Source organism: Curtobacterium sp. MCLR17_036, assembly GCF_003234445.2.
GTDB lineage: Bacteria > Actinomycetota > Actinomycetes > Actinomycetales > Microbacteriaceae > Curtobacterium.
This window is the reverse complement of the sequence record NZ_CP126269.1, coordinates 3011653-3066783: the sequence shown is the minus strand read 5'-3', so window position 1 is coordinate 3066783 and position 55131 is coordinate 3011653. Positions and strand designations below refer to the sequence as shown.

Annotated in this window: 60 protein-coding genes (2 of these 60 cut by a window edge); 33 read left to right on the top strand and 27 right to left on the bottom strand. The window is 69.9% G+C overall.

All coding sequences use genetic code 11. From position 1 onward, the window contains the following. The 3 genes in view from DEI99_RS14400 to DEI99_RS14390 are tightly spaced (at most 44 nt apart) and all read left to right on the top strand, a layout consistent with a single transcriptional unit that may run on beyond the window. On the top strand, positions 1–475 hold the 3' portion of the coding sequence (locus tag DEI99_RS14400; RefSeq protein ID WP_181434404.1) for an NUDIX domain-containing protein. 101 nt of this gene lie to the left of the window's left edge; only the last 475 of its 576 coding nucleotides appear in the window; its start codon lies off the left edge, out of view; it ends in the stop codon at positions 473–475. Further along, a complete protein-coding gene (locus DEI99_RS14395) occupies positions 472–1053 on the top strand; it encodes a DUF1349 domain-containing protein (protein ID WP_111041406.1) in 582 nt (193 codons plus the stop codon). The genes DEI99_RS14400 and DEI99_RS14395 overlap by 4 nt, the downstream gene beginning before the upstream one ends. A 44-nt stretch (positions 1054–1097) precedes the next feature. Further along, the gene (locus DEI99_RS14390) at positions 1098–2060 is read left to right on the top strand and encodes a site-specific tyrosine recombinase XerD (protein ID WP_111041407.1); all 963 of its coding nucleotides are present in this window, start codon (positions 1098–1100) and stop codon (positions 2058–2060) included. A gap of 205 nt (positions 2061–2265) precedes the next feature. On the opposite strand, the gene DEI99_RS14385 is transcribed toward DEI99_RS14390, so the two are convergent. Beyond that, the gene (locus DEI99_RS14385; protein ID WP_111041408.1) at positions 2266–2709 is read right to left on the bottom strand and encodes a DUF2510 domain-containing protein; all 444 of its coding nucleotides are present in this window, start codon (positions 2707–2709) and stop codon (positions 2266–2268) included. A 125-nt stretch (positions 2710–2834) separates the two neighbouring features. Here DEI99_RS14385 and DEI99_RS14380 point away from each other — a divergent pair, with 125 nt between their 5' ends. Next, entirely contained in the window at positions 2835–3308 is a 474-nt protein-coding gene (locus DEI99_RS14380; protein WP_111041409.1) for an ASCH domain-containing protein, read from the top strand. Between the two features lie 5 nt (positions 3309–3313). Here DEI99_RS14380 and DEI99_RS14375 read toward each other — a convergent pair whose 3' ends face one another. Continuing rightward, positions 3314–4351, bottom strand: a complete 1038-nt coding sequence (locus DEI99_RS14375; protein WP_111041458.1) for an LLM class flavin-dependent oxidoreductase — start codon at positions 4349–4351, stop codon at positions 3314–3316. 77 nt (positions 4352–4428) lie between these two features. On the opposite strand from DEI99_RS14375, the gene DEI99_RS14370 reads away from it, so the two are divergent. The 3 genes from DEI99_RS14370 (at position 4429) to DEI99_RS14360 (ending at position 6474) form a co-directional block, all read left to right on the top strand. Beyond that, entirely contained in the window at positions 4429–4761 is a 333-nt protein-coding gene (locus tag DEI99_RS14370) for a TraR/DksA family transcriptional regulator (RefSeq protein WP_111041410.1), read from the top strand. A gap of 100 nt (positions 4762–4861) precedes the next feature. Beyond that, on the top strand, positions 4862–5911 hold the full coding sequence (locus DEI99_RS14365; protein WP_111041411.1) for a hypothetical protein: 1050 nt from the start codon (positions 4862–4864) through the stop codon (positions 5909–5911). Positions 5912–6030: 119 nt separating this feature from the next. Continuing rightward, the gene (locus tag DEI99_RS14360; RefSeq protein WP_258369321.1) at positions 6031–6474 is read left to right on the top strand and encodes a TIGR02611 family protein; all 444 of its coding nucleotides are present in this window, start codon (positions 6031–6033) and stop codon (positions 6472–6474) included. 33 nt (positions 6475–6507) lie between these two features. On the opposite strand, the gene DEI99_RS14355 is transcribed toward DEI99_RS14360, so the two are convergent. After that, positions 6508–7764 carry an MFS transporter gene (locus DEI99_RS14355; protein WP_258369322.1) on the bottom strand — a complete coding sequence of 419 codons (1257 nt, stop codon included), beginning with the start codon at positions 7762–7764 and terminating at the stop codon, positions 6508–6510. 101 nt (positions 7765–7865) lie between these two features. Here DEI99_RS14355 and DEI99_RS14350 point away from each other — a divergent pair, with 101 nt between their 5' ends. Together DEI99_RS14350 and DEI99_RS14345 are read left to right on the top strand one after the other, a co-directional pair. Then, a complete protein-coding gene (locus DEI99_RS14350; RefSeq protein ID WP_111041413.1) occupies positions 7866–8231 on the top strand; it encodes an ArsR/SmtB family transcription factor in 366 nt (121 codons plus the stop codon). A gap of 44 nt (positions 8232–8275) precedes the next feature. Beyond that, positions 8276–9808 carry a DUF7059 domain-containing protein gene (locus tag DEI99_RS14345; RefSeq protein ID WP_111041459.1) on the top strand — a complete coding sequence of 511 codons (1533 nt, stop codon included), beginning with the start codon at positions 8276–8278 and terminating at the stop codon, positions 9806–9808. A gap of 32 nt (positions 9809–9840) precedes the next feature. On the opposite strand, the gene DEI99_RS14340 is transcribed toward DEI99_RS14345, so the two are convergent. Next, positions 9841–10704 (bottom strand): NAD-dependent epimerase/dehydratase family protein, encoded by an 864-nt coding sequence (locus DEI99_RS14340; protein ID WP_111041414.1) that lies wholly within the window; start codon positions 10702–10704, stop codon positions 9841–9843. 220 nt (positions 10705–10924) lie between these two features. Further along, positions 10925–11515: a TetR/AcrR family transcriptional regulator gene (locus DEI99_RS14335; protein ID WP_111041415.1), complete on the bottom strand. Its 591-nt coding sequence runs from the start codon at positions 11513–11515 to the stop codon at positions 10925–10927. 119 nt (positions 11516–11634) lie between these two features. Between DEI99_RS14335 and DEI99_RS14330 the strand changes: the two genes are divergently transcribed. Together DEI99_RS14330 and DEI99_RS14325 are read left to right on the top strand one after the other, a co-directional pair. After that, a complete protein-coding gene (locus DEI99_RS14330) occupies positions 11635–12915 on the top strand; it encodes an MFS transporter (protein WP_111041416.1) in 1281 nt (426 codons plus the stop codon). A gap of 37 nt (positions 12916–12952) precedes the next feature. Further along, positions 12953–15427: a beta-glucosidase gene (locus tag DEI99_RS14325; protein WP_220037134.1), complete on the top strand. Its 2475-nt coding sequence runs from the start codon at positions 12953–12955 to the stop codon at positions 15425–15427. 435 nt (positions 15428–15862) lie between these two features. Here DEI99_RS14325 and DEI99_RS14320 read toward each other — a convergent pair whose 3' ends face one another. Beyond that, on the bottom strand, positions 15863–16873 hold the full coding sequence (locus DEI99_RS14320) for an LLM class flavin-dependent oxidoreductase (RefSeq protein WP_111041417.1): 1011 nt from the start codon (positions 16871–16873) through the stop codon (positions 15863–15865). A gap of 206 nt (positions 16874–17079) precedes the next feature. Here DEI99_RS14320 and DEI99_RS14315 point away from each other — a divergent pair, with 206 nt between their 5' ends. Beyond that, positions 17080–19656: a DEAD/DEAH box helicase gene (locus DEI99_RS14315; RefSeq protein WP_111041418.1), complete on the top strand. Its 2577-nt coding sequence runs from the start codon at positions 17080–17082 to the stop codon at positions 19654–19656. Between the two features lie 123 nt (positions 19657–19779). Continuing rightward, entirely contained in the window at positions 19780–20031 is a 252-nt protein-coding gene (locus tag DEI99_RS14310) for a DUF6458 family protein (RefSeq protein ID WP_071262905.1), read from the top strand. Positions 20032–20064: 33 nt separating this feature from the next. Here the strand turns inward: DEI99_RS14310 and DEI99_RS14305 are convergent, their stop codons facing one another. From DEI99_RS14305 to DEI99_RS14280, 6 genes are all read right to left on the bottom strand, one after another. After that, complete coding sequence (locus tag DEI99_RS14305; RefSeq protein ID WP_111041419.1) at positions 20065–20469, bottom strand: PIN domain-containing protein; 405 nt, start codon at positions 20467–20469, stop codon at positions 20065–20067. After that, positions 20466–20669: a type II toxin-antitoxin system VapB family antitoxin gene (locus DEI99_RS14300; protein WP_111041420.1), complete on the bottom strand. Its 204-nt coding sequence runs from the start codon at positions 20667–20669 to the stop codon at positions 20466–20468. The genes DEI99_RS14305 and DEI99_RS14300 overlap by 4 nt, the downstream gene beginning before the upstream one ends. An 86-nt stretch (positions 20670–20755) precedes the next feature. After that, positions 20756–21277: a ribonuclease H family protein gene (locus DEI99_RS14295; RefSeq protein ID WP_111041421.1), complete on the bottom strand. Its 522-nt coding sequence runs from the start codon at positions 21275–21277 to the stop codon at positions 20756–20758. Between the two features lie 101 nt (positions 21278–21378). Then, positions 21379–21996: a hypothetical protein gene (locus DEI99_RS14290; RefSeq protein WP_111041422.1), complete on the bottom strand. Its 618-nt coding sequence runs from the start codon at positions 21994–21996 to the stop codon at positions 21379–21381. Positions 21997–22070: 74 nt separating this feature from the next. Then, entirely contained in the window at positions 22071–23495 is a 1425-nt protein-coding gene (locus DEI99_RS14285) for an MATE family efflux transporter (protein WP_111041423.1), read from the bottom strand. Between the two features lie 101 nt (positions 23496–23596). After that, positions 23597–24034, bottom strand: a complete 438-nt coding sequence (locus DEI99_RS14280; protein ID WP_071262898.1) for a MarR family winged helix-turn-helix transcriptional regulator — start codon at positions 24032–24034, stop codon at positions 23597–23599. Positions 24035–24287: 253 nt separating this feature from the next. Between DEI99_RS14280 and DEI99_RS14275 the strand changes: the two genes are divergently transcribed. Continuing rightward, positions 24288–24626, top strand: coding sequence for a hypothetical protein (locus tag DEI99_RS14275; protein WP_111041424.1), 339 nt, complete (start codon positions 24288–24290; stop codon positions 24624–24626). On the opposite strand, the gene DEI99_RS14270 is transcribed toward DEI99_RS14275, so the two are convergent. The 3 genes from DEI99_RS14270 to DEI99_RS14260 all read right to left on the bottom strand — a co-directional run bounded on the left by DEI99_RS14270 (position 24623) and on the right by DEI99_RS14260 (position 27485). After that, entirely contained in the window at positions 24623–25210 is a 588-nt protein-coding gene (locus tag DEI99_RS14270; RefSeq protein ID WP_111041425.1) for a hypothetical protein, read from the bottom strand. The genes DEI99_RS14275 and DEI99_RS14270 overlap by 4 nt on opposite strands. Then, positions 25207–26025 carry an aldo/keto reductase gene (locus tag DEI99_RS14265; protein ID WP_111041426.1) on the bottom strand — a complete coding sequence of 273 codons (819 nt, stop codon included), beginning with the start codon at positions 26023–26025 and terminating at the stop codon, positions 25207–25209. The genes DEI99_RS14270 and DEI99_RS14265 overlap by 4 nt, the downstream gene beginning before the upstream one ends. A gap of 254 nt (positions 26026–26279) precedes the next feature. Further along, positions 26280–27485 carry an MFS transporter gene (locus DEI99_RS14260; protein WP_111041427.1) on the bottom strand — a complete coding sequence of 402 codons (1206 nt, stop codon included), beginning with the start codon at positions 27483–27485 and terminating at the stop codon, positions 26280–26282. A gap of 380 nt (positions 27486–27865) precedes the next feature. Between DEI99_RS14260 and nrdH the strand changes: the two genes are divergently transcribed. The 4 genes from nrdH (at position 27866) to nrdF (ending at position 31818) form a co-directional block, all read left to right on the top strand. After that, entirely contained in the window at positions 27866–28099 is a 234-nt protein-coding gene (nrdH, locus tag DEI99_RS14255; protein WP_071262886.1) for a glutaredoxin-like protein NrdH, read from the top strand. A gap of 83 nt (positions 28100–28182) precedes the next feature. After that, a complete protein-coding gene (gene nrdI, locus DEI99_RS14250) occupies positions 28183–28599 on the top strand; it encodes a class Ib ribonucleoside-diphosphate reductase assembly flavoprotein NrdI (RefSeq protein WP_071263051.1) in 417 nt (138 codons plus the stop codon). A 17-nt stretch (positions 28600–28616) separates the two neighbouring features. Next, a complete protein-coding gene (gene nrdE, locus DEI99_RS14245; RefSeq protein WP_111041428.1) occupies positions 28617–30722 on the top strand; it encodes a class 1b ribonucleoside-diphosphate reductase subunit alpha in 2106 nt (701 codons plus the stop codon). 94 nt (positions 30723–30816) lie between these two features. Further along, positions 30817–31818 carry a class 1b ribonucleoside-diphosphate reductase subunit beta gene (gene nrdF / locus DEI99_RS14240; protein WP_071295675.1) on the top strand — a complete coding sequence of 334 codons (1002 nt, stop codon included), beginning with the start codon at positions 30817–30819 and terminating at the stop codon, positions 31816–31818. A gap of 92 nt (positions 31819–31910) precedes the next feature. Here the strand turns inward: nrdF and DEI99_RS14235 are convergent, their stop codons facing one another. Continuing rightward, positions 31911–34010 carry an NACHT domain-containing protein gene (locus DEI99_RS14235; RefSeq protein WP_146247092.1) on the bottom strand — a complete coding sequence of 700 codons (2100 nt, stop codon included), beginning with the start codon at positions 34008–34010 and terminating at the stop codon, positions 31911–31913. Then, complete coding sequence (locus DEI99_RS14230) at positions 34007–34942, bottom strand: hypothetical protein (protein ID WP_146247093.1); 936 nt, start codon at positions 34940–34942, stop codon at positions 34007–34009. Before DEI99_RS14230 ends, DEI99_RS14235 begins: the two co-directional genes overlap by 4 nt. Before the next feature lie 663 nt (positions 34943–35605). Here DEI99_RS14230 and DEI99_RS14225 point away from each other — a divergent pair. Continuing rightward, positions 35606–36211 carry a TetR/AcrR family transcriptional regulator gene (locus DEI99_RS14225; RefSeq protein ID WP_111041430.1) on the top strand — a complete coding sequence of 202 codons (606 nt, stop codon included), beginning with the start codon at positions 35606–35608 and terminating at the stop codon, positions 36209–36211. Between the two features lie 264 nt (positions 36212–36475). Here DEI99_RS14225 and DEI99_RS14220 read toward each other — a convergent pair whose 3' ends face one another. Further along, a complete protein-coding gene (locus DEI99_RS14220) occupies positions 36476–37162 on the bottom strand; it encodes a FadR/GntR family transcriptional regulator (protein WP_111041431.1) in 687 nt (228 codons plus the stop codon). Between the two features lie 160 nt (positions 37163–37322). On the opposite strand from DEI99_RS14220, the gene DEI99_RS14215 reads away from it, so the two are divergent. From DEI99_RS14215 to DEI99_RS14200, 4 genes are all read left to right on the top strand, one after another. After that, positions 37323–38567, top strand: coding sequence for an aminotransferase class V-fold PLP-dependent enzyme (locus tag DEI99_RS14215; RefSeq protein WP_111041432.1), 1245 nt, complete (start codon positions 37323–37325; stop codon positions 38565–38567). A 66-nt stretch (positions 38568–38633) separates the two neighbouring features. Further along, on the top strand, positions 38634–39932 hold the full coding sequence (locus DEI99_RS14210) for an ABC transporter substrate-binding protein (protein WP_258369325.1): 1299 nt from the start codon (positions 38634–38636) through the stop codon (positions 39930–39932). A 170-nt stretch (positions 39933–40102) separates the two neighbouring features. After that, positions 40103–40948 (top strand): carbohydrate ABC transporter permease, encoded by an 846-nt coding sequence (locus tag DEI99_RS14205; RefSeq protein ID WP_111041434.1) that lies wholly within the window; start codon positions 40103–40105, stop codon positions 40946–40948. Then, positions 40945–41781, top strand: a complete 837-nt coding sequence (locus DEI99_RS14200; RefSeq protein ID WP_071262777.1) for a carbohydrate ABC transporter permease — start codon at positions 40945–40947, stop codon at positions 41779–41781. The genes DEI99_RS14205 and DEI99_RS14200 overlap by 4 nt, the downstream gene beginning before the upstream one ends. Before the next feature lie 75 nt (positions 41782–41856). On the opposite strand, the gene DEI99_RS14195 is transcribed toward DEI99_RS14200, so the two are convergent. Continuing rightward, complete coding sequence (locus DEI99_RS14195) at positions 41857–42282, bottom strand: hypothetical protein (protein ID WP_111041435.1); 426 nt, start codon at positions 42280–42282, stop codon at positions 41857–41859. A 132-nt stretch (positions 42283–42414) separates the two neighbouring features. After that, positions 42415–42768: an SdpI family protein gene (locus DEI99_RS14190; protein WP_181434407.1), complete on the bottom strand. Its 354-nt coding sequence runs from the start codon at positions 42766–42768 to the stop codon at positions 42415–42417. A gap of 171 nt (positions 42769–42939) precedes the next feature. Here DEI99_RS14190 and DEI99_RS14185 point away from each other — a divergent pair, with 171 nt between their 5' ends. Further along, positions 42940–43155, top strand: a complete 216-nt coding sequence (locus DEI99_RS14185) for a hypothetical protein (protein WP_181434408.1) — start codon at positions 42940–42942, stop codon at positions 43153–43155. A gap of 132 nt (positions 43156–43287) precedes the next feature. Beyond that, positions 43288–43734, top strand: coding sequence for a hypothetical protein (locus DEI99_RS14180; protein ID WP_111041437.1), 447 nt, complete (start codon positions 43288–43290; stop codon positions 43732–43734). A 129-nt stretch (positions 43735–43863) separates the two neighbouring features. On the opposite strand, the gene DEI99_RS14175 is transcribed toward DEI99_RS14180, so the two are convergent. Continuing rightward, positions 43864–44913, bottom strand: coding sequence for a methionine synthase (locus DEI99_RS14175; protein WP_111041438.1), 1050 nt, complete (start codon positions 44911–44913; stop codon positions 43864–43866). 20 nt (positions 44914–44933) lie between these two features. Beyond that, positions 44934–45893: a putative oxygenase MesX gene (locus tag DEI99_RS14170; RefSeq protein ID WP_111041439.1), complete on the bottom strand. Its 960-nt coding sequence runs from the start codon at positions 45891–45893 to the stop codon at positions 44934–44936. 119 nt (positions 45894–46012) lie between these two features. Here DEI99_RS14170 and DEI99_RS14165 point away from each other — a divergent pair, with 119 nt between their 5' ends. Then, positions 46013–46954: a LysR family transcriptional regulator gene (locus DEI99_RS14165; protein WP_111041440.1), complete on the top strand. Its 942-nt coding sequence runs from the start codon at positions 46013–46015 to the stop codon at positions 46952–46954. Positions 46955–47005: 51 nt separating this feature from the next. On the opposite strand, the gene DEI99_RS14160 is transcribed toward DEI99_RS14165, so the two are convergent. Together DEI99_RS14160 and DEI99_RS14155 are read right to left on the bottom strand one after the other, a co-directional pair. Continuing rightward, a complete protein-coding gene (locus DEI99_RS14160; RefSeq protein WP_181434409.1) occupies positions 47006–48454 on the bottom strand; it encodes a family 20 glycosylhydrolase in 1449 nt (482 codons plus the stop codon). Between the two features lie 142 nt (positions 48455–48596). Continuing rightward, a complete protein-coding gene (locus DEI99_RS14155) occupies positions 48597–48899 on the bottom strand; it encodes a hypothetical protein (protein WP_111041442.1) in 303 nt (100 codons plus the stop codon). Positions 48900–49051: 152 nt separating this feature from the next. Between DEI99_RS14155 and DEI99_RS14150 the strand changes: the two genes are divergently transcribed. Next, positions 49052–49441, top strand: coding sequence for a hypothetical protein (locus DEI99_RS14150; protein WP_111041443.1), 390 nt, complete (start codon positions 49052–49054; stop codon positions 49439–49441). A 27-nt stretch (positions 49442–49468) separates the two neighbouring features. On the opposite strand, the gene DEI99_RS14145 is transcribed toward DEI99_RS14150, so the two are convergent. Then, entirely contained in the window at positions 49469–50083 is a 615-nt protein-coding gene (locus DEI99_RS14145; protein WP_111041444.1) for a hypothetical protein, read from the bottom strand. 559 nt (positions 50084–50642) lie between these two features. Between DEI99_RS14145 and DEI99_RS14140 the strand changes: the two genes are divergently transcribed. The 3 genes from DEI99_RS14140 (at position 50643) to DEI99_RS14130 (ending at position 52260) form a co-directional block, all read left to right on the top strand. After that, entirely contained in the window at positions 50643–50993 is a 351-nt protein-coding gene (locus DEI99_RS14140; protein WP_111041462.1) for a VOC family protein, read from the top strand. A 227-nt stretch (positions 50994–51220) separates the two neighbouring features. Next, entirely contained in the window at positions 51221–51808 is a 588-nt protein-coding gene (locus tag DEI99_RS14135) for a TetR/AcrR family transcriptional regulator (protein ID WP_111041446.1), read from the top strand. Beyond that, a complete protein-coding gene (locus DEI99_RS14130) occupies positions 51805–52260 on the top strand; it encodes an anthrone oxygenase family protein (protein ID WP_220037135.1) in 456 nt (151 codons plus the stop codon). The genes DEI99_RS14135 and DEI99_RS14130 overlap by 4 nt, the downstream gene beginning before the upstream one ends. 118 nt (positions 52261–52378) lie before the next feature. Here DEI99_RS14130 and DEI99_RS14125 read toward each other — a convergent pair whose 3' ends face one another. Further along, positions 52379–52627 carry a DUF4287 domain-containing protein gene (locus tag DEI99_RS14125; RefSeq protein WP_111041447.1) on the bottom strand — a complete coding sequence of 83 codons (249 nt, stop codon included), beginning with the start codon at positions 52625–52627 and terminating at the stop codon, positions 52379–52381. Between the two features lie 160 nt (positions 52628–52787). After that, positions 52788–53387, bottom strand: coding sequence for an immunity protein CdiI family protein (locus DEI99_RS14120; RefSeq protein ID WP_111041448.1), 600 nt, complete (start codon positions 53385–53387; stop codon positions 52788–52790). Positions 53388–53441: 54 nt separating this feature from the next. On the opposite strand from DEI99_RS14120, the gene DEI99_RS14115 reads away from it, so the two are divergent. From DEI99_RS14115 to DEI99_RS14105, 3 genes are all read left to right on the top strand, one after another. After that, positions 53442–53942, top strand: a complete 501-nt coding sequence (locus DEI99_RS14115; protein WP_111041449.1) for a GNAT family N-acetyltransferase — start codon at positions 53442–53444, stop codon at positions 53940–53942. A gap of 52 nt (positions 53943–53994) precedes the next feature. Next, the gene (locus DEI99_RS14110; RefSeq protein WP_111041450.1) at positions 53995–54528 is read left to right on the top strand and encodes a GNAT family N-acetyltransferase; all 534 of its coding nucleotides are present in this window, start codon (positions 53995–53997) and stop codon (positions 54526–54528) included. 268 nt (positions 54529–54796) lie between these two features. Beyond that, a protein-coding gene (locus DEI99_RS14105) for an endo-1,4-beta-xylanase (protein ID WP_111041451.1) crosses the window boundary here: on the top strand, positions 54797–55131 show its start. It continues 922 nt past the right edge of the window; the window shows 335 of its 1257 coding nt (coding positions 1–335); the start codon lies at positions 54797–54799; its stop codon lies beyond the right edge, outside the window.

The following is a 55131-nucleotide window of genomic DNA, read 5'->3' as shown; positions in this document are numbered from 1 at the left end:
CGCGTACCACGACGACTCGATGGTGCGGGAGTACGTCGACCACACCGGTGCCGTCGCGGTCTACGCAGAGGACGACGAGGGGCGCGTGCTCGTCATCCAGCAGTACCGTCACCCCGTGCGGGTGCGGGACTGGGAGCTGCCCGCCGGGCTGCTCGACATGGAGGGCGAGGAGCACCTGACCGCCGCGCAGCGCGAGCTGGCGGAGGAAGCCGACCTCGAGGCGGACGAGTGGGAGCCGCTGGTCCGGTACAACACCTCGTCGGGCGGCAGCAACGAGTTCCTGCAGGTGTACCGCGCGCGGGGTGTCCGGCCCACGGCGACCGCGTTCGAGCGCGAGGCCGAGGAGGCCGACATCGTGAAGCGGTGGGTGCCCCGGGCCGAGCTCGTGGCGGCGATCCTCGACGGGCGGCTGCACAACTCCGGTCTGGTCGTGGCCGTGCTGGCGGTGGACGCGCTCGAACGGCGCGCCGGATGACCCTCGCTGCGCTGGTCGACCAGGGGCGGTGGACGAACGAGCCGGCTGCGGTGACGCTCGACGGCGACGTCCTGCGCGTGACCGCCGTCGAGGGCAGCGACGCCTGGCGGACCACCTCGTACGGGTTCGTGCACGACTCCGAGCACGCGCTGCTGCAGGCGGTCGACGGCCCGTTCTCGGCCGAGGCGTCGTTCGTCCTCGACTACACGGAGCAGTTCGACCAGGCGGGGCTGTTCCTGCGGGTCGACGGACAGCACTGGATCAAGGCCGGGGTCGAGGTCTCGGACGGGACGCCGCAGCTCGGTGCCGTCGTCACGCGGGGGACCTCGGACTGGTCGGTGGCTCCGGTGCCGGAGTGGGTCGGACGGACCGTGACGGTGCGGATCAGCCGCGACGGCGACGCCGTGACCGTGCGGGCCTGGGCAGCGGGGGAGTCTGCGCGGCTGGTCCGGGTCGCGTACCTCGACCCGGGGGCCGACGTGACGGTGGGCCTGCTCTGCGCGGCGCCGACGCGTGCCGGCCTGACCGTGACGTTCACCGGGTTCCGGGTGGGCGCACCCGACGCAGCGCTGCATTGACCGCCGCCGGGGCATCAACGGGGGCGACGCCCCTCGACCGCGCCGTGGAGACGTACCTGCGGCACGTCGCCATCGAACGGGGACTCTCGCAGCACACCCTGTCGGCGTACCGGCGGGACCTCGAGGTGTTCGCCTCGTGGCTGGCGACCGCGCCGGTCGTGGCGTCCGACGGGGCGGACCGGGCCGGCGGAGCCTCCGCGGTCGAGGACGTCGCCCGGCTCGCGCGCGCGGACGTCTCGGCGTTCGTGACGCACCTGGCGACCCGACCGTCGGGGCCGCTCGCACCGCGGTCGATCGCCCGCATGCTCAGCTCGGTCCGGTCGTTCACGGCGTTCGCCGCGGGGGAGGGCTGGCTGCCGCTCGACCCCGGTACCGCGGTCCGACCGCCGAAGGCCCCGATGCGGCTGCCGAAGGCGATCTCGGTCGAGGACATGGAACGGCTGCTCGGTGCCGTCTCGGCGGATGCCGACGACCCGGTGCAGCTGCGGGACAAGGCCCTGCTCGAACTGCTCTACGCCACCGGCGCGCGGATCTCCGAGGCGGTCGGACTGTCCGTCGACGACGTCACGACCCTGTCGGACGCCGGCGGCGAGCTCTCCGTCGTCAAGGTCACCGGCAAGGGCAACAAGCAGCGCGTCGTGCCGCTCGGCAGCTTCGCCCGGGCGGCGGTCGACGCTTACCTGGTGCGGGCGCGACCGGTGTTCGCGGCACGCGGGGCCTCGACGCCGGCGCTGTTCCTCGGCGCGCGCGGCGCCCGGCTGTCGCGGCAGAGCGCGTGGCTCGTGATCCAGGCGGCCGCGGCCGCGGCGGACCTCGAGGCGCACGTGTCCCCGCACACCTTCCGGCACTCGTTCGCGACGCACCTGCTCGAGGGCGGCGCGGACGTGCGCGTCGTGCAGGAACTGCTCGGCCACGCGAGCGTCGCGACGACGCAGATCTACACGATGGTCACCGCCGACATGCTGCGGGACGTGTACCAGACGGCGCACCCGCGGGCGCGGCGGTAGGGCGGGGTCGTCCTGCCGAGCGTTCGGGGCCGTCCGGCCGGTCGGTCGGGGTCGTCCTGCCGGGCGTTCGCTCGGGGTCGTCCTGCCGGGCGTTCGTTCGGGGTCGTCCTGCCGGGCGTTCGCTCGGTGAGCAGGAATGGTCGGGTTCGCGTGGCGGACGCGACCATTCCTGCTCACGAAGTCGCTCGGTGGCGGTACCCGCGGGTCAGAAGAGGTGCAGCTGCGTCGAGGCGGCGACCGCTGCGGTGGCCACGGCGACGACGAGGGCGCTCGCCGCGATGCTCCTGGCCAGCACCCGCCAGGGGCCGGTCGCGCCGGGGCGCACGATCCCGACGACCCCGGACACGAGCGCGAGCACACTGCTCGCACCGATCGGGTTCACGCGGACGGACAGCAGGGCGAAGAACACCGCGACGATCGTGAACACGCAGAAGCGGCGGTCCTGCACGCCGGACGCCCACGCGCGGACCCCGAACGACCCCGTGTGCACCGAGAACGACGGCCCGGCCGCGGCGACGACGACCGGAGCGACGGGCTCCGGCTGGTTCGGCAGCACCCGCGTGGCGTCACCCCAGGTGTGACCGTCCCACCAACGCAGGCGGCTGGCGTCCTGCGGGTCCGGGAACCAGCCTGCGGCCGGAAGGGTCACGGGTCCTCCTCGTGGTGCGGGGGAAGTCGATGCCCCACGAGGCTACGAGGACGAGCGCGCGCTCCCCAGTCCCAGCGCGGGTGTCAGCACAACGGAGGACAGACCGCCTGCACTATCGTCGGGGTATGACCACGACACCCCTCGACGAGTTCTGGGCCCGCCGACGTGACCAGGTGACGGGCCTGCCGACTGCCGTTCCCGAGGCCTGGGCGTTCGGGGCGACGCCGGAACAGGCTGACGACCTGCTCGCACTGGTGCTCGACGGCGTGAAGGACGGCACGGCGTCGTCGCTCTGGGACTACGAGGCCGCCGACGAGGCGCTGCCGGCGGTCGGGGACCTCGCCGTCGTCCTCGATGGTGCCGGGGCCCCGCGCGCGGTCATCGCGGTCACCGACGTGCGGGTGGTCCCGTTCGACGAGGTCGACGAGGACCACGCCCGCGCCGAGGGCGAAGGGGACCGCACCCTGGCGTGGTGGCGGCGGGAGCACGAGGCCTACTGGCGGGCGCACTCCGAGAACCCGCGCGGCTTCGAGCCGGACATGCCGGTCGTGTGCGAACGGTTCCGGCTCGTGTGGCCGACGGCGACGCGCACCGCCTGACGCCGTCAGGCGGGGACGGGCACCGCGTCCACCTCGTTCATGACGTCCTTCACCGCGGCGAGCAGCCGGGCGTTGAAGTCGACGCCGAGCTGGTTCGGCACCGTGACGAGCACTGTGTCCGCCTCGCGGACCGCCCGGTCCGCGGCGAGCTCGGCGACGAGCTGCTCGGGCTCGCCGATGTAGGAGCGACCGAAGCGGGCGAGCCCGCCGTCGAGGTGCCCGACCTGGTCCTGCCCCTCGACCTGCGCGCGGACGCCGAAGTAGTGCCGCGACTCGTCGTCGGTGATCGGGATGATGCTGCGCGACACGGAGACCCGCGGCGCGCGCTCCCACCCCATGTCCGCCCAGGTGCTGCGGAAGCGGGCGATCTGCTCGGCCTGCAGCTCGTCGAACGGCACGCCGGTGTCCTCGGTCAGCAGGGTCGAGGACATCAGGTTCATGCCCTGCTCGGCCGTCCACTCGGCCGTCGCGCGGGTGCCGGCGCCCCACCAGATGCGGTCGCCGAGCGAGTCGGAGAGCGGGGAGATGGGCAGTGACCCGGCCATGCCGGTCATCTGCGGGTTCGCGTTCGCCATCGGCTCGCCGGCGATCGCACGTCGGAAGACGCTCGTGTGCGACCGGGCGAGGTCGCCACCGTTCGTGTCCGACGCGTCCGGCACGTACCCGAACTGCTCGTAGCCGGCGAGGGCGGTCTCGGGTGACCCCCGGGAGACGCCGAGCTGCAGGCGACCGCCGGAGATGAGGTCGGTGGCCGCGGCTTCCTCCGCCATGTACAGCGGGTTCTCGTACCGCATGTCGATGACGCCGGTGCCGATCTCGATGCGGCTCGTCCTCGCGGCGATGGCGGACAGGAGCGGGAACGGCGCCGCCTGCTGCGGTGCGAAGTGGTGCACGCGGAAGTACGCGCCGTCGACGCCGGACTCCTCGGCGGCGACCGCGAGGTCGATCGCCTGCACGAGGGCCTCGCGGCCGCTGCGCACCCTGGAGCCCGGGACGTCGCGCCAGTGGCCGAACGACAGGAACCCGATCTTCGTCATGTCGATGCGAACGCATCCGCGGCGCGGACCATTCCGCACCGCGTCGCCTGCCGGCCGGCCCGTCGGCGACTACGGTGTGCGACATGGAGGACCCCCGCGCCGCCCTGACCGCCGAGCGCTCCCGGAACGAGCGCCTGCTCGCCGACGTCGAGCGGAGCATGCGGGACGTCAGCGACGCCCGGCAGGACGCGAACTCCGACGACGAGCACGATCCCGAGGGTGCGACGCTCGCCTGGGAGCGCGGGTCGCTCGGCGCCGTGCGTGACGACGCCCGTGAACGCATCCGCCTGGTGGACGCCGCACTCGTCCGACTCGACGCGGGGACCTACGGGCGGTGCATCGTCGGCGGGGAACCGATACCAGAGGCTCGCTTGGCGGCCGTGCCGTGGGCGGCGACCTGCGTGGCGCACGCGTGACCGTCCGCCGTTCTGCTCACAGGTGAGATTTCTACAGCATTTCTCCACAGACGGCGCGTTGCGTCCCTCCGAGGCGCTCGCACCCCGACATCATGGCGCCATGACGCAGACCACCATCTACCGCACGGAGCCGATGGCGACCCGTGCCCTCGGTGCCGAGATCCGCCACGACCACGAGCGCTTCGTCCAGCTCCTCGAGCGGGTGAGCGGCAAGCAGTTCGGGACGTTCCAGAAGGTCGAGTGCGAGGTGCCGCACAAGGACGTCGAGACGGAACGGGGCACGGTCCGGCTCGACGTCGAGCTGACCTTCGAGCACGGCACGGTCGGGATCGAGGCGAAGCTCGACCACGAGCTGACCGGCCGGCAGGTTGCCGAGCAGCTGGAGGCCCTCGGCGGGACCGGCACGCTGTTCGTCCTCGTGCCGCGCAAGGAGTCGCTCGGCGAATCGGTCACCGACGACGAGCGCGTCCACGTGATCGACTGGGACGAGGCGCTCGCGTGCTTCGACTCGCCGCGACTCGTGAAGGACGACATCGAGGGCGAGGGGCGGCTGCTCAAGACGACCGTCGAGGCTCGGCTCCAGGCGCTCGGACTCCGGCAGCGGATGCCCGACTGGGACGTCCGCGTGCAGCGCGGCGACGGCGGGATGCCGTCCATCGTCTTCGAGCGCGCGCTGCACGACGGCGAGGACGCGAAGTGGATCCGCGGACAGATCCAGGTGACCGGGCGGGGCATGCCGCCGCACCTCGACGACACGGAGTTCGAAGGGTTCGTCGGCATCTCGGTGAGCCACCTGTCCGAGGCCGACTTCCCGGATCCGGAGCACACCGGTGACGCCCCGTCGTGGATCCGCGCGCTCGAGGTGCTGGACGACGAGGTCCTGACGAAGAACCCGGGCCGGGTCGCGGTGAGCCTCGGATCGGCGGGCAACGGCAGGAAGGGGCTCGGCAAGCACAAGCTCCGGCTCGCGAAGCGCCACCTGACCGGGCGCACCCACCTGGCCAGGGGCTACGCCGACTGGTCGATCGGTCCGAAGACCGAACCCGTCGGCCTCGACGACCTCGACGCGCTCGTCGAGACGATGATCCCTTGGAGCAACGCCTGGTACCAGGCGCTGCAGGGGACCGCGCTCGCTCCCACGGCGCAGTAGCGGCGACCACCTGCCGGTCGGGAGGCACGATGCGGCCCCGCCCCGCGCCTCCCGGCCGGCGCATCATCCGTCCACCGGGCGCGCCGCGGATTCCCAGCCGCGCGCCCTACCGTTTCCGCATGGACGCCGACCCCAACGCCGGACCTGCCGAGGCGCAGGGCGACGGTGCGCAGCGCCAGCGGTTCCAGTGGTTCCACGACATGCGGACCTGGATCCACGCGCGGCCGCACGTGCACCTGTTCTACAAGGTGCTGGTCGGCATCGTCGGTGGGCTCGTGGTGGTCATCGGGCTGATCCTCGTGCCGCTGCCGGGCCCGGGTTGGCTCGTGGTGTTCATCGGGCTGACGATCCTGGCGAGCGAGTTCCACTTCTTCCACCGGATCATCACGTGGCTCCGTGCCCAGCTGCACCGGTTCTGGGACTGGGCGAAGCGACACGGACCGAAGCGGCTGCGGGACGCGGCCGACCGCGGCAAGGCCGACGTCGACGCCGCGCACACCGGTGCCGCGCGCACCGTGGGCGTGCCGCGTCGGGGCGCGAAGCCGGCCCGCCCCGGGCACTGACACCCGACGCGACGGTCGGCCGCTGCTGACCCGCTACTCGGCGGCGACCCGGACGGACCCGGTCGCGGTGCGCTCAACGGCCTCGGCCGCCTGTTCCTCGACCGCGGCGGTGTCCTTCGACACGAGCTGCAGCACGAGGGCGACGACCGCGGCGAGCACGATGAAGCCGCCGTAGCCGGCGATCACCGGGACGAGTCCGACGGCGGGCTCGAGCAGGCCGCCGACGACGGCCGGCACGCCGAACGCCAGGTAGCTCACGACGTAGATCGTGGAGAGCAGGCCGGCGCGGTGGGTCGGCGCCGCGGTGGCGAGCAGCATCCGCAGTGGCGCCTGGAACCCGGCGCCGAAGCCGACGCCGGCGATCGCGCTGCCGACGACGAGCCCGGGCAGGGAGTGTGCCGCGACGAACGCGACGGTGACGATCGGGCCGAGGACCAGGGCGACGAGGCCGAGGAGCACCGCGCGTCGGGTGTCCATGCGCTGGATCGCGAGCCCGGTGAGGGCACCGGTGCCGGTGACGACGGCGATGAGCGCGCCGGCGGCGAAGTGGTTCGTGATGCCGAACACCGCTCCGAGTGCGGAGGGGACGAGCGACAGGAACATGCCGCCGAGGGCCCAGCTCGCGACGAGCGATCCGGCGACGCCGCGGAACAGCCGGCGGGACGACCGCGGCACGCTGATCGTCGGGCGGAGGGAGCGCAGGGCCCCCGGGCGGCGCTCGACGCGCTCGGGGACGACGACGAGGGCGACGACGAGCAGGACCAGGAGCGCGCCGAACACCAGGTAGACGAGCTGCTCCGGCGCGGGGCCCCACTCGACCAGGGCGCCGCTCGCCATCGCTCCGGTGGCCAGGGCGACGGGCGGGACGACGCCGTTGAGCACGCCGGCCAGGGCGGGGTGCCGCTCGAGCGAGTTGTCGATGAGGGCGGCACCGAGCGCGCCGATGAGCAGCCCGACGGAGACGCCCTGCACGATGCGGTCGACGACCAGGGCGAGGACGCCGTCGGCGATGGCGAAGAGCCCGAGCGACAGGGCGACGCCGAGACCGCCGACGACGAGCACCGGCTTGCGGCCGACGTGGTCGGACAGGCGACCGGCGACGAGCAGGCTCGCCAGCAGCCCGGCGACGTAGACGGCGAAGACACCGGTGAGCATGAGCGGCGTCAGGTGCCACTCGGCGGCGTAGACGGGGTAGATCGGCGAGGGGACGGCCGACGAGGCGACCGACGCCAGGAGCATGGCGGCCAGGATCCAGAACCCGGCGACCGATCGAGCTGACTGCTGCTGCACGAGCATCCCTTCGTCCACGTGTTGTACGACTGCATTCGTACCGCAGGTGAACTGTACGACGCAAGTCGTACTGCGAGGCGGTCGGTGGTAGCGTCCCGTCCATGCCCGCGCACGTCGACGCCCCCGAGCGACTGCCCCAACCGTCCGTGGCCGAGCTGGACCTGCCGGTCGTGATGGACGCCCTGAGCGACCCGATCCGGCTCGCCATCCTGCACCGCTACCTGGTGGACGCCGCAGGCGGCGTGCGCAGCTGCGGGTGGGTCGGCGTCGACCGACCGAAGTCCACGCTCACCCACCACTTCCGCGTCCTGCGCGAGGCCGGGCTGCTCGAACAGCACCAGGACGGGCTCACCCGCTCCAGTCGGGTGCGCGCCGAGGACGTGCAGGCACGGTTCCCCGGGCTGCTCGACCTGGTGTCCGCGTGGAGCGTGCCCGCCGCCCTGATGCGCGACGGGATCGAGTCGTGAGCCGGACTGTGCACGCGCTGCCCGAGGTCGGTGCCGCGCCGAACATGACGTCGGCGCTCGCCGCGGACCTCGACGCCGCCGGCTTCACCGTCGAACGGGTCGACGCGCTGTGGGGCGCCGAGGCCGCAGCGTCGCTGCACCGCGGCTCGCGGGTGGCCGCGCTCCGGGCCCTCGCGGCGCGGCCGTCGTCGCCGCTCGGCACGCTCGCGACCCTGTTCGTGCTCGGTCTGCCGGTCCCGCACGAGGATGCCGCGGCAGCGTTCCCGACCGCCGGCCTCGACGCCGTCGTCGCCGCCGGCCTGCTCCGGGTCGATGGCGCCGACGGCACCGACGGTACCGACGGCGCCGAGGTCCTGCCGACCGTCGACCTGCGCCCCTACGCCTTCGTCGACGACCTCGGTGCCGGTAGTTGGTGGATCGTCTCCGACCTCGGCGAGCTCGCGCTCGGCCACGCGATCAGCGAGGAGCACGTGCTCGGCATCGGCGGGGCGACCACCACGCTGAGCGGCCTGCAGGTGCCGGTGCCCGTCCGCACGGTGCTCGACCTCGGCACCGGGTGCGGCATCCAGGCGATGCACGCCCGACGCTTCGCCGACCAGGTGGTCGCCACGGACATCTCCCGCCGCGCCCTCGACATCGCGCGCTTCAACGCGCAGCTCAACGGGATCGACGGGATCGACTTCCGGTACGGCTCGCTCTTCGAGCCCGTCGCGGGGGAGCGGTTCGACCGCATCGTCTCGAACCCGCCGTTCGTCATCACGCCCCGCCGACCGGGCGTGCCCTCGTACGAGTACCGCGACGGCGGCATGGTCGGCGACGCCCTGGTCGAGACCGTGCTCCGCGGCCTGGCCGACCACCTGGAGCCCGGCGGGACCGCGCAGCTGCTCGGCAACTGGGAGTACCACTGGGGCGTCGACGGCCTCGACCGCGTGCGCGGCTGGTTCGCGGACACCGACCTCGACGCGTGGGTCGTCGAGCGCGAGCGCCAGGACCCGACGTCCTACGCCGAGACCTGGATCCGCGACGGCGGCACGAAGCCCGGCACGACCGAGTTCGACACGCTGGTGGGCGCCTGGCTCGACGACTTCGCGGAGCGCCGCGTCACCGGCGTCGGCTTCGGGTACGTCGTGGTGCGTCGACCCCTGCCGGGAGGCCCGTCCGGCCTCCGCCGGTTCGAGCGCGTCCCCGAGACACTCGGGTCCAACCCCGCGGGGCTCGGTGCCACGGTGGCGCGCGTCCTCGACGCGGCGGCCTGGCTCGCCGGGCACGACGACGCCGCGCTCGCCGCCGCGCACCTGTCCGTCGCCGGCGACGTGACCGAGGAGCGCTACTACTGGCCGGGCAACGACGACCCGACGGTGATGACGCTCGTGCAGGGCGGGGGACTCGGCCGCCGGGTCGACGCGGACACCGCGCTCGCCGCGTTCGTCGGAGCCTGTGACGGCGACCTGTCCGTGGCCGCGATCGTCGGCGCGCTCGCGCAGATCACCGGGGTGGACGAGCAGGCGCTCGCCGCCGACCTGCTGCCGGCGGCGCGCGACCTGGTGCTCGACGGGCTGCTCGTCCCCGCTGCCTGACGCGCTCGGGATCCGAGCGGCCCCGCCCGGGCTCAGGCGCGGTGGTCGCGCCAGCTGTGCTCCGGCGCGTAGCCGAGCAGTTCGCGGGCCTTCTCCGACGACAGCAGCGAGCTGACCCCGTCGATGTCCGCGCGGCGCTCGATGTCCGGCACGAAGCGCTCGACGAGTTCGATGGTCGGCGTGTCCATCACGGTGTCCGGGCTCGCGATGACGAACGCCTCGAACCCGGTGAGGTCGGCCTCGAGGGACTTCCGGACCGCCTGGGCACCGTCGCGCGAGTCGATGTACGACCACAGGTTGAAGGTCTTCGCCTCCGGGGTGGCGTCCCACGGGAAGGCCGGGTAGTCGGTCTCGTCCATGACGTTCGAGAACCGCAGCCCGATCATCTTCAGCTCCGGGTCCCAGCGGGTGAAGTGGCGCGCCATCTCCTCCTCGACGGCCTTGCCGAGCGAGTACGACGACTGCGGCCGGACCGCGAACTCCTCGTCGACGGGCAGGTAGGGCGGGTGGTGCTCACCCATCGGGATCCCGAGCAGGGTCTCGCTCGACGCCCACACCACGTTCTTGATCCCGGCCGCTCGGGCCGCGTGGAAGACGTTGATCGACGACGTGACGTTGTTCGTGATCAGCGCGACGTCGGGGACCTGTCCGGGTGCCGGCACGGCCGCGAGGTGCACGACGGCGTCGACGTGGTCGTAGCGGTCGTCGATGCCCATGAAGGCGTTCAGCACCTGTCCGTGGTCGGTCAGGTCGATCCGCAGGAAGGGCACCCGCTCGGGCTTGTCCGGCGAGGGCACGCGGTCGAGCAGGACCACGTCGTACCCGTGCGCGTCGAGGTCGCGCACCACCGCCCGTCCGAGCTTGCCACTGCCACCGGTCACCAACACACGCGTCATCGCGTCTCTCCACATCGTCGTCGGGGTGCACCCCGGAGGGTCCGGTCCATCCTGCCCCGGGCGGCCGGGGGCGGGCCAGGCCCTGTCCGTACCCCGCTCCGCCGCGCGAACCAGGTTCCGGACACGACACCACGGAATCGCGCGGTGCTGTGTCCGGAACCTGGTTCCGGCGAGGAGCGACCGGCGGGGAGCGACCGGCGGGGAGCGACCGGGGGCAGCGTCAGACGGCGGGCGCCGCCTGGGCGATCGCGAGCCGGGTGACGAGCTCGACGTGCCGGGCCATGTCGCGCGAGGGGTCGAACAGCCACTGGATCTGCATGCCGTCGGAGACCGCGAGCAGGACGCTCGTCAGTTCCTCGGCGTCGACGTCGGTGCGGAGCCGGCCGTCCTGCTGCATCGCCCGGAAGTCCGCGGACAGGTCGCGGCGGGTGCGGTCGTAGCGTTCCTGGAAGTACGCGTGCGCGGGGTGGTCCGGGTCGGTCGCCGCGGCGGCGGACAGGTTGACGAACATCTGCACGAGGCCGGGCACCGAGACGTTGTGCCGCACGATGGCGGCGAGCAGCTCGCCCGGGTCGGCGGCGTCCCAGTTCGTGGCGGCGTCGGAGTCGTCGCGGCGGCGCAGGACCTCGACCCAGAGGTCGTCCTTCGAGTCGAAGTAGTGCAGCAGGCCGGCCTGGGTCAGGCCGACGGCGTCGGCGATGTCCTTGATGCTCGTCCGGCGGAACCCCTGTGAGGCGACGAGTTCGAGGGCGACCGTCAGGATCTCCTCGCGCTTCGCGATCCCCTTCGCGTACGAACCCCGTTGTGCCATGGCAGGACTGTACCGCCAGGGTCGGCAGCAGAAAACCTACTACTGCTTGGTTTTGGTGGTACCGTGGCCCCTAGCCGCCGACGGAGGCGAGCGAGTCACCGACGACGGTGGCGCACCCCATGGAGGTTGCAGTGGCCAACGACGCCCTGTCCGTTTCCGACACCCCGACCGCGGTCGCCCCGACCCAGGGCCGCGGTGCGCCCCTCATGTACTCGCTCGGCATGCCGATCGCGATGTTCGGGCTCTTCATCGCCCTGCTGCCGCCGGTGCTCGTCGCGATGGCGCTCAAGGTCGCCGAGATCGCGCCGGACAACCAGGCCGGCGTGCTCGGCCTGGCGCTCGGCATCGGCGCGTTCGCCGCGATGGTCGCCAACCCGCTGGCGGGTCGCTTCAGCGACCGGACGGCCGGAAGGCTCGGCATGCGTCGTCCGTGGATCATCGGTGGCACCGTGGTCGGGTTCGCGGCCCTCGTGGTCGTCGCGACGACGTCCTCCGTGGTCGTGCTGGTGATCGGCTGGGGCGTCGCGCAGATCGCCTACAACGCGACGATCGCGGCGCTCACCGCCGTGCTGCCCGACCACGTCACGCGCTCGCAGCGCGGCCGGGTCGCGGCGCTCCTCGGCCTCGCGCAGAACCTGGCGCTCGTCGGCGGTACGTTCCTGGTGCAGCTCTTCTCGACCTCGGCCACGCAGATGATCGTGCCGGGGGCGATCGGCTCCGCGGTCGTCGTCCTCTACGCGCTGGTGTTCCGCGACCGCGTGCTCGCGCAGCGCCCGACCTCGAGGCTCGGCATCGGGCAGCTCTTCGGCTCGTTCGTGTTCAACCCCGTGAAGCACCCCGACCTCGGCTGGGCCTGGCTCACCCGCTTCATGATGGTCGCCGCGCAGTACACCGCGGTGAGCTACCTGACGTACTTCCTGCGCGACGACATCGGCGTCGACGAGTCGAACCTGGCGAACGCCGTGTTCCAGGGCACGCTGTGGAACGTCGTCGGCATCGTGCTGACGTCGCTGGTGGCCGGCTGGCTGTCGGACAAGCTCGGGCGTCGCAAGCTCTTCGTCGCGGTCGCCGGCGTCGTCGGCGTCGTCGGGCTCGTCATCATCGCGCTCGCGCCGTCCCTGGGCGTGGTCCTGGTGGGCGAGTTCGTGATGGGTGCCGGCATGGGCGTCTTCTACGCGGTCGACCTGGCGCTCATCACCGACGTGCTGCCGTCAGACCAGGACAACGCGAAGGACCTCGGCGTCGTGAACATCGCCCAGGCGCTGCCGCAGTCCCTCGTGCCCGCCGCCGCTCCCGGCGTCATCGCCCTGACCGGCGGGTACAGCGGCTTCTTCATCACCGGCGCCGTCGTCGGACTGCTCGGCATCGCCTCGGTGTCCCGCATCCGCGGCGTGCGCTGACCACCTGCCCCGGCTCTGAACGAAAGGACCGATCACCGTGACTGACCTGCAGACCGCGAGCGCCGCCTCCAGCCCGCTGGCGGAGCGCATCGACGCGCTCGTCGACCAGCTGACCACCGAGGAGAAGGTGCAGCTGCTGACGGGACGTGACTTCTGGACGACCTGGCCGATCGAGAAGATCGGGCTGCGCCGCATCCTCATGTCCGACGGGCCCTCCGGGGTCCGCGGCGAGGTGTGGGACGAGCGCGACCCGTCCCTCAACCTGCCCTCGGCCACCGCGCTGAGCGCGTCGTGGGACGCGGGCGTCGCGAAGCGCTACGGCGCGGCCGCCGCCGTCGAGGCCCGGCGCAAGGGCGTCGACGTCGTGCTCGGCCCGACCATCAACCTGCACCGGTCGCCGCTCGGTGGCCGCCACTTCGAGGCGTTCAGCGAGGACCCGGTGCTGACCGGCGACCTCGCAGCGGCGTACGTGGCGGGCGTGCAGGAGAACGGCGTCGCCGCGACGCCGAAGCACTACATCGCGAACGACTACGAGACGGACCGCTTCACCGCCTCGACCGAGGTCTCGGACCGGGCGCTCCGCGAGCTGTACCTGCTCGCGTTCGAGAAGGCCGTCACCGAGGCGCACGCCTGGGCGATCATGTCGTCGTACAACTCGGTCAACGGCGTCACGGCGTCGGAGCACGAGCTGCTCGAGACGCCGCTCAACGCGGAGTGGGGCTTCGACGGCATCGTCGTGTCCGACTGGACCGGGGTGCGCTCGGTCGACTCGGCGAAGGCGTCGCAGGACGTCGCGATGCCCGGACCGAACCCGTGGTGGAGCGAGGGGCCGCTGCTCGCCGCGGTCGAGTCGGGCGAGGTGCCGACGGATGCGATCGACCGCAAGGTCCGGCGCATCCTGACGCTGGCCGCCCGGGTCGGCGCGCTCGAGGGCTTCGAGCCCGTCGCCGCGACTCCCGTGCACGTCGAGGACGGCACCGCGTTCGTCCGCGAGGCCGAGGCCGAGGGCACCGTGCTCGTCCGCAACACCGGCGTGCTGCCGCTCGACGCACCCGCGGTGTCGCGCATCGCCGTCATCGGCCACAACGCCGACCAGGCCCGCACGCAGGGCGGCGGCTCGGCGACGGTCGTGCCGTCCTCGGTCGTGTCGCCGCTCGACGGCATCCGTGCCGCGTTCCCGGGTGCGACGGTCGAGCACGCCATCGGCGCGGTCGTGCAGGAGGGCATCGCGGAGTTCCCGCTCGACACCATCACCAACCCGGCGACCGGGGAGCCCGGCGCCCGTGTCGCGTTCGTGCGCGACGGGGACGAGCTGTACGTCGAGGACCGCCGGGCCACCGCGCTGTTCTGGTTCGGCGGTGACGCCCCCACCCGTGAGGCCGACCGGCTCGACATCACCACGACGTACACCGCGCCGTCCACCGGAACGGTCCGGATCGGCATCGGTGCCGCCGGCCGCTCGCGGATGTGGATCGACGACGAGCTCGTGCTCGACGAGGACGTGCCGTACGAGGGCGACCAGCTCGGCGCCGCGTTCCTCAACCCGCCGGCCCGGTCGGTGCCGGTGTCGGTGACCGCCGGGCAGCAGGTCGCGATCCGCATCGAGCACGACGTGGTGCAGGACGAGACCCTCGGCGGGGTGCTCGCCTACCAGTTCGGCACCGAGCCGAGCGACGAGGACCCGTCGGTGCTCATCGACGCCGCGGTGGCCACCGCGAAGGACGCGGACGTCGCGGTCGTCGTCGTCGGCACGAACTCGAAGGTCGAGTCCGAGGGCTACGACCGGTCGTCGCTCGCCCTGCCCGGGCACCAGGACGACCTGGTGCGCGCGGTCGCCGCCGCCAACCCGAACACGGTCGTCGTCGTCAACGCGGGATCCCCGGTCGAGATGCCCTGGCGGGACGACGTCGCCGCGGTGCTGCTCACCTGGTTCGGCGGTCAGGAGTACGGCAACGCGGTGGCCGACGTGCTCACCGGCGCGCAGGAACCCGGCGGCCGCCTGCCCACCACCTGGCCGGCCGCGATGGCCGACGTGCCGGTGCTCGACGTCACCCCGGTCGACGGCCTGGTGCGCTACGACGAGGGCGTGCACATCGGGTACCGCGCCTGGCTCCGCGCGGGCACCGAGCCGGCGTACCCGTTCGGCCACGGCCTCGGGTACACCACCTGGACGATCGAGGGCGTGGCGGCGACGCCCACCGTCGGCGAGGGCGGGACGGCCGTCGTGACGGCCACCGTGGCGAACACCGGCGACCGGGCCGGCAAGCACGTCGTGCAGGTCTACGCCTCGCGTGGGGCCTCCGTGGTCGACCGGCCGGTGCGGTGGCTCGTGGGGTTCGCCCCCGTGCGCCTCGACGCCGGGGAGTCCACCGAGGTGTCGATCGAGGTCCCGGCGCGGGCGTTCGCGCACTGGCAGGACGGTGCCTGGCGGTACGAGCCCGGCGCCTTCACGCTGCACGTCGGCGCCTCGGTGACCGACGAGGCCGGGACGGCGGCCCTCGAACTGGAGTGACCCGGGTCGTCCGGTTTCCGAACGGTTCGCGGTGTCCAGCGAGTACCATCGTCATGCGTCAGTCGGCTGGTTACCGGCGGCGCACGCACCGTTCACGGGGTCGCCGGACGAGCGACTCGGTCTCCTGATCCGGCCGAGGGAGCCCTGGCACCCCGGTGCGTCCCGAATGCGTCCCCGCGTCCGCGCGGGGGCGCATTCCTCGTCCGGGCGGCGATCGGCGCCGTGCCCGTCGACACGGCTTCGTGCGATCCCGACAAATCCCATGACGATCGGTCAAGTATTTCCGTCCGCAGGGCGCAAACGGATGTGACAAAGCACTTGCTGGGTGGAACGATGGCCACATCATCCCGTGCGGATCAGGGACGGGATGGTCACCCGGCAGGGCTCTCGGGACTCACCACCCCGATCTGAGCCCCGCCGGGTGCTCCGGAGGTGTCAGGCCCGCAGCGCCGGCGCGATCTCCTCGGCCACGATGCGCAGGATGCGCTCGTGCGACGCCGCGTCCCCGTTCGCCGGCAGGGTGACCACGAGTTCGTCGGCAGCGGTCACGGCCGGGTCGGCGAGCAGGGCGTCGACGATGGCGGCCGGTTCGCCGGACAGCACCGAGCTGAAGCGGAAGGGCGGGCCGGACAGCGGACGGCCCTCGTCGTCCATCCCGGCGGCGTACCCGGTCAGGAACTCCTCGTGCACGGCACGGTCGTGCTCGTCGAGCAGCGGGACGACGATGCGCCCGACGGCGACCTTGGGGGTGCGCTCCGGGTGCAGCTCGGCGAAGCGCTCCCGGTACGCGGCGACCTGGTCGGCCTGCGCCTCGGCGAAGGGAGCGCCGGTGTCCTCGGTGTTCAGCGTCGAGCAGTGCAGCAGCAGGCCCTTCTCCGCCGTGCGGACCGCCGTGGCCATGCTGCCGCCGCCCCTCCAGACGCGCTCGCGCAGGCCGGCGCTCAGCGGCTGCAGCGTCAGGTCCGCTCCGGCCGGGATGCTCTCGTAGCCCTTGCCGGCGCTGCCGAGCGGCTCGCCCTGCAGGACCTCGAGCAGGCGGCCGGCGCGGGCCTCGGCCTCGTCGCGGAAGGACCGGTCGACGCTGCCGAACACCGGGTCGAGGATCGGGCCGTACCCGGCGATGCCCGTGCTGATGCCGAGCTGCACGCGACCGCCGCTCAACAGGTCGACGGTGCTGGCGTCCTCGGCGAGCCGGACCGGGTCCTCGTAGCGCATGCCGAGCACCGCGGTGCCGAACCCGATCGTGCTCGTGCGCTGCGCGGCGGCCGCGAAGAACGTCATCGGGCTGGTGAGGAACGGCTCGAAGTGCCGGCCGCGCACCCAGCCGGTGCCGTACCCGAACCGCTCGGCGGTCTCGAACAGGCGCAGGCCGTCCTCCAGGGCGGCCGCGGCACCGTCGGTACCGCCGTGGTTCGGGACGAAGGAGAGGAAGCCGAGTTCGCGCATGTCGTGAGTCTATGCGCACGTATGGAGCGCGGCCCTGGTCCGCACCTGTCGGACGGGAGGCGCGCGGCGGCCCGGTGCCGCGCCTCCCGTCCGCCGTCTGCGCTCTCTGCAGCCTGCAGCCTGCTGTCTGGTGTCTGCGCTGTGCCGTCCGCACCCCGCTGCCCGTTCCCGCTGGCCGCGACGGCCGTACCTGGGAGGATGGGTGCATGACCGACGTCACCACCGTGCCCCCGCTCGTCGCCGCGATCCCGGCGGCGGTGGACGGCGTCGTCGACCCCGACGAGGTCTACGAGGCCTTCGCGGCCTGGGCCGCCGAGGGCGGCCGGCCCCTGTACCCGGCGCAGGACGAAGCGGTGATCGAGCTCGTGTCCGGTGCCAACGTCGTCCTCAGCACCCCGACCGGCACCGGGAAGTCCCTCGTCGCCGCCGGCGCGCACTTCGCCGCGCTCGCCGAGGGGAAGCGCAGCTACTACACGGCCCCGATCAAGGCGCTCGTGTCCGAGAAGTTCTTCCAGCTCGTCGAGCTGTTCGGCGCGCAGAACGTCGGCATGGTGACCGGGGACTCGAGCGTCAACGCCGACGCTCCCATCGTGTGCTGCACCGCCGAGATCCTGGCGAACCTGGCGCTGCGCCAGGGTCCGGAGGCCGACGTCGACGTCGTCGTGATGGACGAGTTCCACTTCTACGGCGACGCCGACCGCGGGTGGGCGTGGCAGGTGCCGCTCCTCGTGCTCGAGCGCGCGCAGTTCCTGCTCATGTCGGCGACCCTCGGCGACGTCACCACCATCGCCGACGACCTGTCCCGCCGGACCGGTCGACCCACCGCCCGGGTGACCGGCGTCTCGCGGCCCGTGCCGCTCGAGTACGAGTACGTGATGACGCCCGTGCAGGAGACGGTGGAACGGCTGCTGGAGGAGGGCAAAGCCCCGATCTACATCGTGCACTTCGCCCAGGCGGCGGCCCTGGAACGCGCGCAGTCGCTGCTGTCCGCCCGGGTCGCCTCGCGTGAGCGACGGGACGAGATCGCGGCCGCCGTCGCGGGCTTCCGGTTCAGCGCCGGCTTCGGCCAGACGCTGTCCAAGCTCATCCGTGCCGGCATCGGCGTGCACCACGCCGGCATGCTGCCGAAGTACCGGCGCCTGGTCGAGCAGCTCGCGCAGCGCGGCCTGCTGCCCGTCATCTGCGGCACCGACACCCTGGGCGTCGGCATCAACGTGCCGATCCGCGCCGTGCTGTTCACCGGCCTGACGAAGTTCGACGGCACGAAGATGCGCCAGCTGTCCGCCCGCGAGTTCCACCAGATCGCCGGTCGTGCCGGACGCGCCGGGTACGACACCGAGGGCGACGTCGTCGCCGAGGCGCCCGAGCACGACATCGAGAACGCCCGCGCGGTCGCGAAGGCCGGCGACGACCCCAAGAAGAAGAACAAGATCAAGCGGAAGAAGGCCCCGGAGGGCTTCGTCTCGTGGGGGCAGCCGTCGTTCGAGCGGCTCATCGGCGCCGAACCCGAGCCGATGGTGTCGCGGATGCGGATCACCCACGCGATGGTGCTGTCCGTCGTCGCGCGCGGCGGCGACGCCTTCGAGGACGTCCGGTCACTCGTGTTCGACAACCACGAACCGCGTGCGCGCCAGCTCGCGATGGCCCGGCGGGCGCTCGTCATCGCGCGGACGCTCGTCAACGCACGGGTGATCGAGAAGGTCGACGGCGCCTACCGCCTCACCGTCGACATCGCGCCGAACTTCGCGCTCAACCAGCCGCTCTCGCCGTTCGCGCTCGCCGCCTTCGAACTGCTCGACCCCGAGTCGCCCACCTACGCGCTCGACATGGTCTCCGTCGTCGAGGCCACCCTCGACGACCCGCGCGCGATCCTGTCCCAGCAGCAGTTCAAGGAGCGCGGCGAAGCCGTCGCCCGCATGAAGCAGGAGGGCATCGAGTACGACGAGCGGATGGAGCTGCTCGAGGAGGTCACCTGGCCTCGCCCGCTGGCCGAGCTGTTGGAGGCGGCGTACGAGGCGTACGCGGCCGAGCAGCCGTGGGTGCTCGACTTCGCGCTCTCGCCCAAGGCCGTCGTCCGCGACATGTACGAACGCGCGATGACCTTCGGTGACTTCGTGCGCTTCTACCAGCTCACCCGGTCCGAGGGGCTCGTGCTCCGCTACCTGTCCGACGCCTACCGCACCATGCGGCAGACCATCGCCGACGAGCAACGGACCCAGGAACTCGACGACCTGATCGAGTGGCTCGGCGAGGTCGTCAAGCAGACCGACTCCTCGCTCGTCGACGAGTGGGAGGCGCTCGTCAACGGCGACGTCCTGCTCGCGGCCGAGGAGCACGATGAGATCACGCCGCCGCAACCCGCCCGCCTCACCGGCAACCCGCGGGCGTTCCGCGTGCTCGTGCGCAACGCCCTGTTCCAGCGGGTGCTGCTCGCCGCCGCCGACGACGTCGACGGGCTCGGCGCGCTCGACGCGGCCGCCGGGTTCGACGCCGACGCCTGGGACGCGGTGCTCGAGGAGTACTACGAGTCGCACGACGAGGTCCGGACCGATGCCGACGCCCGCTCGATGCAGTACCTGGTGCTCGACGAGAACGCGGCGGCCGGGTCGGGTGGCGCCCGTGTCTGGCGGGCTCGCCAGATCTTCGCCGACCCGTCCGGCGACAAGGACTTCGGGTTCTCGGCGACGATCGACCTCGACGCGTCCGACGAGACCGGCGAGGCGGTCGTGCGGGTCACCGAGATCGGCCGTTTCGACGGCTGGGCCGAGGTGGACGTCGACTGATGCCCGGGCCGTGCTGCGGCGGCTGCTCGATCGCGCTGTGGGAACGGCGACTCTGACGAGCGGGTACGTTCGGCGCCAGCCCTGCGCCGATCGGCTCGGGGTCACGAACGAGAGGACCCCATCGTGCGCATCGGATCGAGCATCGCCCTGATCGTCATCGGCGCCATCGTGGCGTTCGCCGTGGACGTGCAGCTCGCCGGGATCGACCTCCGGCTCATCGGCTACATCCTCATGGCGGCCGGCGTCGTCCTGCTCATCATCAGCCTGGCCGTCGCCTTCGGTGGCCGCCGGACCACGACCACCACGCGCTCCGGCGTCGACCCGGCGTCTGGGGAGCAGATCACCCAGCAGGAACGGCGCGACGGGACGTACTGAGGCTGTTCGCGTCCGGCTGGGTGCCGTCGGCGGTCAGGATTCCGGCAGGTACTCGTGCCGGAACTGCGCGACGGCGTCGGCGATGTGCTCGTAGTCACGGTCTGAACTGAGCACCGTCGCGCTGTTCTGCAGTGCGTACGCAGCGATGTGCACATCGACCGGGCCCGCACCGCGGACGCGGCCGCTGTGCCACAGGGCGTTCTGGACTCGGGCGACCGCTGCGACATCGGGGTGAGCGGGCGCTTCGAGGTACACCGCCATGTCGTCGCGGTGGTCGTCGTGGTCCGGCCCGGAGCGTGCCGAGTGGCAGTACTCGAGCACCTGCGGCGGGCACGTCAGGATGACGTCACGCGTGGCGACCTCGCGGAGGCGACGGGCGATCTCCGGCGACCGGTGGGCCTTCCACCACACCGAGTTGTCCACGATGTACGCCGTCATCGGGAGTGCGGTTCCTCGGACGTCGACGAGTGGAACCCGTGATCCCGCGCGATGATCCGCTCCACGGCCGCAGGCTGACGTCGGACCGCGACGAGCGTCTCGAGAGCGCGCTGGACGACCTCGCGGTCGGAGCGGGCACCGGTGAGCCGCTTGGCGTCGTCGAGGATCCGCTGGTCGAGATCGATCGTCATCACTGGCATGGCCGCCTCCTTGGTCGTACGAGGCACTGTACAAGTGACCGGTTCGACCCCGGGGCGGGTTCCCGGCTCCTGTGGATGACGAGGACTCAGAACAGCGTCGCAGGCGGGGTCGCCTCGGGCAGCGGCGACGGCTTGCTGACCTCGGCACCCGGCCAGCCCGGACCCTCGGGCACTTCGGTGCCGTTCTGGTAGGCGGTGGCCGCACCACGGGCGCGGACGTCCGCCGCCTCGTTCATCTCGTGCCCGACGTGGCCGCGGACCCACTCGAACGTGACCTTGCGGCCCTGCAGCTCGGCGTCGAGCTCCTTGATGATCTCGACGTTGAGCACCGGCTTGCCGTCGGCCTTGCGCCAGCCCTTGCGCTTCCACCCGGCGAGCCACTCCGTGCACGCCTTGATGGCGTACTGGCTGTCGCACAGGATGTGCAGCGGCTCGCCGGCGTCCTTCGTCGCCCGGAGCAGCTGCAGGACGGCGGTGAGCTCGCCGATGTTGTTCGTCGCGCGCGGCCACCCGCCCGCAGCCCACCGGTCGTCGTCGACGTACCAGGCCCAGCCGGCAGGGCCGGGGTTGCCGAGGGCTGAGCCGTCTGCTGCGGCGACGATCGTCACGAGGGGACCTCCTGGTCGGTGCTGGTGCCCGTCGAGCGTAACGGACGCCCGGCTGCCCCCTGCCCGTCCGAGGTGCCCCGCCACGGCGCCTGACCGCTGCCTCAGCGGTCGACGGCCTGTTCCAGGGCGAAGGCGAGTCCGTCGCCGTCGGTGACGTCGTAGAAGGCGAAGTCACGCCGCATCCCGAGGATCCCGTCGAGTCCCGTGTTCGCGTACTGGCGGACTGCGCTGCTGCCACCGAGGAAGAGCGTGTCGAGGTCGCCGGTCTCGTTCCACTCGATCGACAGGTGGTCGCCGGAGTCGTCGACCATGCGGTCCGTGCGTCGGACGTCGACGTCGCGGGTGTGTCGCCCGTCGGTGACGAGGGCGCGGCGGTCCGTCACGGCGTACACCTCGGTGCGCTTGCGGTGCCGCTTCACCAGGAAGCGTCCGACCATGCCGTGCGCTCCGATGAGCAGGAACACGAGCAGCACGACCGCCGCGAGCAGAGGGATCCCCTCGACGGCCCCACGGACGAGCACGGCGACCACGAAGCCGGTGAACAGGATGCTCAACGGGATGAGCCAGCGGTCGTGGGAGCCGAACATCTTCCGGGGATCGCTGTACCCGACCCAGAGCAGCTGCTCGTCGGGTGCCAGCAGCGGCTCGACGAGAGCACGTCGGTCGTCGTCGGACCGCGGTCGTGCCCGTCGTGTCCGCTCGGCGGTCGGTTCACCCACGACGGCGAGCGTAGCGGCCGGCCGGCCGGGCGGCCGGCCGGCCGGCCGGGCGGCCGGCCGGGGCGACCTGGTCGTCAGCCGGCGGCCTCGAGCGCGGCCTCAGCCCGCTCCGGGCTGCCCGCGGCGAGCCCCGCGTCGATCCGGCGGCGCGACGCCGTCCAGATGACGAGTCCGGCGAGGAACACCAGCACCTCGGTGACGGTCAGCGCCCAGATGATGCCCGCGAGGCCGAACCACAGGTTGCCGAGCAGCACGATCGGGATGAACAGCACGCCCTGCGCGAGGGACATCGCGATCGCCGGCGTGACCAGTCCGGCGGCCTGGAACAGGGACGTGAACAGGCCGGTGAAGCCGTTCACCACGGTCGCGACGAGCTGGGCGACCAGGATCGTCAGACCGATCGCGAGCACGGAGTGGTCGGACGAGAAGATCGTGAAGACCTGCTCGCGGAACACGAACACCGTCCCCGAGAAGACCAGCACGATGGCGCCGACGGTCAGTGCCGACGCTCGCAGCGCGGCGTGCAGCCGGGCACGGTCGCCCTTGCCGTAGGCGTAGGCCAGCAACGGCAGCACCCCGATGGTGACGCCCATCACGAGGAACTCGGGCACCTGTGCGATGCGCACGGCCACGCCCATGGCGGCGAGGGGGTCGTCGCCGTACCGGGCCGCGAGGTTGTTGAGGACGAGCGTCGTGACGATGAGGAACCCGGCCTGCAGCAATTCGCTCGCCCCGATGCCGAACACGGGTCCGAGCACCGACCGCCGGAGCGTGAACCACCGGAGCGACAGCGACACGTTCTCGCTGTGCCGCCCGAGCCAGCGCACCCAGTAGACGATGCTCACGACGTTGGCGAGGCCGACGGCGAGGGCTGCTCCGGCGACGCCCCAGTGCAGCACCAGGATGAAGAGCACGTCGAAGACCAGGTTCCCGATCGTCGACAGGACCAGGCCGACCATGGCCTGCCGGGCGGCGCCCTCGGCGCGGACCATCTGCTCGAGGCAGAAGGCGGCAGCGAGCACCGGCACGAAGGCCAGCATCACGGCGACGTAGGCACTGGTCGCGGGTACCGCGGCGGCGTCCGCCCCGAGCACGCCGACGAGCGGCCGGAGCAGGAGCAGCCCCGCGCCGCCGAGGACGACGCCGGTGATGACGGAACCCCACACCGCGAAGGACGCGACGTGCTTGATCTCACCCGCCTTCTCCGGGTCGTTCTCGGACGCGCCGAGCAACCGGGACATCAGCGAGCTGCCGCCGACGCCGAAGACACCGCCGATCGCCATGATGAGGCCGAGCAGCGGGGTGCCGAACGTGATCGCGGCGAGGAGCGACGTGTCGTGCTGCGCGCCGATGAAGCCTGCGTTGATGACGTTGTACAGGGCGCTGACGACCATCGCCGCGGCCATCGGGACGCAGAGGTGGACGAGTGCCCTGGCGATCGGGGCAGTGGAGAGGTACCAGCGGTTGGTGGCCGCTGCGGTCGTGGTGTCGGTGCTCATGTGTCGGCCCCTTCCGGGCAGGACGGATCGCGCGTCCGGCGGTGGCCGTCGCGTGCGTGTGGGTGGTGCCTCCGGCGGACGGCCGGGAGGCACGGGTGCGGTTACCGGGTCGGTTCCGGCAGCTCTGCGGTCACCTTGAGCAGGAGTTCGCGGAGCGTGGCGCGCTCAGCTGGGCTGAGCGGCGCGAGCAGGGTGTCGTCGAGGGCGAGCATCGCGTCCTCGAAGCCGGCGATGAGCTCGACACCGGCGGGTGTGGCGTGGACGAGCTTCGTGCGGCCGTTCGCGGCGTCGGGCCGTCGTTCGACCAGACCACGCTTCTCGAGTCCCTGCAGCAGGCTCGAGACGCTGGCCGGTGTGGTGCGGGTCATCGTGGCGATGTCCCGTTGGATGGCACCGGGGTTCTGCTGCAGGTACCCCAGCACGAAGCTCTGCTCGTGCGTGAGGTCGCGTTCACGGACCCAGTCGTCCGCGGCCTTGCGTTGCGCCCAGCCGATCCACCGCATGAGCTGGAGCGGGGTGTCGAAGTGGGGTGCCTGCATGATCAGAACTCTAACCGTTCGATATCAAACAGTCAATGCGCGGCCATGGTGGGGCGATCGTCGACTGGCCGTGGGCGGAGATCCGGCTCGCCGAGAGGAAGGGTGTCGGCGCGGGCGCTGGGGAGCACGACGATCGCGACGCCGATGACGACGCAGGAGACGGGCGTGATCGTGTCGGTCCCTGCGCGAGCACCGCGGTCCTGGAGGGCATCGTCGGACCGGCACTCGGGAGGCGCGGACTACCGTGCGGGCCATGAGCGACAGCATCCCGCAGGCCCCCGGCCCCGACTCCTCCGACGACCGCGCACGCAGCGACGCCCTCCGCGACGCCGCGCAACACGAGGGCGAGGGCGGTGTCGACGCGAGCGAACAGCGCGCCGCCGACACGGCGTACAGCCCCTCGAGCGAGCGGGAGACCGTCGCCTCGCAGGACGACCAGCGCTCGGACGCCGAGCTCGAGGCCGACGGCATCGACACGTCCAAGGTCATCGCAGCACCGGGGACGGGCGGCGCGGACGATGCCGGCGACGTCGAGCCCGCACCGGGCGACCTGCACCTGCCGTGGCAGTCGGAGGAGGACCGCCGCGGCTAGCGCGACGTCCGGTCGAGCGCGCGCACGAGCCCCTCGCCGTCGCTGACGTCCCAGAACGCCATCGGCTGGGGGCCGAAGAGGCCGTCGAGGCCGGTGTTGCCGTAGATCCTGGCGTTCATGCCGTTCGCGGCGAAGATCGAGCCGCCGCCGTCCGACCCCCACTCCACGGTGCAGTGGCTCCGGTCGCGGGTCCAGCTGACGGTGCGGTCGGTCCGGCCGATCGGCACGTCACGGGTGCCGCCCGGGGTGATCACGAGCGCCCGGCGGTCGGTGACGGCGTAGACCGTCGTGCGCTTGCGGTGCTGCTTGACGATGAACCGGCCGACCGTGATGTGGAGGCCGATCAGCACGAACACGGTCCCGAAGAGCAGGAAGAACGGTGGCGCTCCGCCGGTGATGGCCGAGACCATCCAGAACACCACGAACCCGAGCCAGAGCAGGCTGAACGGGACGAGGAAGCCGTCCCGCCCCGAGAAGCGCTTCGCGGGGTCGCTCGTGCCGGCCCAGTACAGCTGCTCGTCCGGACCGAGGTGGGCACGAGCCGTGGACTGCGGGTCGCCTGCTCCGCCGGACGCCTTCGTCACGAGACGGCGTCCGGGTGGGAGCCGGTGCGCTGCCCGGACTCCAGCGTGGCGATGGCTGCGAGCTCCTCGTCGGTCAGTACGAAGCCGTCGACGTCCAGGTTCGACCGGATGCGCGACGGCGTCACCGACTTCGGCAGCACCACGACGCCCTGCTGCACGTTCCACCGCACGAGCACCTGCGCCACGCTGACCCCGTGCGCGTCCGCGATGCCGGTGAGCACCGGCTCGTCGATGAGGCGCCCGCGCCCGAGCGGCGACCAGGCGCCGGTGGCGATGCCGTGCTGCTGGTGGAAGGCGATGAGCTCCCGCTGCGGCAGCCACGGGTGCCGCTCCACCTGGTTGAGCGCCGGGACCTCACCGGTCTCGTCGACGAGTCGCTGCAGGTGCTCCACCTGGAAGTTCGACACCCCGACGCTCCGCGCGCGGCCGGATTCGCGCAGCTCGACCAGGGTGCGCCAGGTCTCGACGTAGCGGTCCTTCGCCGCGGCCGGCCAGTGGATCAGGTAGAGGTCGACCGTGTCCAGGCCGAGCCGCGCGAGGCTGTCGTCGAATGCCCGCAGGGTCGCGTCGCGACCCTGGTGGTCGTTCCACACCTTGGTCGTCACGAAGACGTCGTCGCGGTCCAGCGAGGAGGCCCGGATCGCCTTGCCGACGCCGGTCTCGTTGCCGTACATCTCGGCCGTGTCGACGTGCCGGTAGCCGGCGTCGAGGGCGGTGCCGACGGCCGACTCGGCCTCGGTGTCGTCGACCTTGTAGACGCCGAAGCCGATCGCGGGGATCGATGCCCCGTCGCGGAGGGGGATGGAGGTGACCATGCACCCATCCTGCCGGTGCGCGCCGGGGGTGCGCCGGGCCTCCCGGCCGTCCGTGGAGGACGCGGGCCGACCGGCGGGCTGTGGAGGGGAGGTCGGGCGGCCGGCGCGACATGATCGCTGTCGCACGACGACGATGGTGTCGCGAGCCGCCTGCCGGACCGGGGGAGGGACGTCGGTCCGCGACGGGGCGACGAGGTCGCTGTCGTGCGACGTCGACGCGGCAGCGCGGCGCCGCGGACGGGCCGGCGGGCGACTCAGGTCGGCAGGACGACCGGTTCGGTGTCGGGCAGGGGGCTCGCGTCGCGGCCGCGCAGGTCGGGCAGCCAGCTGCGCATCGCCAGGGGGAGCAGCACGCCGACCCCGGCCATCACGGCGCCCACGGTGAAGCCGCCGATCGGGCCGTTGCTGTCGATGAGGAAGCCGGCGACGGCCGATCCGCCGGCGGCGCCGATGAGCTGGCCGGTGCCCATCCAGCCGTAGGCCTCGGCGGTGTCGGAGAACTTGACGGTCGCCGAGACCGACCCGAACATGACCGCGAGGGCCGGGGCGATGCCCACGCCGGCGATGACCAGTGCGAGGCAGAGCCACCAGAAGCCCGTGCCGCCCAGGGCCAGGGTGAGGCCGACGAAGACGACGGCCATGCGCGTCCACAGGGTGTTGCGCGAGATCGGGCGGTGGCCGAACGCCAGGCCGCCGAGCAGGGAGCCGACCGCGAAGACGGCGAGGACGATGCCCGCGTTCGGGCTGCCCTCGCCGAAGACGCTGGTGACGCTGGCCTCGACCGCGGAGCACGCGCCGATGAGCAGCAGACCGGTCAGGGTCGCCACCACGACCGAGGGGCGGCGGAGCACGACGCCGAACGCGCGCTTCGAGCGGGGGATGCGCACGCGGCCGAGCTCGGGGGAGGCGATGAACCACACGCCGCCGATCACCAGGAAGACCATGGCGACGACGATCGCCTGCACGGTGCCGACCTGTGTCGCGACGAAGGTGGTGATGACCGGGCCGGCGACCCAGATGAGCTCCTGGGCGCTGGCGTCGAGCGAGAACAGCGGGGTGAGCTGCGACGAGGTCACCATCTTCGGGTAGATGGTGCGCACCGCGGGCTGCACGGGCGGGACGGCGAGGCCGCCGAGGAACCCGACCACGACGTAGGCCCAGAGCGGCATGGTGGAGAAGGCGATCACGGCCATGCTCGCGAGCGCGACGATGCTCGTCAGGACGAGGACGGGGCGCATGCCCCAGCTGCCCATCCATCGGCTCGTCAGTGGACCCGCGATCGCCTGCCCGATGCTCGTCGTGGCGAGCACGAGGCCGGCGGCGCCGTAGGAGCCGAAGACGTGCTCGACGTGCAGCAGGTAGGCCAGCGACAGCATCCCGAAGGGGAAGCGCGCGGTGAGCTGTGCAGCGATGACACGACCCACGCCGGGGGTCTTGAGGAGGGGGCCGTACGTACTCACGACACGAGTGTACGGACCGGACGGAACGGGCTGTCCCCCGTCCTGGGGAGGGGGCCACCGCGACACGCCGACACGCTGATTCCACACATGTGGATCGAGGCTGTCCACGGGTGTGGGGAAGTGTCGGTGGTCGGGCGGAGACTGGCGGAACGACGGGCCTCGCAGGAATCCACAGCGTGTGGAGAGCGTTGTGGAGAACTACACGGCTGTAACACTTCCTCTTGTGGTCGTTCACCCGGCCAGCCACTAGATGTAGTGTGGAGCCATCGCAGCGGCCCCTTCCCGGACACGTCTGCGAACAGGCATCAGCACCACCTCACAGCACGCAGCGCCCACCGGCGCGAAGCGCCTTCGAAGACCAGTAGAAACCAGGGGAGACCATGGCAGTCACCGTGTACACCAAGCCGTCCTGCGTCCAGTGCACCGCGACGTACCGCGCGCTCGACAACAAGGGCATCCAGTACGAGGTGCACGACGTCTCCACCGACGAGGCCGCCCTCGAGCACGTCAAGAGCCTCGGCTACATGCAGGCCCCCGTCGTCGTCACGGACGACGACCACTGGTCGGGCTTCCGCCCCGACAAGATCGCGACGCTCAGCGCCGAACTGGGCTGATCGCCCCGGTGCTCCCGGCCCGTCCGCGGCCGGGAGCACCGACCCCCTGATCTGCTGTCCGCATCCCCCACCTGGGAGTGCACATGAGTCGCCTCGTCTACTTCTCGAGCGTGTCCGGCTACACCGCGCGCTTCGTCGAGAAGCTCGGCCGTGATGCGGACCGGATCCCTCTCTACCCGAGCGAACCGTTCCTGCACGTCGACGAGCCCTACGTCCTGGTCCTGCCCACCTACGGTGGCGGCAACGGCGAGGGCGCGGTCCCGAAGCAGGTCATCAAGTTCCTCAACGACGCCCACAACCGCTCGCTCATCCGCGGCGTGGTCGTCGGCGGCAACACGAACTTCGGCGAGGCGTACGGCCTGGCAGGGGACGTCGTCGCACGGAAGTGCAACGTCCCTCTTCTCTATCGATTCGAACTCTTCGGGACCCCTGACGACGTGTCGGCGGTCAACTCAGGATTGGATGCATTTTGGACGCAGCAGTTGCAGACGTCGATCTGACGTCGCCGCAGACGGGGATGGACTACCACTCCCTCAACGCGATGCTCAACCTCTACGACGCGGACGGGAACATCCAGTTCGACAAGGATCGTGAGGCCGCCAAGCAGTTCTTCCTGCAGCACGTCAACCAGAACACCGTCTTCTTCCACAACCTGAAGGAGCGGCTCGACTACCTGGTCGAGAACGAGTACTACGAAAAAGCCACGATTGACATGTACTCGCTGGACTTCATCCAGCAGCTCAACGACCTGGCGTACTCGAAGAAGTTCCGGTTCCAGACGTTCCTCGGCGCGTTCAAGTACTACACGAGCTACACGCTCAAGACGTTCGACGGCAAGCGGTACCTGGAGCGCTTCGAGGACCGCGTCGTCATGACCGCCCTCGGCCTGGCCCAGGGCAACGAGCAGCTCGCCATTGACCTGGTCGAAGAGATCGTCGCCGGCCGCTTCCAGCCCGCGACCCCCACGTTCCTCAACACGGCGAAGGCCCAGCGCGGCGAGCTCGTCTCCTGCTTCCTCCTCCGCATCGAGGACAACATGGAGTCGATCTCGCGCGGGATCAACTCGTCGCTGCAGCTCTCGAAGCGCGGCGGCGGCGTGGCCCTGCTGCTCTCCAACATCCGCGAGGCCGGCGCCCCGATCAAGCAGATCGAGAACCAGTCGTCGGGCATCATCCCCGTGATGAAGCTGCTGGAAGACTCCTTCTCGTACGCGAACCAGCTCGGTGCGCGTCAGGGTGCCGGCGCGGTGTACCTCAGCGCCCACCACCCGGACATCATGAAGTTCCTCGACACCAAGCGCGAGAACGCCGACGAGAAGATCCGCATCAAGACGCTGTCGCTCGGCGTCGTCGTGCCGGACATCACGTTCGAGCTCGCGAAGAACAACGAGGACATGTACCTGTTCTCGCCGTACGACGTCGAGAAGGTCTACGGCGTCCCCTTCGGCGACGTCCCGATCTCCGAGAACTACCGCGCGATGGTCGACGACTCGCGCATCAAGAAGACGAAGATCAAGGCGCGTGACTTCTTCACGACCATCGCCGAGATCCAGTTCGAGTCGGGCTACCCGTACATCGTGTTCGAGGACACGGTGAACAAGGCCAACCCGATCAAGGGTCGGATCAACATGTCCAACCTGTGCTCGGAGATCCTGCAGGTCAACACCCCGACGACCTTCAACGAGGACCTGTCCTACAAGGAGATCGGCAAGGACATCTCCTGCAACCTCGGCTCGCTGAACATCGCGCTGACGATGGACTCGCCGGACTTCGGCAAGACCATCGAGACGGCCATCCGCGGCCTGACCTCGGTCTCGCAGATGTCGCACATCACCTCGGTGCGTTCCGTCGAGGACGGCAACGACAAGTCGCACGCCATCGGCCTCGGCCAGATGAACCTGCACGGCTACCTGGCTCGTGAGCGCGTGTACTACGGCTCCGAAGAGGGCATCGACTTCACGAACATCTACTTCTACACGGTGCTGTTCCACGCCCTGCGCGCGTCGAACAAGATCGCGATCGAGACCGGCGAGACCTTCGACGGCTTCCGCGACTCGAAGTACGCGTCGGGTGAGTTCTTCGACAAGTACACCGACCAGGCCTGGACGCCGGCGACCCCCCGCGTGGCATCGCTGTTCGACAACGCGAACATCACGATCCCGACGCAGGACGACTGGAAGGCGCTGAAGGCGTCCATCCAGGAGCACGGCATCTACAACCAGAACCTGCAGGCCGTCCCGCCGACCGGTTCGATCTCGTACATCAACCACTCGACGTCGTCGATCCACCCGATCGCGTCGAAGATAGAGATTCGCAAGGAAGGCAAGCTCGGCCGCGTCTACTACCCGGCGCCGTTCATGACGAACGACAACCTGGACTACTACCAGGACGCGTACGAGATCGGCCCGGAGAAGATCATCGACACGTACGCCGCGGCGACGCAGCACGTGGACCAGGGCCTGTCCCTGACGCTGTTCTTCAAGGACACCGCCACCACGCGCGACATCAACAAGGCGCAGATCTACGCATGGCGCAAGGGCATCAAGACGATCTACTACATCCGTCTGCGCCAGCTCGCCCTCGAGGGCACCGAGGTCGAGGGCTGCGTCAGCTGCATGCTGTAGAGCTGCTGCTCTCTTCCTGGAGGCGCGGGGCGGGCCCCGCCCCGCGCCTCCAGTCCGTCATCAGATCACCATCCCGAATCCGGAAGACAATCCCATGACCCTCACCGACCCGGTCCACGCCACGGGCAAGTCCATCCCGCTGATCAGTGCGGTCAGTGCCATCAACTGGAACCGCATCCAGGACGACAAGGACGTCGAGGTCTGGAACCGGCTGGTCAACAACTTCTGGCTGCCCGAGAAGGTGCCGCTGTCGAACGACGTGCAGTCGTGGAACACGCTGACGCCGGCGGAGCAGCAGCTGACCATGCGGGTCTTCACCGGCCTGACGCTGCTCGACACCATCCAGGGCACCGTCGGCGCGATCAGCCTGATCCCCGACGCGATCACCCCGCACGAAGAGGCCGTCTACACGAACATCGCGTTCATGGAGTCGGTGCACGCGAAGAGCTACTCGTCGATCTTCTCGACGCTGGCCTCGACGCCCGAGATCGACGACGCCTTCCGCTGGTCCACCGAGAACGTGAACCTGCAGAAGAAGGCCCAGATCGTCCTCGACTACTACACCGGTGACGACCCCCTGAAGCGCAAGGTCGCCTCGACGCTGCTCGAGTCGTTCCTGTTCTACTCCGGCTTCTACCTGCCGATGTATTGGTCCTCGCGCGCGAAGCTCACCAACACCGCCGACCTGATCCGTCTGATCATCCGCGACGAAGCCGTCCACGGGTACTACATCGGGTACAAGTTCCAGAAGGGCCTGGAGGGCGCCTCGGAAGAGCGCAAGCAGGAGATCAAGGACTACACGTTCAACCTGCTGTTCGAGCTCTACGAGAACGAGGTGCAGTACACGCAGGACCTCTACGACGGCGTCGGGCTGACCGAGGACGTCAAGAAGTTCCTGCACTACAACGCCAACAAGGCGCTGATGAACCTGGGCTACGAGCCGATGTTCCCCAAGGAGACGACGGACGTGAACCCGGCGATCCTGTCGGCGCTGTCACCGAACGCGGACGAGAACCACGACTTCTTCTCGGGGTCAGGCTCGTCGTACGTCATCGGCAAGGCGGAGAAGACCGAGGACGAGGACTGGGACTTCTGAGTCTGCTTGATAAGGAAAGAGTGCCCCACTGGTTTCGCCAGCGGGGCACTCCTTTATCGTTGACGAATCATCGAGCCCGAGAACCTAAAAATTCAACTGGTGGTCAATCCGGACTTCCATTTTCCGTAATCGAGCAGGAAAGCGCGAAGCTCGGGATCCGCCAAGTCATTCCGAACGATGGACCCAGTCTGCACGGGAAGACTCATGACGTACTCATCTCCTGACCGCTCGAGCAACTGTCGATCGTTCAAGTAAGCGATGAATTCAGGGGAGACGCGCCGCTTCCCGACGAGCGCGTCGACGGCGCCCACGGGATAACGCAAACCCCCGCCGAACATGCTCGGTTTGGTGAACCACATGACTGCTCGGCGCACTTCCATCGCCAGGTCGTTCTCCACCGATTGCGAACTGGCAGCTCCCGGGGTGCTCGATGCAAACCGGAACCATGGGTGCGGGATGGAATTGCGGTTACCCTTGACCTGCAAAGAATCCGAGGGGATACAGTCCAGACGCTTAGTTGAGCCGCCGATGTTATTGACCAAAAGGGTCACGCCACCCGCCGTTCCGTTTGCGCGCACCCGGATGTCGGACACTAAGGAATCGAAAGAGTCGCAAGCAATAAAAACTGTGGGACCAATCAGGAAATCAGCGAAGCCGTCCCCAGCCCGGAGGTGAGACCCCTGAAGATCGATGATCGCGCGCGCCGTGCGCCGATACAGAGACGGACTCCTTTCGTCCGACCGCACCCATAGTGCCTTGCTGTCCTTCGCGCGTCCTTCAATCCGATAAATCGATATCCCCAATGAGCGTCCTTCGTCATCCAAGTCAGCAGACGAGATCAAGAACGGGGAACCGCCATCTTCGTTCTCAGCGGCGTGCGAGTCGTGGATGATTCCGAAGGCGGCGGGAGGGAGGCCGCGGCTGTAGTCAAATAGCCCCGCAAACAGGAGACCTGCAAGGATGGGAGTCGGGTTGAGCTCCGGACTCCGCCAGTAACCCTCAAGCAAAGCATGCGGCAGAAGAGCCTCGTTCTCGAGTACGCGTGCTAACGCGTAGTCACGGAAGGCAGCGTTCGCAAAGTTGTTGAACGGGTTTGGCCCCCTTGTGCCGACCTCGCTCTTGAGGAAAGGGTGTTCCTTGAGCTGTAGTTCGAGCTGATCCTCTAGCTCCGCGTACCAGTCGCTTTCTCCGTCCTCGGAGAAAGCGACTGCTTGCCGAACCGGGTTCGTGTCGAGGAGATACGTCAGCTGAGCCTCCGGAGTGAAGGCATCGAACCCAAACTGCCATTTGCGCCCGCTCGTTTCTCCGCTGAAATTTCGAGCAAACTTACCCTGCTCTCGCGTCAGCACCTCCTGCACGATTCGATGGAGGAGCTCCCAAACGTGCTGTCGGTCCCCCGCTCGTTTCACGGCCTCAAGGAACTTAATTGGGTTTATCTCGTCAGCATAGTAGGCGGCAAGCGCGTCTAGTACTGGCGCATAGCCGAGGAAGGCACGGGCGCCCTCGAAGGAGGTTGCGCCAAGCGCTTCGCCGACCGCGTGGAAGAAACCCCTCATGAACGGCGTGAATTCCTTGATGGCTGGGTTCCCGAGCTGCTCCGCTTTATATTTGACGAACGCGTACGATTGTTCTTCCGTGAAGTAGGAGACCGAATACATGTTCGTGGCGACGCCATGAGCGGAAAGGACGGCCGCGGTGTCGTCAATCGTGTCACTGCGACCGAGGATTATCACGCTCAGAGATGAGGACTCCGAGGTGATATCAGCCAGGTTGGTTATGGCAGCGACATAATTCTCGCGCCCGGCACGAACTAACGCTTCATCAGCGGCGTCAAGGACTAATAGGCGCTCGCCCGAGCGAAGTTCCTGGAGGAACGCTGGGTAACCCTCGGGCTGATAAGCCGCTACAGCGGTTCCAACAAAAAAGTTTGATCCGAGGCTGAAGGACGCCAGATCCCAATATAGAGCATTGTTGTCTGAGCTTAATTGGCGTGCAAGAAAGCTCTTACCTACTGCCGCGGGGGCAGAAATGAGTGCGATTCGAGCATCTTCATACTCGCGAACAATCTCAATATTAGGTTCTACAAATTGACTCTGACTTGGGCGTGGGCCTAGGAGTTCGCCTAAGTAGGCCGGTCGCGCCTCTGAGCGAGGCAAGCGGGTTCGGAACTCGGAATACGTCAGCTCAGTCAAAATTTCCTCCTATGGAAATATGTAAGAATGATCCCGCCTCCGATGGCAGCTAGGGCCAATCCGCCGATAAGGGTGATCAATAGCGCATTATTGCCTGGCACGGAGATGCCGAATATCGTAGGAGGGAGGACATTGGTTCCGAGAAACCCGAACCATAATCCTGGCAAAAGAAGTAAGGTGGCCCAGAGTGCTAGGAATCTGTCTCGCGAAGCTGACCTTCCCGCGGCCGCGGCTTCTCGCTTACGTGTTTCTGCTTCAGTCGCGTTCAGTATCGAAATTTGATGCATAAGGACAGTTGAGGCTAGTCCGTCGAGGATGTGTATCCATTCCGCCAGGGTGGACGTGCTTCTGCGATCACCAACCTCCACGCGGGTCGCGTGGAGGAACAGTTGTCCGTACCTCGCCCTCAACCGTTGCAGTTCGTTGACGTGGCGCGTCCGCTCAATTTGATCGACCGCGCCGGGGTCCTTCAAGATAGCTTCGCTTATATGCGAAACCTCAGCCGCAAACAATAGGGCATTCTGACGCTCGACCTCGTTCCACAACGCATCGACAATCCCCGGAGCATCGGGCCCTGCTTGCAATACCAATCCCTTGAGATCTTCCATGCTGATTCCGCGTATGGACCCGGCAGGGCTGTCCTGAGTTCCTGCGGGAGAAACCTCGAGAACACGCAAATTGTCGCTGCGCCACTCGCGGATAGTAAGTAGTGCGCTCGGGTCCGCGGACCGCAACGCAGGCACAAGCGCGGACCGGTGCTCCGTCAACGGGGGCTCTTTGTCAGCAGTTGGCGAAGCGTTTCGCGCCGGGCCTTCGGTGATGATCAGACGCCACTTCACGCTCATGCGGTCGCTCAATGCGATGGCAGTTTCCGCGTCGAAGGGCCCGTGGAGCTCTGCGGTCTCTGTCCACCAGTAAATCGCGTCCGTCACGTCCGCGACTTTAGCGGGAGTGGTGGCTGAGCGCTACGGCAGGAGGATGCTCGCCGCGAGAGGGATCCGCGGAACCATCCGGAGGTCGGCCTTGGATTGGGTCGTCGGGTCTTCGCTACACGGATGGTGGCTGAACTGTGGCGCGCAGGCGTCGCTTGCGCCGGCTCGGCTCGGAAGGGCGGCACCACTACCACTCCAAAGTGCCAAGTTGGCAAGCGTGTTGCTCATCCTTCGCTATGCTCTGGGTGCGGTGGGAGACCGGCGGACCATATGTGCGTGCGCGGCTTCGTCGGCTGCTCAACGCGGCCCTAGAGATCCGATTTCCCATTCATCTTGACTTCCCCTGCACCTCGGTCGCTGGCTCCCGTTCCGGCGTCGGCTGACGGTCAGCGTCTTCATCAACGGGAGGTCAAAGTTTCCGGTTCAACGCCGGGATGACCCTGCACGGTGCCGTAGGTGCCTCAGGGAAGTGATTTAGCCCTGCGCGTTCGTCAGTGCACTGATTGGGACCAAGGTTCTGACCTCGATGAACGTGATCGATTGTCCGGAGCTGACCACCGTCGGCGAAGCACCGGCCGGCGCGCCTCCAGAAGTTACGAAGTGGCTGACGATCGGTCTGGAGCTATTCCGGGTGCGGCGCTGTCGTGTGAGACGAGCACGGGCATGATGAGCTGGTTCGTGGCAAAGATCGCCGGGTTGGTGGAGTCCGGGTTCGACGGCACGTCCCTCGACGACCTGCTCGCGGCGACGGGACTCGGTCGGCAGAGCCTCTACGACACGTTCGGCGGCAAGAAGGAACTCTTCATGCGCGCGTTCCTCAGTGACACCGCCGAGGCCGTCGAGGTCGTGCAGGCGGTCCTGCGGAGTGCGGAGTCCCCGATCGCACGGATCCGGACGCGGTTGGCGTCCGTGGCCGTGGAGCACGGTGCAGCGCAGGGGGCACCCTCGTTGCTGCTCCGCGCAGCGCTGGAGCTGTCGGCCCGTGACCCAGAGGTCGCGGCGACCGTCACGGAGACTTTCGACACCATCCGCGCGGGCTACACGGCCTGCATCGCCGACGCGCAGGCGGCCGGCGAGGTCGAGGCCGATGCCGACGGGGAGGCGCTCGGCACCTACTTCTGCGCGGTGATCGAGGGGATGGGGGCGATCGGGCGCGTCGGGACCTCGCGAGCGGCGCTCCTGCAAGTGGGGATCGCGAGCCTCGCGGCCCTGCCGATCACGCCACTCGGCAGGGAGCACCTCGGGACCGTGGATGGTCCCTGGGACTGAACGTCGGCGCACGTCAGGGTGACGCCGCGGCGACGTGACCGGCGGGGCGGGGTGCCGCCGCGCCTCCTGTCCGGGTCTGGAGGCGCGCATCCAGCGGGCGCGAGGGCGCGGGTTCCAGAAGCGCTCACCCAGGTGGCGTCGTCCCCGCACCCTCGGTGTGGTCTGCGCCCGCCGGGCCGGTGCCGACCTGGTCGGGGTCCTCGTTCGTGTCGCCCACCTCCCGGCCGCTCCGCCGGTTGCAGCCAACCCGTTCCGCCGTGCGTGTCAGCGCGTCGGGTCGGGACGGTAGTGCCGCAGCCACTGCTCCGTCTGCGCGACGTGGCTCGCCGCCGCCGTGGCTGCCGCGACCGGATCGCGCTGCCGGATGGCCCGCGCGATGGCCCGGTGCGCCTGGTCGCTGGTGTGCTTGATGGTCTGCCCGTCCGGCATGTCGAACATCTGGTACGCGCGACTGCGGCTCCGGAACACGCCGAGCAGCGCGACCATGGTCGGGTTGCCTCCGGCCCGGGCGATCGCCTCGTGGAAGTCGGAGTCGAGCTGCGCGGACTCCTCGACGTCCGTGGTGGCCTCGAGCGCGTCGAGCACGCCGTCGAGCTCGTCGAGCAGGTCTGCGCTGGCGCGTGCGGCGGCCTGCGCCGCGGCGTGGCTCTCGAGCACCCGGCGCAACTCGTACACGTCGAGGAGGCCGGACAGTGGCAGCAGGCCGACGGTGAGGGCGAGGCTGCCGATGATGTCCTCGGGGCGGAGCGCCGACACGTAGACGCCGGATCCGTGGCGGGACTCGACGGCACCGAGGGCGGAGAGCATGCGGACAGCCTCGCGCAACGACCCACGCGAGACCCCGAGCTCCTGACAGAGGTCCGCCTCGGGCGGGAACCGCTGCCCGGCGCCGAGGCGCCCCGAGCTGATCATGTGACGCAGGCCGTGGAAGGCATCGTCGACCGCGGACATCGTGCCCCTCTCGTCGGGGCGAGCCTACCGGCACGAAGACGGGCCATCAACGCGCTTCGGCAGGCGACTCATCTGATGTCCTTGCAGGTGATCGGGCTTTTGACACGTTCGTAACGCAGTCGAAACCGGAGTCATCTGATGACTTCCTAGTGTTGCCGGCATGGCATTCGCGACGACCACCGACGCCGCTCGAACCGATCCCGCGGTCGGCCCCGGGCCGCTGACGCTCCACGACGGGCGGCCGGCGGCTGCTGCGTTCACGCTCGACCCGCACCTCGGCCATCTCAACCACGGCTCGTTCGGCGCTGTGCCCCGCGCCACGCAGGCCGAGCAGCAGCGCCTCCGTGACGTGATGGAAGCAGCCCCGGTCGCCTGGTTCCCGCCGTTGCCCGGGCTCGTCGCGCAGGCTCGCGGCCGCGTCGCCGAGTTCCTCGGCACCGACGTCCGGGACACGGCGTTCGTCGCGAACGCGAGTGCCGGCGCGAGCGTCGTCTACTCGAGCCTGCCGGTGGGCCGCCGGGTCGAGATCCTCGTCACCGACCACGGCTACGGAGCGGTCACGATGGGTGCCGAGCGACTCGCCCGGCGCTGGAACGGCCGTGTCCGCACCGTCTCGGTCCCGCTCGACGCCGACCACGACACGGCAGCCGGGATCATCACGGACAGCATCACCGACGCGACGTCCCTCGTCGTCATCGACCAGGTGACGTCCCCCACGGCGCGGCGCCTGCCGGTCGGGGCGGTGGCACGGCACGCCGCGCAGCTCGGAGTGCCCGTCCTCGTCGACGGTGCGCACGCGCCCGGACTGCTCGCCGATCCGCTCGCCGACCTCGAGTGCGACTTCTGGGTCGGCAACCTGCACAAGTTCACCTGTGCGCCCCGCGGGACCGGTGTCCTGGTCGCCCGCGGCCCGCTCGTCCAGGAGCTCAACCCGTCGATCGACTCCTGGGGTGCGACCGACCCCTTCCCGGAGCGCTTCGACACCCAGGGCACCCTCGACCTCACCGGTTGGCTCGCGGCATCGACGTCGCTCGACCTGATCGGCGACACGTGGGGGTGGGACACGGCTCGCCGGTACATGTCCGATCTGGCCGACCACGCCGTCGACGTCGTGGCGGGAGCCTTCTCGGCGATCACCGGCGACGACCACCGCGTCGACGTCGGCATGCCCGTCGGTGCGCTCCGCCTCGTGCGGCTGCCCGGAGTGCTCGCCGCCGGACACGGCGAGGGCAACGCGCTCCGCGACCGCGTCCTGGACGAGCTCGGCGTCGAGTGCGCGTTCACGGCCTTCGCGGGCGTGGGCTACCTGCGGCTGTCGACCCACGTCTACAACACCGCTGCCGACTACGAGTCGTTCGCCGAACGCTGCGTGCCCGTCCTCGCGGACTGGGCCCGCACCGCCTGAGGACCTCCGACCGCACCACCTGTCCGACCCTGACGACACGTGCTCCACCTGACACGAAGGACAACCGTGAAAAGCACCAAGATGATCGCGGCGCTCAGCCTGGGCCTCGCCACCGCGCTGCTGGCAGGAGGCTGCTCCGCCCCGAGCAGCAGCGACGGCACCGTCACCCTGCAGATGGTCGAGAGCCTGACGAACCCGACGCGCACGACGCTCCTCAAGGAGCTCCTCGCCGACTTCGAGGACGAGAACCCCGACATCCGGGTCGAGCTCATCTCGCCGCCGACCGACCAGGCCGACCAGAAGATCCAGCAGATGCTGCAGTCCGGCAACGGTGTCGACGTGCTCGAGGTCCGTGACACGACGGTCGGGCCCTTCAGCGCGAACGGCTGGATCAGCGACATGTCGACCGAACTCGACGACTGGTCCGGCTGGGACGACCTGACCGAGAACGCCGTCGACTACGCCAAGAACGACGACGGCACCGTCTACTACATCCCCTACGGCTTCTACGGATTGAGCCTGTTCTACCGCACGGACCTCACGAAGGACGCCGGGTTCGATGCCCCGCCCGCCTCGTGGGACGACCTGCTCGAGCAGGCCACGGCGGTGCAGGAGTCGGGCGACGGCGACTACGGCTACGCCTTCCGCGGTGGCATGAACGGCAACTCCAACCTCGTCACCGCCATCGAGGCCTACGTGGCCGACGACCTCGACACCGAGAACGCGTTCCGACTGGAGAACGGCGACACGATCTTCTCGGCACCGGAAGCCCAGGACGCCGCCGACATGTACTTCGACCTCTTCGAGAAGGCCTCGCCGCCGTCGAGCGTCGCGTGGGGCTACCCGGAGATGGTCGAGGGCTTCTCGAACGGCTCGACCGCGTTCCTGCTGCAGGACCCCGAGGTCATCAGCGCGATCGGGACCTCGACGGCCATCGAGGCCGACCAGTGGACCACGGCACCCCTGCTGACCGGGCCGACCGGGAAGGCCGCCCAGGCCGTCGCCACGTCGGGCTGGGGCACCGCTGAGTCGAGTGACCACAAGGCCGAGGCGGCGAAGCTGATCGAGTTCCTGTCGTCGGGCGACGCCTCCACGCGCTTCACCAAGGAGAACAGCCTCGTCCCGATCCTCACCAGCGCCACCGAGGACCCGTTCTACAGCGAGGGCGCCTGGGCGAGCTACGTCACGATGACCGACGCACCGGAGACCTACATCCCCGTCGTGCAGCCGCGCACCGTCGCCTGGTGGACCGAGTGGACCCAGAAGGCCGACTCTGAGCTGCAGCGGGTCCTCGTCGGCGACATGACGAGCAAGGAACTGCTCGCCAGCTGGGACGAGTACTGGACCGAGAAGGACGCGAAGTGACGGTCCAGGACGCGTCCACCGCGCCGTCCGCGGTGTCGGGGACCGGCGCCGGCACCACTCCTCCGACCCCGGGTGGTCGAAGCGGTGGCAACGACCCGAGGAGGCGCGGCTCCTCACCCACAGGTCGCCGCACCTTCACGAAGCGGAAGGGGCTCAGTCTCCTCGGGTTCATGGCACCCGCACTCGTCTTCGTGGCGGTGTTCGTCTACTACCCGTTGTTCGCGGGCGGCCAGATGGCGTTCCGCAACTGGAACCTCAACAACCTCAGCGACACGTCGTGGGTGGGACTCGGCAACTTCCGCGACATCCTCACCGACCCCGTCTTCTACACGGTGCTCCGGAACTCGGTCGTCTGGGTCGTCGCCTCGCTCGTGCCGCAGTTCGTGATCGGGTTCGCCCTCGCCCTGTGGCTGCGACGCAAGTTCCGGTTCCGCGGGTTGTACCAGGCGCTCGTGTTCTTCCCGTGGGCGGTGTCCGGGTTCCTCATCGGGATCCTGTTCCGCTGGATGTTCAACAGCGAGTTCGGCGTCGTCAACGACCTGCTCGCCAAGGTCGGACTGATCGACGAGCCGATCAACTGGCTCGCCGACCCGGCGACCGCCATGGTCGCCGTGCTCATCGCGAACATCTGGTACGGCGTCACGTTCTTCGCGATCATGATCCTCGCGGCGCTGCAGTCGGTTCCCGACGAGATGCTCGAAGCCGCCGCGCTCGACGGTGCCGGCAAGGTCCGCACGCTCTTCTCGATCGTGATCCCGTACATCCGCGTCACGCTCGCCCTCTCGGTGCTCCTGCGTGTCATCTGGATCTTCAACTTCCCCGACATCATCTACGGCATGACGGGCGGCGGCCCCGCCGACCGCACCCACATCATCACCACGTGGATGATCCAGACCACCCAGCGCGGCGACTACGGCCGGGCCTCGGCGCTCGGGCTCATCGTCATCGCCGTGCTGCTCGTGTTCTCCGTGTTCTACCTGCTCGCGATGCGGGAGAAGGGACCCAAGACCCGATGATCGACCACGAGACCCGCTCAGCCCGGTTCGTCCGTTTCGGATTCCTCGGGCTGTGGCTCCTCATCACGCTCTTCCCGCTGTACTGGATCACCATCACGTCCCTGAAGGCGCCCGGCTCGATCTTCAGCCGGCCCCTCACGTACTGGCCGACGGAGTTCTCGCTGCAGAACTACATCGGGTTGTTCGCCAAGTCGCAGTTCGGCGTCTACGTGGTCAACAGCCTGGTCGTCAGCCTGGCGGCTGCGGTCACCGCGACGGTGATCTCGTTGCTGTCCGGCTACGTGCTCTCCCGCTTCGAGTTCCGGACGAAGGGCGCGCTGCTGACGGCGTTCTTCGTGACCCAGATGATCCCGTCGTTCATCGCGCTGGGGCCGTTGTACCTGCTCATGACGCGCCTCGAGCTGGTCGACAACCGGGTCGGGCTCGTCCTCATCTACATCGCCGTGTGCATCCCGTTCAGCACGGTCATGCTCCGCGGGTTCTTCGCGAACGTCCCCGCCGCACTCGAGGAAGCGGCCATGATCGATGGCTGCTCGCGGTTCGGCGCGCTTTTCCGCGTGATCGTGCCCGTGATGAAGCCGGGGATCGTCGCGGCGTTCATCTTCAACTTCGTCAACTGCTGGAACGAGCTGTTCCTGTCGACGACCCTGATGAACAGCGACGCGAACAAGACCCTGCCGACCGCGATCAACGGCTTCATCAGCAGCTTCAACATCGACTGGGGACCCATGTCGGCGGCCGCGGTCCTGACCGTCATCCCGACCATGGTGCTGTTCGCGTTCGCGAGTCGGTGGATCGTGCAGGGGCTCACGGCGGGCGCGGTCAAGGGCTGACGCGGCGGGGCTCCTCGGCCCGTCGTCCACTCCGAGGTGCCCCGTCCATCGTGCGAGCGTCCGCGCTCCGCACGATCACGCCGGTGGGGTCGTCCCTGCACCCTCGGTGTCGTCCGCGCCTGCGGGGCCGGTGCCTGCTTGATCCAGGTTCTCGTGCGGATCGCCCATGTCGCCGGTGGCCTTGCCCGCGGGGGACAGCCCGAAGTGCTTGCGGACGGCGTTCGCCTCGGAAGGGGACAAGGTCTGTCCGACTCCGAGGGACGGCGCGCCCTTGATCGCGCTCTTCGTGTACCCGACGTGCAGGTCCGTGCCGTCGAAGGTGGCGTCCTCGACCGGGACGAGCGTGTGGTGACTCCCGAGCAGGCCGGTCGCGACGCTGACGAACGCGGCGCTGCCGTCCTCGTCGGAGGGGAACACCTGCGCGACCTTGCCGACCGACGCGCCGTCGCGGTCGCGGACGGTTGCGCTCTCGACCTCGTGGATCATGCTCTTGGTGATCATGGGCGTAGTCAACGCCCTTCCGCCTGGCGCTTCGCGGCGAAGCGCTCGCCGTGTCCCGGGGCGCCCTCGATCGGCATGGCGATCGGGCGCTGGAGTCCCACCGCGAGCTCACGTTCTCCGTGTCGCGCCCGGTCAGCCTTCGGATGTGCTGCGGCGCACAGCCCGGTGCGCCACCGGGATGGACAGGAGTGCACCACCGAGGAGCACCACCGAAGCCACGATCACGGAGAGCGGCGTGCGGAGCGGCGCAAGACCGATGCTCGTCGAACACCAGAGGACGGTGATCGCTCCCGCGATGATGGTCGGCCGCAGTGCCGCGCGGTGTCCGATGCGCCAGGCCGCCTCGCTGGACATCGTGATCCGGGTCCGGATGCCGGCCAAGCTGTTCCGAGCGAGGGATCCGTCGGCAGCCCTCCAGGTGAGCCAGGTCACGAGGACAGCGCTTGCGATCTCGATCGTCAACGCGAACACCATTGCTCCGGCCATGAGACCGACGCTACTGTTCCGATCAGCGAACGGCAAAGTATCACGTTGGAGCAGCTGGTTCGGCGGCGGGTGGCTGCAGGATGACGTACTGGACTCAGGGGGTCCGGACCCACGCCCCGTGCTCGTGCAGATCGTCGCAGTCGGAACTGCGACGCCGAATACGCTGACCAGATGAACAGTCCTCGCGTGCTCACCCTCGTCGGCGGCATCATCTCCGCCGTGGGCGGTCTCATCTGCGGCTCGGCGGTGATCGCGACGTTCGCCGTCGGGTTCGACGGCGGTGCGAACATCGGCGCCGGTGTCTTGCTGCTCCTCGGGGTCCCGCTCGCCGTCGTGGGTGGTGCGCTTCTGCTCGTCGGCGCAGTCGGGTTGATCGCTCGACGCTGATCGGGCTCGCCGGGACTCTGCCGAAGGCGCGGGCGAGCCAGGGGGCGGACGAGCTGATGCGTCTCTGGAAGGAGAAGCCAGATGGAACCACATCGACGGAAGGCCGGCAACCTCGCCCGGTCGACAGGGGCAGTGCTGCTCGCGGTCGCCGTTCTCACTGGTTGCAGCGAGGGGTCCGGCATGAACACGGAAGAAGCGAAGCAGTCGATCGTCACGTTCGTAGCAGGATCGACCAGCGTGGTCGGTGATGGGTGGAACGTTCGGGACGGTCCCGGACTCGGGAAGTGCGACCTCGGCCCTGGTGTCGGGGGTGTCCAGTACGTCTACGCCGAGGTCCGCGCTGCCAGCGACGACCCGAAGGCCGACGTCGAGGCGGTGGAACAGCACTGGAAGGAGCTGGGGGTCACGACCGAGCGGTACCAGACGGGCGGAAAGGACCCGATCCTCGGCGTCCGGGGCAGGGGTGGCCCGGTGAGCTCCTCCGACTTCCGTGCGGATCCGCGCGGGTACACGATCGACGGCAGCTCACAGTGCGTCGCGGGGGACTTCGAGAAGATGAGCCTCGACGGTCAGGAGTGACGACCGCGACCTGACTTCCGGAACCGAGCCGCGCCTCCAGGCCGGACCGAGACCCCGGCACCTGCGGGACGCGACACGCAGGACGGCTCGCCCCGTTGCCGAGGCGAGCCGTCCTGCGGAGCCGGTCCGCTAGCGCGCAGCCGTCGCCGCGACGGGGGCGAGCTCGGCCCGCACGATGTCCGCACCAGCGGACAGCGCGCTGAGCTTGCCCAGCGCTGCACCCCGTGCAAGGGGAGCCATCCCGCAGTTCGAACTCGGGATGAGCTTGTCCGCATCGACGAACTCGAGGGCCCGACGCAGGACCTCGGCGACCTCGTCCGCCGTTTCTACGGTCTCGGTGGCGACGTCGATCGCCCCGAGCATGACCTTCTTGCCGCGGATGAGCTCGACGAGCTCGAGCGGCACGTGCGAGTGGATGCACTCGAGCGAGACGATGTCGATCGACGACTGCTGCAGCAGCGGGAACGACTGCTCGTACTGCCGCCACTCGGCGCCGAGGGTCTCCTTCCACTTGTTGTTCGCCTCGATGCCGTAGCCGTAACAGATGTGCACGGCGGTCTCGGCGCGCAGGCCCTCGGTGGCGCGTTCGAGCGCGGCGACGCCCCAGTCCTGCACCTCGTCGTGGAAGACGGTGAAGGCGGGCTCGTCGAACTGGATGACGTCGACGCCGGCAGCTTCGAGCTCGCGGGCTTCTTCGTTCAGGATCGTGGCGAACTCCCACGCCAGCTTCTCGCGGCTCTTGTAGTGCTGGTCGGAGAGGGTGTCGATCATCGTCATCGGACCGGGGAGCGCCCACTTGATCGGTCGGTCGGTCTGTGCGCGGAGGAACCGGGCGTCGTCGACGAAGACCGGGGCGGGGCGGCTCACGGCGCCGACGACCGTGGGGACGGCAGCGTCGTACCGGTCCCGGATCCGGACGGTCTCCTTGCGCTCTTGGTCGATGCCGTCCAGGTGCTCGATGAACGTGGTGACGAAGTGCTGGCGGGTCTGCTCGCCGTCGCTGACGATGTCGATGCCGCGGCGTTCCTGCTCGTGCACGGCGGAGCGCAGGGCGTCCTGCTTGCCCTCGGTCAGGGCGGCGCCGTCGAGCTGCCAGGGGGACCAGAGTCGCTCGGGCTCGGCGAGCCAGGACGGCTTCGGCAGGCTGCCGACGATCGAGGTGGGGAGGAGAGAGCTCATGGGAGTGGCGGTCCAGACGGTCAGCGGGCGGGGACGGGTTCGGCGGCGAGACGGGACAGGAGCGCACCGTGCGGCGTCACGAGGTGTTCTTCGGTCCACCGGCCCTGGGTGACGCCGAGGCGACTGCGCTCCTCGCGGTCGTAGGTGACCGGGGTGGGTGTGAAGTCGGTGTGGTCGAGCGTCGGGCGGTAGGTGCTGCCGGCCGGGGTGTTCGCGGCGTAGATCTCCGGTCGGTAGATCTTCTGGAACGTCTCCATGGTGGCGATCGTGCCGATGAGCTGGAGGTCCGTGTGGTCGCCGGTCAGGTCGCCGCGCGTGTAGAACGCGAGCGGGGCCGCGGCGCCGGCGGGCTGGAAGTACCGGACCCGCATGCCCATCCGGCCGAAGTAGTCGTCGGTGAGCGAGGAGTGCTCGTGCTCGTACTCGGCGCCGAGCACCGGGTGGACGTACCCGTTCCGGCGGTAGGTCTGGCTCGTCGAGACGCTGATGCAGACCACGGGCTCCGTGTCGAAGTCGGCGTGGAACGCGGACGACTCCAGGAAGCGCTGGAAGAGCGCCCCGTGCAGCTGTCCGAAGTCGGACGGCAGCGACGGCGACGACGGCAGCAGCACCGAGAAGTCGTAGTCGCGCACGTACGACGAGAAGTTGTTGCCGAGGATCCCGCGGTGGTGCTCGCCGGTGTGCTGGTCGACGATCGTGACGTCGAGCATCTCGAGCAGCGGGAACTCCGCATCCGATCCACCGTCGGAGAACTGCAGCGCGACCGAGACGATGTCGAGCTGCAGCCGGTAGCGGTCGTGCGCCCCGGCGAGGTCGTTCGCGCGCCCGTCGATCATCGCCAGCGCAGCACGCAGGTTCTCCTGCCGGCGCTCGCCGCGCGCCAGGTTCGCGAAGTTCGTGGTCAGCCGGGAGCTGTCCGCGGGGGAGTAGTCCTCGTCGAACCGGGTCCGGGTGATGCTGAAGGTGGGGTCGTTCGCCATGGCCGGCAATCTGCTCGTCGAGCGCCCGGAGGCGCTGGGGAAGGGATTCCTCGATCATGGCCGGAAACGCGAGCCATCAGGTAATACCGAGACGCTATGTGGTCGTATAGCCTGCGCCTATGGCCCGGGTCTCGAACGACATCACGTTGCAGCAGCTCCGCTACTTCATCGAGGTCGCGACCGAGGGCTCGATCAGCGCAGCCGCCGACCTGCTCTACGTGTCCCAACCGACGATGTCCGCGGCCATGAAGGACCTCGAGACGCGGATCGGCCGCCCGCTCTTCACCCGGTCGGCCAGGGGCGTCGTGCTCACGGTCGACGGCGTCGAGTTCCTCGGGTACGCCCGGCAGGTCGTCGAGCAGGTCTCCCTGCTCGAGCAGCGCTACGTCGGGCGGCGGGCCTCGCGACGGCTGCTCGGGGTGTCCGCGCAGCACTACTCGTTCGCGGTCGAGGCCTTCGTCCGGATGGTCGACGCGGCGGCCGCCGACGAGTACGAGTTCTCGCTCCGCGAGACACGCACCTGGGACATCATCGAGGACGTCCGGACCCTGCGCAGTGAGGTGGGCATCCTGTACCGCAACGACTTCAACACGCAGGTGCTCGGCAAGCTGCTGCGCGACGCCGGTGTCGTGTTCACCCCGCTGTTCGTCGCCCAGCCCCACATCTTCGTCGCCAAGCGGAACCCGCTCGCGGCACGGGAACGCGCGACCCTCGAGGACCTCGCCGACCTGCCCCGACTCACCTTCGACCAGGGCGCGAACAACTCCTTCTACCTGGCCGAGGAGATCCTGTCGACGATGTCGAGCAAGCGGGAGATCCGCGTCTCGGACCGCGCGACGATCTTCAACCTCATGATCGGCCTCGGCGGGTACACGATCTCGACCGGGCTCATCAGCGACGACCTCGACCCCGAGATCGTCGCCATCCCCCTCGACGTCGACGAACGCATCGAGATCGGCTGGATCGCGCACGCCTCCGTGCCCCTCACCGTGCAGGCGCAGGCGTACCTGGACGAGCTGCGGGCGGTGGTCACCAGCTACGGCGTCGAGCCACTCGGGTAGACAGGCGCCGGTTCCGACCAGCGACCGGACAGGAGGCCCGACACGCGTCCGTCAGGACCCTGCGGTCTCGATCATCGCCCTCACGTGCGGCGCGCTCCAGCGCAGGAGCGCGGCCGACAGCGGACGGCGGAGGTCCTCTCCCCAGATCGCGACGGCTGCACCCGACATCGGGGCGGCGAGACGCCGCCCGGAGTCGCTGTCCCAGGTCCGGAGCGACCAGTGCGCGCGGAGATCGGCGACGGTGTACGCGCTGTCGGCCGGGTCGAGGTCGGTCGGCACCTCGTACAGGTAGTACGAGTTGTAGTTGAGCAGGTCGATGCCGGCCTTCGCCAGGTCGTTCGCGCTCGCCCGTCGCGCCCGGCGTTCCGAGCGTTCCGCTTCGTCCTCGGTGTCCCCGTCGAAGCTCCAGTACGTGACGCGGATGCGCGGGTCGAGCCGTTCCACCGCGGCCCGGTCGATCCCGTCGTTCCAGGCCCACACCTCGCGGTTGCCCAGCGCGGCTGCCATCGCGTTCAACCACTCGACGCGTCCGGTCGCGGAGACGTCGTCGCCCCATTCGTCACCGCCGATGTGCACGGCCCGGCTCGCGGGGAAGGTGCGCCGTACCTCCTGGTACAGGTCGGTCGCGAGCGCGACGCTCGCCGGCGCCGAGGTGTCGAGCTCGTTCTCGCCCGCGCGGACACGATCGACCCACTTCGTGCCGTGTCGTGCCTCGAGCAGGGCGAAGGCAGCGGCCATGTGGCCCGGGGTGTCGATCTCCGGCACGACCGCGACGCCCCGTCTCGTCGCGTAGTCGGCGATCGTGCGCGCCTGTGCGGCGCTGAGGAACGGGCGGTGCGTCACACGGCTCGTCCAGACACCGTGGTCGAGGTCTGCGTTCGCCGGGGTCTGGCCGAGCACCTTGCTCTCGATCCCGACGTTCTGGTCATCGGTGAGGTGCAGGTGCAGGAAGCGGCCGCCGTCGTCGGCGAGGAGGTCGACGTAGCGCTTGATCAACGCCACGGGGTAGTAGGCGCGAGCGACGTCGAGCATCACGCCCGTCTCCGGGCGTGCGCGCTTCGAGGGCTTGGTGGTGACGGTCGTGGTCGACGTCCGGCACTGCTGCGCGGAGTACGCGCCGGTGCAGGCGAGGACCGAGTACGTGCCGGCTCGCGCGCGCGACGGTGTCTTCTGGATCGCGCGGACCGTCGTGCTCGCCCCCGCGGCGAGGGCCTTCACGGTGACCGGGCCGAGCGTGTACTTCCGGCTGCCGGCGGACAGGGAGAGCCAAGCGGACGACGCCGGCTGCCCCACGGATGCGGTGTTCTTCACCCTGAGTGTGGTGCGCACGGCGGTGCCCGTCGACGTGACGGTGGTGGTCGCGACGACCTTGGTGACCGTGACGGCGGGGGGCTTCGGCGTCGCTGCGTCCGCTGATCGCCCGACGGCGTCGATGCCGATCGCGGCCACCGCCGACATCGTGATCGCCAGGGCGACCGCGACCGACCGTCTGACCTGCATCTTCATCCGACGCTCCACGCCGTGCTCCCCTCGGACGAACGCCTGCCTGCACCGCGTCGCCCTGCTCTCCCAGCTGGGCCGAGCGACCCACTGAACAGTACCGGGACCGCCTGCCCCGGATTGCTCCGACCGTTCTGTCGGGTCAGCGCCGAGCGACCGCGGCGGCGGCCTCGCTGATGGTCGTGCCCGGGTGTGCCTGCCGGTACCGGCGGACCTCGCGCGGGTCGGCGGCTGCGGTGGCCGTCGTCGGGGTCCCGACGACGCTCGGCCCGGACCAGGCGAACCACGTCGTCGCGAGCGCGGTCACCCCGGCTGCCACAGCGCCGAACAGGAAGAACGCGCCGACCGTGGCCGCCAGCCCGCCGAGGGTGATGAGTGCTCCGCACCACCGGGCCACGAAGCGCCTGGTGGTGGTGGTCGAGGTCGAGGTCGAGGTCGACTGCATCGGTGTGCCCTTCTCCGTCGGTGGTCGTGGAGGTGTCCGACAACCTACCGGTGCCGCATGGCACCGCAACGAGCTGGCGGCTGGGCTGTGGACAGATCGCCGTGCTCGGCTCGTGTGCACGGTAGACAGGGTGCGCCCCGTAGGGTCCTCGCATGGAGAGCGAACGGCATGCCGCCCTGATCGCGGAACTCGAGGCTGCTGGCTCCGATGAGTGGGGGCCGCGGGCGCTCCTGGCTTGTCTGCAGAAGCTCCGCGACGGCGGCCCGACCGAAGCCGCGCTCGTGGTCGTCCACGACGCCTGGAGCACGTCCGACGAGTTCCGGGTCGTCTACGACTCCCCGTGGGGTCCGCGCGTCGGGATCATCCGGGATCGCTGGACGACGATCGACCGGACGGACGCGTACACCACCGGCGAGGCGACGCCTGAGGAGTTCGGCCACGAGGTCGCCGACTACAACATCGGTGAACCACTCGGGCGGTACGTCGAAATCCTCGACATCGATGCCGACGGCCTGGGGTGGTGGGGTCACATCGCGCTCTGAGTCCGCGACGGCGTCATCGATCCGACGCTAGCGGCACGAGACCCGGGTGAGGACGGCGTCGCCTTCGAAGCTCTCGGTCCCGCTCGCCCATGCGGTGACGGGCGTGCCCTCGTGGAGCTCGAGGGGGACCACGAGGTCGTGCGGGTTCCCCAGACCGCCGTAGTCGTCGTACACGGCGAACTGCACGTCGGCCTGCGGGCAGTCGCGGCTCGGGAGCACGTCGAAGCCGATGCAGCCGAGCTCCCAGCACTCCTCGGGGGCGGCTTCGGGGTCGTCGGTCGCGAACCAGGTGGCGACGTGCTCGTCGACCGCCGGTTGCGATCGGCAGGCGGCGGACTCGATGCCGCTCCACAGCTCGTCGCCGACCGACGCGACGAAGACAGGCGTGCCCGGACGCACCCGCACCGACCGGAGTTCGGTGCGGGTGGTCGCGCCGTGCTGGGTGTCCGCGAAGCCGATGGTGACGTCGAGGTCGCACTCGCCCGACGCGACGACGGCCCAGGCCGAGCAGCCGGAGTCGCTGGACACCGCGCCGCAGACCGCCGACCATGCTTCCTCGTCGTCGACCTGTCCGATCTGGACGGTGCCGTCGGCGACGACGACGGGTCCGACGGGGGAGCCGTGCGCGCCCCGGGTCGGCACGGTCGTCGGCGTCGCGGTCGACAGCGATGCGGGTTCGTCGACCGCGGCGAGGGAGGCTCCGTCGACCCGAGCACCGGGAGCACCGAACCGGCAACGCCCGCCCCGAGCGCGAGGACCGAGAGCGCCGCGCCGAGGACCACCGCACTCCGGCGCGCGCTGCTGACCGCGGCGACGGACACGGTCGCACGGTCCTCCAGCTGCGGGCTCCGGACGGCCTGGTCGGCCTGGAACGACCGCGCAGTGTCGACGGCGAGGTCCCACCACCGCACGGACGAAACGGTGAACAGGGCGCCGCCGGTCACGATCGGGACGACGGCGAGCACGCCGACCACCCCGGTCCCGACGACGGACAGCAGCACACCAGCGACGACGAGTCCGAGGCCGATCCAGCGCCACGTCTCGTACCGCCGCCGCTGCGCGGGCATGAGCGCGGAGACGATGCGCACGGAGGTCCTCACGCCGTGAGGCTATTGACCGCACCCCGATCGCCGCAGGCCCCTGTTCGGGTTGGTCGTCGGTGCCCCTGGTGCCGACGCGCCGCCACGGCTACCGTGCACGCATGACTGTGACGGGCATCGGCGGGCTGTTCTTCCGGAGTCGTGATCCGCAAGGCCGGGCCGCCTGGTACCGGGACCACCTCGGGATCGACGCGGGCGCGGACGCCGTGTGGCAGCAGGAGCCGGGTGCGACCGTGTTCGCGCCGTTCCCGGCAGACAGCGAGTACTTCCCGGCCGCTCAGCCGTTCATGCTCAACCTCCGTGTGACGGCGCTCGACGAGCTCGTCGTCCGGCTCGGAGCGGCGGGGATCCCGGTCGAGCGTCGCCCCGAGTGGGAGACCGAGTACGGGCGTTTCGTCCGCATCACCGACCCGGAGGGGCTGCCGTTGGAGCTCTGGGAGCCCGTCGACTGACGACTCGCCTGGTCCCGGCTCATCGTGCACGGTTGCCCCGCGCGATCGGGTCGGAGGCCACCGGCGAGGCGGGCGCGGTGAGCGGTACGGACGCCGACGCCGGGGAGGCCGCGCGATCGGCCTCGGGTGCTGGCCGGCGTCGTACTGGCTGGCGATGCCGACCACGATCCGACAGAACCGTCACGACCGGGGTTGTCACCCTACCTACCGGTAGGTAGGGTGACACCGTGATCGACACCACTCACCGCAGCACCGGGACCCGACAGCGCGCCCAACAGGTGGCGCTCGCACTGTTCACGGAGCAGGGCTACGAGTCGACGTCGTTGCGGCAGATCGCGGACGAACTCGGCATCAACAAGGCTTCGCTGTACCACCACTTCGCCAGCAAGGAGGCGATCCTGCGATCGCTCTTCGAGGACCGCGGCACCGAGGTGGCGGACCTGCTGACCTGGCTCCGCGAGCAGCCGCGCGGACCGCGGCTGCTCGAGCAGACGGTGCTCCGGTGGGTGGACACCTTCACCACGGAGAAGCTCGCCGGGATCCGGTTCACGACCGCCAACCCGCTCGTGGTGCGCGGGCTCGCCGACGCCAGCGGCGACCGGGTCGGTGCGCCGCTGCAGGAACTCGCCGACGAGCTCGTCGCGCTCCTGCCCGACGGTGGGCAGGAACAGGTCGTGCTCGTGCGCATGGCGATCCTCAGCGTCAACGCCGCCGTGCAGGCCGCAGCCCAGGCCGACGTCTCCGACGCCGCGGTCGTCGCTGCGGCGCACCGGGCCGCGCGAGCGCTGGTCGGCGAGATCGGCGGCGCCCGGTGACCGTCCTGCTCGTCGTGCAGCTGGTGCTCGTGGGCTTGCTCGCGGGCGAGGAGTTCATCGTCCGCTGGGGCGTCCAGCCCGCCGTGGCGGCGCTGCCCGACGACGCGCACCTGCGCACCCGGATCGCCCTGGTGCGGTCGCTCAAGGTCGTCGTGCCCGCCCTGATGGTGCCGGCGGTCCTGGCCTCGGTCGCCGTGGTCGTGGTCGCCGGGGGAGCCGCCGGCCTCGGGTGGCGGATCGCCGCGCTCGGCGCGCTGGTGGTCTTCGTGCTGGCGTCGTTCCTCGGAACCGTGCCGATCAACATCGGCGTCAACGATTGGGACCCGACGGACCCGCCCGCCGACTGGCGACGCACCGTGGTGCGGTGGGAGCGCATCGACGTGCTCCGATCGACCGCCGCGGGTGTCGCGTTCGTGCTGTTCACCGTCGCCCTGGTCCAGCTGCTGCGCTGACGTCGGGGCGCGTCCTGCCGTCGAGGCGCGGACGGCGACGAGCGCGGCCCGATGGCCGACGAGCATCGAGCCGCACCCGTGCTCTGCCGCACCGGTCCTGCCCGGACGGACGCCCGTGTCAGGCGCGGGCGGCCTTGACGTAGGCGACGACGGCGTTCGCGTGTCCGTGTCCCAGGCCGTGCTCGGTCTTCAGCCAGGCCACGACCTGCATGTGCGTCTCGTCGTCGAGCCGCTCGTTCGCCAGGTCCAACCAGTCCTGCACCGGGCGCCCGTAGGTGCGCTCGATGCTCGGGAAGTACGAGGCGGGACCCTTCACGGTGGAGCCGTCGGTCGGCTGCGTCGGAGCGACCACACGGAACTCGGGCATGCGCCACAGGGTAGCCAACCGACGGCGCGCTGGGAACGTGTTCCGGTCGGCCGGACGGCCAGCGCGCGTCCCTGTCGGACGGGAGGCGCGGTACCAGCCCGCACCGTGCCTCCTGTCCGACGGCTGGTCGCGTCCGGAACCCGGTGCCGGTCCCGAGGTCTCAGTCGAGGTCGCGCAGCGAGTACGGCTCCGCGGCTCCGCCGAAGAACAGGATCTGCATGCCCGCTCCGACGTCGGCCTGCACGCGACCGGCGGTGCGCAGCCCGAGTGCTCGGGTCTCGGCGTCCCCGTAGGGCAGTCCGACACGCTCGGTGCGCGCTCGCCAGTGCACGATCGCCTTCGCGGTGGCCGGGTACGCACCGGCCTCCCTGGCGGTCCGGACGTCGCGGCGGCCGTCCCGCAGGAACTCGACGTCGGTGCCAGCCCGTGCAGCGGTCAGCACCACCGCACGACCGGACTCGGCGACCACGTCGATCCCTGCGCCGGCGCCGCACCAGACGTGCGTCCCGTCGCCGAGCTCGAGCTGCACGCGGGCGGCCAGTTCGAACGCGTCGGTGCGGTGGGCGGCGGCGGCCGCTGCGGACGGCCACTCGTCGGTCGATTCGAACACCTCGTTCCACTCGCGGAGCGCAACGCGCAGCTCTGCGCTCAGCGCGCGGTCGACCTCGTCGTCGTCCTCGTACGGATCGCGCCACCCGCGGAGCCACAGCGGTGCGTCGACGCCGTACTCGGCCATGACGAGCACGATCCTGTCCACCATGCCCCGATGGTAGGGCCGCCGGACCGTGGCGACGGCCACCGGTACCGTGCTGTCATGCTCCCTGCCCCCACCATGCGGCTCCGGTTCCGCGAGATGACGCCGGACGACCTCGACGACATGGCCGCGCTGCTCGGCGACCCGCAGGTGATGGCGTTCTACCCCGCGCCGAAGAGCCGCGAGGACGCCGCCCGGTGGATCGCCTGGAACCAGGAGAACTACGCCGAGCACGGCCACGGGCTGTGGATCGTCGAGACCCTCGACGGCGACTTCGTCGGGGACTGCGGCCTGACGTGGCAGCAGGTCAACGGGACGCCGGCGCTCGAGGTCGGCTACCACGTGCGGGCGGCGCTGCAGGGGCAGGGCTTCGCGACCGAGGCCGCGGCTGCCTGCCGGGACCTCGCCCGTGACGTCCTGCACGCGAGCGACCTCGTGGCGATCATCCACCCGGAGAACACCGCGTCGGAGCGGGTCGCGCGCAAGCTCGGGATGGAGCGACGGGAGGACGACCGGGGCGGGGCCATCGCGGTGCGGACGGTGCTCGGGATGTCGTTGTAGGGGCTCGAGCGGACCCCTCGAGCGGTGCGGTGGGCGCCGGTACGCTGCGGATATGCCCGATGCCTTCTCGATCCGGACCACGACCGAACGGGACTGGGAGCGGGTGCGGGCGCTCCGCGTCGAGAACGCGACGGACAACCCGATCTCGTACGGCGCGACGCGCGAGTACACGCTCCGGATGTCCGAGGACGAGTGGCGGCTGCGGGCCCGACGCGGCGAGGCGGCGGACGCGACGAGCCTGGCGGCGATCGACGCCACCGGGCGGTGGATCGGCATGATGAGCGGGCAGGTCGGGGACGCCCACGGGGCCGACCCGGTGCTCACCGGGGTCTACGTCACGCCCGAGTTCCGGGGGCGCAGCCACGGGGTGGCGGACGCACTGCTCGACCACGTCATCGCCTGGGCGCGTGGGCGTGGGGAGCAGCTCCGTCTCGAGGTGTACGACCAGGCGGTGCCGGCGGGGCGTTTCTACGCGCGCCGGGGCTTCACGGCGACCGGTCGGACGCGTGACCTCCACCTGCTCGGTGAGGTCCCCGGCGCGGAGCCACTCCGACTCGTCGAGCTCGCGCGGCCCGTCGCGTCCTGAGGGGGTGCAGTTCCGCGCGTGGGAGGTCGTTCCGCGTGTGGTGGGGGGTTCCGCGCATGGGAGGCCCGTTCTTCTGGCCTCTCGTGCGCGATCCTGCTTCCCATGCCAGGCGCTGTGGGAAGGAACGCGCGGGACATCGCCGACCGCGCTGTCCCGCCCCGGCCCGTCGGGCCCGGTGCTACCGTGGCGCGCACGTCGGGCCACCGGCGGACGATCCCGCCCGGCGAGCGCCCCGCGGGACGTCGACGCCGACGTCGGAGGACGAGCGATGCCGCACGAGACCACGACAACGACCGGGCCGGCACACCGACACGGAGCGGCCACGCTGACGATCGTCGACGCGAGCGGCGCTCCGCTGCGTGACACCGAGGTGACCGTCGAGCAGACCCGCCACGCCTTCACCTTCGGCAACATCGGCTTCGACTTCGTCGACCTCGCAGCAGACGCAGACGCAGACGCAGCCGCCGCGAACGCAGACGCCACCGCGCACCTCGCCGACCTGTTCGCGGACGTGTTCAACACCGCGACGCTCCCGTTCTACTGGGGTCGCTTCGAACCCGAGCGCGGTGCCCCCGACACCCGCCGCCTGCTCGCCGCGGCACG

Coding starts and splice junctions, on each gene's coding strand:
- DEI99_RS14190 (WP_181434407.1), bottom strand. CDS start 42,768: ATGGCCGGAGCAATGGTGTTCGCGTTGACGATCGAGATCGCAAGCGCT.
- nrdH (WP_071262886.1), top strand. CDS start 27,866: ATGGCAGTCACCGTGTACACCAAGCCGTCCTGCGTCCAGTGCACCGCG.
- DEI99_RS14205 (WP_111041434.1), top strand. CDS start 40,103: ATGGCACCCGCACTCGTCTTCGTGGCGGTGTTCGTCTACTACCCGTTG.
- DEI99_RS14285 (WP_111041423.1), bottom strand. CDS start 23,495: ATGAGCACCGACACCACGACCGCAGCGGCCACCAACCGCTGGTACCTC.
- DEI99_RS14115 (WP_111041449.1), top strand. CDS start 53,442: ATGCTCCCTGCCCCCACCATGCGGCTCCGGTTCCGCGAGATGACGCCG.
- DEI99_RS14220 (WP_111041431.1), bottom strand. CDS start 37,162: ATGTCCGCGGTCGACGATGCCTTCCACGGCCTGCGTCACATGATCAGC.
- DEI99_RS14280 (WP_071262898.1), bottom strand. CDS start 24,034: ATGCAGGCACCCCACTTCGACACCCCGCTCCAGCTCATGCGGTGGATC.
- DEI99_RS14160 (WP_181434409.1), bottom strand. CDS start 48,454: ATGCAGGTCAGACGGTCGGTCGCGGTCGCCCTGGCGATCACGATGTCG.
- DEI99_RS14315 (WP_111041418.1), top strand. CDS start 17,080: ATGACCGACGTCACCACCGTGCCCCCGCTCGTCGCCGCGATCCCGGCG.
- DEI99_RS14120 (WP_111041448.1), bottom strand. CDS start 53,387: ATGGTGGACAGGATCGTGCTCGTCATGGCCGAGTACGGCGTCGACGCA.
- DEI99_RS14185 (WP_181434408.1), top strand. CDS start 42,940: ATGAACAGTCCTCGCGTGCTCACCCTCGTCGGCGGCATCATCTCCGCC.
- DEI99_RS14395 (WP_111041406.1), top strand. CDS start 472: ATGACCCTCGCTGCGCTGGTCGACCAGGGGCGGTGGACGAACGAGCCG.
- DEI99_RS14195 (WP_111041435.1), bottom strand. CDS start 42,282: ATGATCACCAAGAGCATGATCCACGAGGTCGAGAGCGCAACCGTCCGC.
- DEI99_RS14265 (WP_111041426.1), bottom strand. CDS start 26,025: ATGGTCACCTCCATCCCCCTCCGCGACGGGGCATCGATCCCCGCGATC.
- DEI99_RS14335 (WP_111041415.1), bottom strand. CDS start 11,515: ATGGCACAACGGGGTTCGTACGCGAAGGGGATCGCGAAGCGCGAGGAG.
- DEI99_RS14200 (WP_071262777.1), top strand. CDS start 40,945: ATGATCGACCACGAGACCCGCTCAGCCCGGTTCGTCCGTTTCGGATTC.
- DEI99_RS14165 (WP_111041440.1), top strand. CDS start 46,013: ATGGCCCGGGTCTCGAACGACATCACGTTGCAGCAGCTCCGCTACTTC.
- DEI99_RS14370 (WP_111041410.1), top strand. CDS start 4,429: ATGGAGGACCCCCGCGCCGCCCTGACCGCCGAGCGCTCCCGGAACGAG.
- DEI99_RS14275 (WP_111041424.1), top strand. CDS start 24,288: ATGAGCGACAGCATCCCGCAGGCCCCCGGCCCCGACTCCTCCGACGAC.
- DEI99_RS14225 (WP_111041430.1), top strand. CDS start 35,606: ATGATGAGCTGGTTCGTGGCAAAGATCGCCGGGTTGGTGGAGTCCGGG.
- DEI99_RS14175 (WP_111041438.1), bottom strand. CDS start 44,913: ATGAGCTCTCTCCTCCCCACCTCGATCGTCGGCAGCCTGCCGAAGCCG.
- nrdE (WP_111041428.1), top strand. CDS start 28,617: ATGGACTACCACTCCCTCAACGCGATGCTCAACCTCTACGACGCGGAC.
- DEI99_RS14140 (WP_111041462.1), top strand. CDS start 50,643: ATGACTGTGACGGGCATCGGCGGGCTGTTCTTCCGGAGTCGTGATCCG.
- DEI99_RS14150 (WP_111041443.1), top strand. CDS start 49,052: ATGGAGAGCGAACGGCATGCCGCCCTGATCGCGGAACTCGAGGCTGCT.
- DEI99_RS14320 (WP_111041417.1), bottom strand. CDS start 16,873: ATGCGCGAACTCGGCTTCCTCTCCTTCGTCCCGAACCACGGCGGTACC.
- nrdF (WP_071295675.1), top strand. CDS start 30,817: ATGACCCTCACCGACCCGGTCCACGCCACGGGCAAGTCCATCCCGCTG.
- DEI99_RS14305 (WP_111041419.1), bottom strand. CDS start 20,469: ATGACGGCGTACATCGTGGACAACTCGGTGTGGTGGAAGGCCCACCGG.
- DEI99_RS14155 (WP_111041442.1), bottom strand. CDS start 48,899: ATGCAGTCGACCTCGACCTCGACCTCGACCACCACCACCAGGCGCTTC.
- DEI99_RS14125 (WP_111041447.1), bottom strand. CDS start 52,627: ATGCCCGAGTTCCGTGTGGTCGCTCCGACGCAGCCGACCGACGGCTCC.
- DEI99_RS14300 (WP_111041420.1), bottom strand. CDS start 20,669: ATGCCAGTGATGACGATCGATCTCGACCAGCGGATCCTCGACGACGCC.
- DEI99_RS14340 (WP_111041414.1), bottom strand. CDS start 10,704: ATGACGCGTGTGTTGGTGACCGGTGGCAGTGGCAAGCTCGGACGGGCG.
- DEI99_RS14215 (WP_111041432.1), top strand. CDS start 37,323: ATGGCATTCGCGACGACCACCGACGCCGCTCGAACCGATCCCGCGGTC.
- nrdI (WP_071263051.1), top strand. CDS start 28,183: ATGAGTCGCCTCGTCTACTTCTCGAGCGTGTCCGGCTACACCGCGCGC.
- DEI99_RS14365 (WP_111041411.1), top strand. CDS start 4,862: ATGACGCAGACCACCATCTACCGCACGGAGCCGATGGCGACCCGTGCC.
- DEI99_RS14330 (WP_111041416.1), top strand. CDS start 11,635: ATGGAGGTTGCAGTGGCCAACGACGCCCTGTCCGTTTCCGACACCCCG.
- DEI99_RS14350 (WP_111041413.1), top strand. CDS start 7,866: ATGCCCGCGCACGTCGACGCCCCCGAGCGACTGCCCCAACCGTCCGTG.
- DEI99_RS14380 (WP_111041409.1), top strand. CDS start 2,835: ATGACCACGACACCCCTCGACGAGTTCTGGGCCCGCCGACGTGACCAG.
- DEI99_RS14170 (WP_111041439.1), bottom strand. CDS start 45,893: ATGGCGAACGACCCCACCTTCAGCATCACCCGGACCCGGTTCGACGAG.
- DEI99_RS14345 (WP_111041459.1), top strand. CDS start 8,276: ATGACGTCGGCGCTCGCCGCGGACCTCGACGCCGCCGGCTTCACCGTC.
- DEI99_RS14110 (WP_111041450.1), top strand. CDS start 53,995: ATGCCCGATGCCTTCTCGATCCGGACCACGACCGAACGGGACTGGGAG.
- DEI99_RS14360 (WP_258369321.1), top strand. CDS start 6,031: ATGGACGCCGACCCCAACGCCGGACCTGCCGAGGCGCAGGGCGACGGT.